Annotated in this window: 48 protein-coding genes, 1 tRNA gene, 1 pseudogene and 1 riboswitch (1 of these 51 cut by a window edge); of the genes and pseudogenes, 25 read left to right on the plus strand and 25 right to left on the minus strand. The window is 69.2% G+C overall.

The genetic code is table 11. From position 1 onward, the window contains the following. The 3 genes in view from ASF25_RS21375 to ASF25_RS21385 are tightly spaced (at most 40 nt apart) and all read left to right on the plus strand, a layout consistent with a single transcriptional unit that may run on beyond the window. Positions 1–621 carry the final stretch of a 4Fe-4S binding protein gene (locus tag ASF25_RS21375; RefSeq protein WP_056306772.1) on the plus strand. The gene continues 780 nt to the left of window position 1, outside the view, so 621 of the gene's 1,401 nt are visible here — the last part of the coding sequence; its start codon lies off the left edge, out of view; the stop codon is at positions 619–621. Between the two features lie 40 nt (positions 622–661). Continuing rightward, positions 662–1,486, plus strand: a complete 825-nt coding sequence (locus tag ASF25_RS21380) for an FTR1 family protein (protein WP_056268467.1) — start codon at positions 662–664, stop codon at positions 1,484–1,486. Positions 1,487–1,502: 16 nt separating this feature from the next. Beyond that, positions 1,503–1,874: a tRNA-binding protein gene (locus ASF25_RS21385; protein WP_056306712.1), complete on the plus strand. Its 372-nt coding sequence runs from the start codon at positions 1,503–1,505 to the stop codon at positions 1,872–1,874. A 1-nt stretch (position 1,875) separates the two neighbouring features. On the opposite strand, the gene ASF25_RS21390 is transcribed toward ASF25_RS21385, so the two are convergent. Together ASF25_RS21390 and ASF25_RS21395 are read right to left on the minus strand one after the other, a co-directional pair. After that, positions 1,876–2,211: a DUF167 domain-containing protein gene (locus ASF25_RS21390; protein WP_056306714.1), complete on the minus strand. Its 336-nt coding sequence runs from the start codon at positions 2,209–2,211 to the stop codon at positions 1,876–1,878. Next, a complete protein-coding gene (locus tag ASF25_RS21395) occupies positions 2,208–2,597 on the minus strand; it encodes a tautomerase family protein (RefSeq protein WP_056268459.1) in 390 nt (129 codons plus the stop codon). The genes ASF25_RS21390 and ASF25_RS21395 overlap by 4 nt, the downstream gene beginning before the upstream one ends. Before the next feature lie 202 nt (positions 2,598–2,799). Here ASF25_RS21395 and ASF25_RS21400 point away from each other — a divergent pair, with 202 nt between their 5' ends. Continuing rightward, positions 2,800–3,684 (plus strand): CoA ester lyase, encoded by an 885-nt coding sequence (locus ASF25_RS21400; protein ID WP_056174490.1) that lies wholly within the window; start codon positions 2,800–2,802, stop codon positions 3,682–3,684. A gap of 25 nt (positions 3,685–3,709) precedes the next feature. Here ASF25_RS21400 and ASF25_RS21405 read toward each other — a convergent pair whose 3' ends face one another. Together ASF25_RS21405 and ASF25_RS21410 are read right to left on the minus strand one after the other, a co-directional pair. Beyond that, positions 3,710–4,015, minus strand: coding sequence for a hypothetical protein (locus ASF25_RS21405; protein ID WP_056268458.1), 306 nt, complete (start codon positions 4,013–4,015; stop codon positions 3,710–3,712). After that, the gene (locus ASF25_RS21410) at positions 4,012–6,309 is read right to left on the minus strand and encodes an FdhF/YdeP family oxidoreductase (protein ID WP_056306716.1); all 2,298 of its coding nucleotides are present in this window, start codon (positions 6,307–6,309) and stop codon (positions 4,012–4,014) included. Before ASF25_RS21410 ends, ASF25_RS21405 begins: the two co-directional genes overlap by 4 nt. Positions 6,310–6,546: 237 nt before the next feature. Between ASF25_RS21410 and ASF25_RS21415 the strand changes: the two genes are divergently transcribed. Then, positions 6,547–6,837 (plus strand): hypothetical protein, encoded by a 291-nt coding sequence (locus tag ASF25_RS21415; RefSeq protein WP_056268452.1) that lies wholly within the window; start codon positions 6,547–6,549, stop codon positions 6,835–6,837. On the opposite strand, the gene ASF25_RS21420 is transcribed toward ASF25_RS21415, so the two are convergent. Together ASF25_RS21420 and ASF25_RS21425 are read right to left on the minus strand one after the other, a co-directional pair. After that, positions 6,834–7,913 carry a quinone-dependent dihydroorotate dehydrogenase gene (locus tag ASF25_RS21420; RefSeq protein ID WP_056174497.1) on the minus strand — a complete coding sequence of 360 codons (1,080 nt, stop codon included), beginning with the start codon at positions 7,911–7,913 and terminating at the stop codon, positions 6,834–6,836. The two genes, ASF25_RS21415 and ASF25_RS21420, sit on opposite strands and share 4 nt — an antisense overlap. Then, positions 7,910–8,263 carry a DUF952 domain-containing protein gene (locus ASF25_RS21425; RefSeq protein ID WP_056268446.1) on the minus strand — a complete coding sequence of 118 codons (354 nt, stop codon included), beginning with the start codon at positions 8,261–8,263 and terminating at the stop codon, positions 7,910–7,912. The genes ASF25_RS21420 and ASF25_RS21425 overlap by 4 nt, the downstream gene beginning before the upstream one ends. A gap of 212 nt (positions 8,264–8,475) precedes the next feature. Between ASF25_RS21425 and ASF25_RS21430 the strand changes: the two genes are divergently transcribed. From ASF25_RS21430 to ASF25_RS21445, 4 genes are all read left to right on the plus strand, one after another. Next, positions 8,476–9,108, plus strand: a complete 633-nt coding sequence (locus ASF25_RS21430) for a helix-turn-helix transcriptional regulator (protein ID WP_056174501.1) — start codon at positions 8,476–8,478, stop codon at positions 9,106–9,108. A gap of 170 nt (positions 9,109–9,278) precedes the next feature. Further along, positions 9,279–10,394 carry an ATP-binding protein gene (locus ASF25_RS21435; RefSeq protein ID WP_056174503.1) on the plus strand — a complete coding sequence of 372 codons (1,116 nt, stop codon included), beginning with the start codon at positions 9,279–9,281 and terminating at the stop codon, positions 10,392–10,394. Positions 10,395–10,506: 112 nt separating this feature from the next. Then, positions 10,507–11,571 carry a TIM44-like domain-containing protein gene (locus ASF25_RS21440; protein WP_056306717.1) on the plus strand — a complete coding sequence of 355 codons (1,065 nt, stop codon included), beginning with the start codon at positions 10,507–10,509 and terminating at the stop codon, positions 11,569–11,571. Between the two features lie 527 nt (positions 11,572–12,098). Continuing rightward, the gene (locus ASF25_RS21445) at positions 12,099–14,417 is read left to right on the plus strand and encodes an EAL domain-containing protein (protein ID WP_244473131.1); all 2,319 of its coding nucleotides are present in this window, start codon (positions 12,099–12,101) and stop codon (positions 14,415–14,417) included. 19 nt (positions 14,418–14,436) lie between these two features. On the opposite strand, the gene rsmA is transcribed toward ASF25_RS21445, so the two are convergent. From rsmA to lptF, 5 genes are all read right to left on the minus strand, one after another. Next, the gene (gene rsmA / locus ASF25_RS21450) at positions 14,437–15,312 is read right to left on the minus strand and encodes a 16S rRNA (adenine(1518)-N(6)/adenine(1519)-N(6))-dimethyltransferase RsmA (RefSeq protein WP_056306721.1); all 876 of its coding nucleotides are present in this window, start codon (positions 15,310–15,312) and stop codon (positions 14,437–14,439) included. Then, the gene (gene pdxA, locus ASF25_RS21455) at positions 15,309–16,331 is read right to left on the minus strand and encodes a 4-hydroxythreonine-4-phosphate dehydrogenase PdxA (RefSeq protein WP_056306723.1); all 1,023 of its coding nucleotides are present in this window, start codon (positions 16,329–16,331) and stop codon (positions 15,309–15,311) included. The genes rsmA and pdxA overlap by 4 nt, the downstream gene beginning before the upstream one ends. A 72-nt stretch (positions 16,332–16,403) precedes the next feature. Next, positions 16,404–19,076: an LPS-assembly protein LptD gene (locus tag ASF25_RS21460; RefSeq protein WP_056306724.1), complete on the minus strand. Its 2,673-nt coding sequence runs from the start codon at positions 19,074–19,076 to the stop codon at positions 16,404–16,406. Continuing rightward, entirely contained in the window at positions 19,076–20,170 is a 1,095-nt protein-coding gene (lptG, locus tag ASF25_RS21465) for an LPS export ABC transporter permease LptG (RefSeq protein ID WP_056306726.1), read from the minus strand. The genes ASF25_RS21460 and lptG overlap by 1 nt, the downstream gene beginning before the upstream one ends. Positions 20,171–20,173: 3 nt before the next feature. Next, on the minus strand, positions 20,174–21,319 hold the full coding sequence (lptF, locus tag ASF25_RS21470) for an LPS export ABC transporter permease LptF (protein ID WP_056306728.1): 1,146 nt from the start codon (positions 21,317–21,319) through the stop codon (positions 20,174–20,176). A 273-nt stretch (positions 21,320–21,592) separates the two neighbouring features. Between lptF and ASF25_RS21475 the strand changes: the two genes are divergently transcribed. The 4 genes from ASF25_RS21475 to msrP all read left to right on the plus strand — a co-directional run bounded on the left by ASF25_RS21475 (position 21,593) and on the right by msrP (position 26,667). Beyond that, positions 21,593–23,086 carry a leucyl aminopeptidase gene (locus ASF25_RS21475; RefSeq protein WP_056306729.1) on the plus strand — a complete coding sequence of 498 codons (1,494 nt, stop codon included), beginning with the start codon at positions 21,593–21,595 and terminating at the stop codon, positions 23,084–23,086. Beyond that, entirely contained in the window at positions 23,083–23,799 is a 717-nt protein-coding gene (locus ASF25_RS21480) for a hypothetical protein (protein ID WP_056306731.1), read from the plus strand. Before ASF25_RS21475 ends, ASF25_RS21480 begins: the two co-directional genes overlap by 4 nt. An 85-nt stretch (positions 23,800–23,884) precedes the next feature. Further along, entirely contained in the window at positions 23,885–25,594 is a 1,710-nt protein-coding gene (locus tag ASF25_RS21485) for an AMP-binding protein (RefSeq protein ID WP_244473132.1), read from the plus strand. 122 nt (positions 25,595–25,716) lie between these two features. Next, positions 25,717–26,667, plus strand: a complete 951-nt coding sequence (msrP, locus tag ASF25_RS21490; protein ID WP_056174521.1) for a protein-methionine-sulfoxide reductase catalytic subunit MsrP — start codon at positions 25,717–25,719, stop codon at positions 26,665–26,667. Positions 26,668–26,686: 19 nt separating this feature from the next. On the opposite strand, the gene ASF25_RS21495 is transcribed toward msrP, so the two are convergent. The 6 genes from ASF25_RS21495 to carB form a co-directional block, all read right to left on the minus strand. Next, complete coding sequence (locus tag ASF25_RS21495; RefSeq protein WP_056175021.1) at positions 26,687–27,577, minus strand: LysR family transcriptional regulator; 891 nt, start codon at positions 27,575–27,577, stop codon at positions 26,687–26,689. A 206-nt stretch (positions 27,578–27,783) separates the two neighbouring features. Then, positions 27,784–28,758, minus strand: coding sequence for a thioredoxin-disulfide reductase (trxB, locus tag ASF25_RS21500; RefSeq protein WP_056174523.1), 975 nt, complete (start codon positions 28,756–28,758; stop codon positions 27,784–27,786). A 14-nt stretch (positions 28,759–28,772) separates the two neighbouring features. Next, positions 28,773–29,807: a mitochondrial fission ELM1 family protein gene (locus tag ASF25_RS21505; RefSeq protein WP_056174525.1), complete on the minus strand. Its 1,035-nt coding sequence runs from the start codon at positions 29,805–29,807 to the stop codon at positions 28,773–28,775. A 60-nt stretch (positions 29,808–29,867) separates the two neighbouring features. Then, positions 29,868–30,380 carry a hypothetical protein gene (locus ASF25_RS21510; protein WP_244473133.1) on the minus strand — a complete coding sequence of 171 codons (513 nt, stop codon included), beginning with the start codon at positions 30,378–30,380 and terminating at the stop codon, positions 29,868–29,870. An 8-nt stretch (positions 30,381–30,388) separates the two neighbouring features. Then, on the minus strand, positions 30,389–30,865 hold the full coding sequence (gene greA, locus ASF25_RS21515) for a transcription elongation factor GreA (protein WP_187272944.1): 477 nt from the start codon (positions 30,863–30,865) through the stop codon (positions 30,389–30,391). A gap of 126 nt (positions 30,866–30,991) precedes the next feature. Then, entirely contained in the window at positions 30,992–34,477 is a 3,486-nt protein-coding gene (gene carB / locus ASF25_RS21520) for a carbamoyl-phosphate synthase large subunit (RefSeq protein ID WP_056306733.1), read from the minus strand. A gap of 381 nt (positions 34,478–34,858) precedes the next feature. Here carB and ASF25_RS21525 point away from each other — a divergent pair. Further along, positions 34,859–35,239: pseudogene (locus tag ASF25_RS21525) on the plus strand (pseudoazurin). 51 nt (positions 35,240–35,290) lie between these two features. Here ASF25_RS21525 and ASF25_RS21530 read toward each other — a convergent pair. Together ASF25_RS21530 and carA are read right to left on the minus strand one after the other, a co-directional pair. Further along, positions 35,291–35,668 (minus strand): hypothetical protein, encoded by a 378-nt coding sequence (locus tag ASF25_RS21530; protein WP_056174531.1) that lies wholly within the window; start codon positions 35,666–35,668, stop codon positions 35,291–35,293. 191 nt (positions 35,669–35,859) lie between these two features. Continuing rightward, complete coding sequence (gene carA, locus ASF25_RS21535) at positions 35,860–37,107, minus strand: glutamine-hydrolyzing carbamoyl-phosphate synthase small subunit (protein WP_056306735.1); 1,248 nt, start codon at positions 37,105–37,107, stop codon at positions 35,860–35,862. Between the two features lie 203 nt (positions 37,108–37,310). On the opposite strand from carA, the gene ASF25_RS21540 reads away from it, so the two are divergent. The 8 genes from ASF25_RS21540 to ASF25_RS21575 all read left to right on the plus strand — a co-directional run bounded on the left by ASF25_RS21540 (position 37,311) and on the right by ASF25_RS21575 (position 46,445). Further along, positions 37,311–37,772 carry a GatB/YqeY domain-containing protein gene (locus ASF25_RS21540; protein ID WP_056306736.1) on the plus strand — a complete coding sequence of 154 codons (462 nt, stop codon included), beginning with the start codon at positions 37,311–37,313 and terminating at the stop codon, positions 37,770–37,772. 80 nt (positions 37,773–37,852) lie between these two features. Then, the gene (dnaG, locus tag ASF25_RS21545) at positions 37,853–39,778 is read left to right on the plus strand and encodes a DNA primase (protein ID WP_056306739.1); all 1,926 of its coding nucleotides are present in this window, start codon (positions 37,853–37,855) and stop codon (positions 39,776–39,778) included. A 198-nt stretch (positions 39,779–39,976) separates the two neighbouring features. After that, positions 39,977–41,977, plus strand: coding sequence for an RNA polymerase sigma factor RpoD (gene rpoD, locus ASF25_RS21550; RefSeq protein ID WP_056174540.1), 2,001 nt, complete (start codon positions 39,977–39,979; stop codon positions 41,975–41,977). A 133-nt stretch (positions 41,978–42,110) separates the two neighbouring features. After that, positions 42,111–43,361: an adenylate/guanylate cyclase domain-containing protein gene (locus ASF25_RS21555; protein WP_056306741.1), complete on the plus strand. Its 1,251-nt coding sequence runs from the start codon at positions 42,111–42,113 to the stop codon at positions 43,359–43,361. A 47-nt stretch (positions 43,362–43,408) separates the two neighbouring features. Next, positions 43,409–43,538: riboswitch (TPP riboswitch) on the plus strand. A gap of 76 nt (positions 43,539–43,614) precedes the next feature. Beyond that, positions 43,615–44,823, plus strand: coding sequence for a glycine oxidase ThiO (thiO, locus tag ASF25_RS21560; protein ID WP_056306743.1), 1,209 nt, complete (start codon positions 43,615–43,617; stop codon positions 44,821–44,823). Continuing rightward, entirely contained in the window at positions 44,820–45,032 is a 213-nt protein-coding gene (gene thiS, locus ASF25_RS21565) for a sulfur carrier protein ThiS (protein ID WP_056174546.1), read from the plus strand. The genes thiO and thiS overlap by 4 nt, the downstream gene beginning before the upstream one ends. A gap of 4 nt (positions 45,033–45,036) precedes the next feature. Then, the gene (locus tag ASF25_RS21570) at positions 45,037–45,816 is read left to right on the plus strand and encodes a thiazole synthase (RefSeq protein WP_056306745.1); all 780 of its coding nucleotides are present in this window, start codon (positions 45,037–45,039) and stop codon (positions 45,814–45,816) included. Then, positions 45,813–46,445 carry a thiamine phosphate synthase gene (locus ASF25_RS21575; RefSeq protein WP_056306747.1) on the plus strand — a complete coding sequence of 211 codons (633 nt, stop codon included), beginning with the start codon at positions 45,813–45,815 and terminating at the stop codon, positions 46,443–46,445. Before ASF25_RS21570 ends, ASF25_RS21575 begins: the two co-directional genes overlap by 4 nt. Positions 46,446–46,512: 67 nt before the next feature. Here the strand turns inward: ASF25_RS21575 and ASF25_RS21580 are convergent, their stop codons facing one another. The 6 genes from ASF25_RS21580 to map all read right to left on the minus strand — a co-directional run bounded on the left by ASF25_RS21580 (position 46,513) and on the right by map (position 52,562). Beyond that, on the minus strand, positions 46,513–47,268 hold the full coding sequence (locus ASF25_RS21580; RefSeq protein ID WP_056174552.1) for a hypothetical protein: 756 nt from the start codon (positions 47,266–47,268) through the stop codon (positions 46,513–46,515). A gap of 37 nt (positions 47,269–47,305) precedes the next feature. Further along, positions 47,306–48,133: a transglutaminase family protein gene (locus ASF25_RS21585; RefSeq protein ID WP_056268596.1), complete on the minus strand. Its 828-nt coding sequence runs from the start codon at positions 48,131–48,133 to the stop codon at positions 47,306–47,308. A gap of 143 nt (positions 48,134–48,276) precedes the next feature. Beyond that, complete coding sequence (locus ASF25_RS21590; protein ID WP_056174553.1) at positions 48,277–49,221, minus strand: alpha-E domain-containing protein; 945 nt, start codon at positions 49,219–49,221, stop codon at positions 48,277–48,279. A gap of 127 nt (positions 49,222–49,348) precedes the next feature. Then, positions 49,349–50,803 (minus strand): circularly permuted type 2 ATP-grasp protein, encoded by a 1,455-nt coding sequence (locus ASF25_RS21595; protein WP_056174555.1) that lies wholly within the window; start codon positions 50,801–50,803, stop codon positions 49,349–49,351. Positions 50,804–50,984: 181 nt separating this feature from the next. Then, positions 50,985–51,692 carry a DNA repair protein RadC gene (gene radC, locus ASF25_RS21600; RefSeq protein WP_056175030.1) on the minus strand — a complete coding sequence of 236 codons (708 nt, stop codon included), beginning with the start codon at positions 51,690–51,692 and terminating at the stop codon, positions 50,985–50,987. A 39-nt stretch (positions 51,693–51,731) separates the two neighbouring features. Then, positions 51,732–52,562, minus strand: a complete 831-nt coding sequence (gene map, locus ASF25_RS21605; RefSeq protein WP_056268391.1) for a type I methionyl aminopeptidase — start codon at positions 52,560–52,562, stop codon at positions 51,732–51,734. Between the two features lie 240 nt (positions 52,563–52,802). On the opposite strand from map, the gene ASF25_RS21610 reads away from it, so the two are divergent. From ASF25_RS21610 to ASF25_RS21620, 3 genes are all read left to right on the plus strand, one after another. Then, positions 52,803–53,057 (plus strand): zinc-finger domain-containing protein, encoded by a 255-nt coding sequence (locus ASF25_RS21610; protein WP_056174559.1) that lies wholly within the window; start codon positions 52,803–52,805, stop codon positions 53,055–53,057. A 5-nt stretch (positions 53,058–53,062) separates the two neighbouring features. Continuing rightward, positions 53,063–54,250: an FAD-dependent oxidoreductase gene (locus tag ASF25_RS21615; protein ID WP_056306778.1), complete on the plus strand. Its 1,188-nt coding sequence runs from the start codon at positions 53,063–53,065 to the stop codon at positions 54,248–54,250. A 52-nt stretch (positions 54,251–54,302) separates the two neighbouring features. After that, a tRNA-Leu gene (locus tag ASF25_RS21620) sits at positions 54,303–54,389 on the plus strand. Positions 54,390–54,808: the final 419 nt, after the last annotated feature.

Here is a 54,808-nt window from a genome sequence, read left to right on the forward strand (position 1 = left end):
AACGAGCCGAGCCTCGACCAGACCGCCCTCATCCTGTTCGGCATGATGGGCATCGCGGTGGGCGCGTTCCAGTGGTCGTCGAGCCCGTGGTTCATCGACGCCAAGCAATGGCTCGCCACGATCCTGATCGAGCGCGGCATCTCCTGGCCCCTGGAGACGACACTGCCGTGGTTCGTCCTCACCAACTACCCCGAGCACAACGACGTGCTCAGCCTCCTCGACGGCGTGCTGCTGCTCGCCTACATCGTCGCCTCGGCCCTCATCCTCGGATCGTCCCTGTCGGGCTTCGTGGCCCTCGGCACCCGCGCCCTCGGGGCGTGGTCGACCCAGCGGTTCCACCACCTCACCCAGACGCTGATACCGGTCGCCGGCTGCGGCGTCTTCCTCGGCCTCTCGGCCCTCACCGTGACGTTCCTGCGCGGCGACGGTCTCGTCATCCCCTATGTCTCCGAATTGCGCGGCGGTCTCCTCCTCGGCAGCAGCCTGTGGAGCACCTGGCTCGCCTGGCGGGTGTCGGGGCACTACGCGGCCGGCGCGCGCCGGATCGCCGCCACCCTCGCCATCGCGGCGGCCTGCGGCCTCTCGGTGTTCGGCTGGGTGCTGCTGTTCTGGATCTGGTAACCCGCGCGGCCCTTCGGCGCGCACACAAGGATATCCGCGCATGATCGGCGCTTTCGTCATCGCCTTCCGCGAGGTCATCGAGGCCGGCCTCATCGTCGGCATCGTGCTCGCCGCGACACGCGGGATCAGTGGGCGCGGCCGCTGGATCGCCCTGGGTATCGTCGGGGGACTGGCGGGCGCCGCCCTCATCGCGCTGTTCGCGGAAAAAATCTCCGACGCCTTCGAGGGCGCCGGCCAGGACATCCTCAACGCCGCCGTGCTCATCGTCGCCGTGCTGATGCTGATCTGGCACAACACCTGGATGAGCAAGCACGGTCGCGAACTCGCCGGGGAGCTCCGCGCGGCCGGCGACAAGGTCCGCACCGGACAGACCACGGCGGCCGCCCTGGCCCTCGTGGTCGGCGCCGCGATCCTGCGCGAGGGCGCCGAGCTCGTGCTGTTCCTTTACGGCCTCGTCGCATCCGGCACCTCCGGGATCGACATCCAGCTAGGGGCGCTCGCGGGCGTCGCGGCCGGTGCCGCCCTGTCGGGGGTGAGCTATTTCGGTCTCGCCGCCATCCCGACCCGCTACGTCTTCTCGGTGACGAGCGCGCTGATCATCTTCCTCGCCGCCGGCCTCGCCTCGCAGGCCGCTCAGTTCCTGGTGAACGCGGGCGTCGTCACCGTGCTCGATCGCCCCCTGTGGAACACCACCGCGATCCTGCGGGAGGACAGCCTCGCGGGCCGCGTGCTCCACGCCCTCGTGGGCTACACCGACCGGCCGAGCGTCCTCCAGGGCCTCGTCTACCTCGGCACCATCCTGGTCATGGTCGCCCTGATGCAATGGTCGTCGGCGGACAAGCGCCGGCAGGTCCGCACGGCCTGAGGCGCGCGAGGTCGTCATGCACGTCAGCCCCACGCCCGACGCCCCGGCGGCCGAGACCATCGGATTCGGCGCGTTCCTCGCCGTGGATATCCGGGTCGGCACCATCGTGTCGGCCGAGCCGTTCCCGGAGGCTCACAAAGCCGCCCTGAAGCTCGTCATCGATTTCGGCGGCAGCATCGGCCGGAAGCGGTCGAGCGCCCAGATTACCGAGCATTACCGGGCCGAGGACCTGCCCGGCCGTCAGGTTGCCGCCGTGGTGAATTTTCCGCCCCGGCAGATCGGGCCGTTCCGGTCCGAGGTGCTGACCCTGGGCTTTCCCGACGCCGACGGGGCGGTGGTGTTGTTCGCGCCGGACAAACCCGTGCCGAACGGCGGGCGCCTGTTCTGACTTATCGGCGCAGGGGCGCGGCCGCGATCCAATCGCCGATGCGGCCGCTTAGAACGACGGGATCGCCCGCGAGCGCCACCACCTTCCGACGAGCCGTCTCGCCCGAGACGATGCGGATCTCGCTGCGCCGCAGCTCCAGGACCTCGGCAAGGTAGCCGATCAAGGCCGCGTTGGCGGCGCCCTCCACCGGCGGGGCAGCGACGCGCAGCTGCACGGCAATCCGTCTGTCAGCCCCGGCGACGAGACCGTCGAGGCCGGACCGCGCGGCGCGGGGGGTGAGCCGGACGGCGAGGCGCACGCCGTCCGCATGGGCGGTATAGGGGAGGGCCGGCGTCACAGCTCGCCCGTGAGGAACTGCGCCCGGCCGTGGCCGAACGACCAATCGGCGTCGCTGTTGACCATGCAGGACACCATCACGTCGGCCGGAGCGATGCCGCAGGCGGCCTCCAACTTCTCCGTGAGCAGGCGATAGAAATCCTGCTTCATCTCCTGCGAACGCGGGCGGGTGAACACCTGCACCACCACCACGTCCTTCGTGCGCGGGATGCCGAGGCCGGTATCCTCGACGATCATCCGCGACGGCTTGTGCTCGGTGACGATCTGGTAGCGGTCGCCGGCCGGCACCCGGAAGGCTTCCAGCATGGCCTCGTGGGCCGCATCGAGCAGGGTCTTCAGCTCGGCCTCGGTACGGCCTTCGATGAGATCGAAGCGGATCAACGGCATGGCACTCTCACTCTTCGGGATCGACGAGCCGCGGCAGAACGGCGGCCTTGCTTGGTTTCGTCGGCGACGTCGGGCGAGATCATAGCAGTCCCTGTCCGCCCGCGTCCCGATTCGGGGAAGGAACTGCCATTCGCGGGGCCGTGCGGGGTGCCCAGGCGCCGATGTTGCATTAAGGTGCGCGGCGATTTCACAGGAACCCGCGATGTCCGACCTCCGCCTCCGCCGCAGCGTGCTGTATATGCCCGGTTCGAACCAGCGTGCTTTGGAAAAGGCCCGGACCCTCGCCGCCGATTCGCTCATCCTCGACCTCGAGGACGCGGTGGCGCCCGACGCCAAGGAACTCGCGCGCGAGCAGGTCTGCGCGGCGGTCAAGGAAGGCGGCTACGGCAAACGCGAGATCGTCATCCGGGTCAACGCGCCCCAGACGCCCTGGGGTGAATCCGACCTCAAGGCGGCGATCCAGGCCCGACCCGACGCGATCCTGATGCCGAAGGTCTCCTCGCCCGCCGTGCTGGAGAGCATCGCCAACCACCTCGAAGCCCTGGAGGCGCCCGACAGCATCGCCGTCTGGGCCATGATCGAGACTCCGGCGGCCATCCTCAACATTCAGGACATCGCGAAAGCCCGGCGCGACCGGCGCACCCGGCTCACCGGTTTCGTGCTCGGCACCAACGATCTCGCCAAGGACACCTGGGCCCAACTCGTGCCCGGCCGCGTGCCGATGCTGCCGTGGATGATGTTCACCCTCGCGGCCGCCCGCGCCGAGGGTCTGATCATCCTCGACGGCGTCTGGAACGACATCGGCGATGTGGACGGCTGCCGCGCCGAGTGCCAGCAGGCGCGCGACCTCGGCTTCGACGGCAAGACCCTGATCCACCCCAACCAGATCGAGCCGGCCAACACCTGCTTCGCCCCCACGGAGGAGGAGGTGCGCCGCGCCCGCATCGTCATCGAGGCGTTCGACAAGCCCGAGAACCTCAAGCGCGGCGCCATCAAGATCGAGGGCCGCATGTACGAGCGGCAGCATATCGGCATGGCCCGCCGGGCGGTGAACTGGTCGGAGGCCATCGCGGCCAAGGGGCAGTAGGGGCGCCTCGCGACGGCCGGGCCACTCAACCGTGAAGGTGGTCGAGGAGCGCCCGGCCCGCTTCGGTGACCGCGTAGTGCGTGCGCTGGGTGCGGGGGGCGCGCTCGATCACCGTCAGCAGCGCCGCCTCGCCGACCAGGACTTCGACGGCCCGCAGCACGAGGGCATGCTCGACGCCGAACACGCGCGAAAAGCTGCGGCTGTCGGCGGCGAGGGCGAGGTGCAGGGCCGCGAGCACGCCCGCTTCCAGGGTCGAGAGCCCGGGCTGCAGGGCGGCGACGGAATCCGTCACCGCCAGGAAGGTTTCGGCGTCGGCCGGGGGTTCGCTCACGCGGCGGCCGGCGCGCGGAGGTGGACGAGCACCGACTTCGAGGTCGGCGTGTCGCTGCCCTCGCCGAAGGTCGAGAGCGGCACGAGGACGTTGAGCTCAGGGTAATAGCCCGCGAGCGAGCCGCGCGGCATGTCGAAGGGCACGAGGCGGAAGCTCTCCGCCACCCGGGTCACGCCGTCGTCGTGGTTGCCGACGATATCGACCCGGTCGCCCATGCGCGCGCGGATCTCCGCGAGGTCGTCGGGATGGGCGAAGACCACCCGGCGTTCGCCGTACACGCCGCGATAGCGGTCGTCGAGGCCGTAGATGGTGGTGTTGTACTGGTCGTGGCTGCGGAAGGTCTGCAGCACGAAGGTGCCGGGCGTCGTGCTGGCGCGCTGGTGCTCCGTCGTCTCCGGCAGCACATCGGCCGAGAAGTTGGCGAGCCCCGTCTCGGTCTCGAAGTTGCGCTCGGCGGCGAGGTTTCGGAGCATGAAGCCGCGCGGACGCCGCACCCGGACGTTGTAGCCCGCGAACCCCGGGATCGTGCGTTCGATGAGATCGCGGATCCGGTCGTAATCCTCCGTGAGCGACGCCCAGTCGACCCGCTCCGAACCGACGGTCGCCGCCGCCATGCCGGCGATGATGGCGATCTCGGACAGGAGCTCCTTCGAGGCCGGCTTGTTGATGCCGCCCGAGCCGTGGACCATGCTCATGGAATCCTCGACCGTCACGATCTGGGTCTTGCCCCGGGCGTTGCGGTCGATCTCCGTGCGGCCGAGGCACGGCAACAGATAGGCGACGCGGCCCGGCACGAGGTGCGAGTGGTTGAGCTTCGTCGCGATGTGGACGGTGAGCTCGCAGGATGCGAGGGCCTTGGCGACGAGGGCCGTGTCCGGCGTGGCGCGGGCGAAGTTGCCGCCGAGCCCGATGAACGCCTTCGACGAGCCGTCCAGCATGGCGCCGATGGCGCCGATGACGTTGTGGCCGTGACGGCGCGGCGCGGTGAAGCCGAACGTGGTCTCCAGGGCGTCGAGGAGGGCGGCGGAGGGCTTTTCATTGATGCCCACCGTGCGGTCGCCCTGCACGTTGGAATGGCCGCGCACGGGGCACAGGCCGGTGCCGGGCCGCCCGACATGGCCGCGCAGGAACAGCACGTTGGCGAGTTCGCGAACCGTTGCGACGGAATGGCGGTGCTGGGTCACGCCCATGGCCCAGGTGCAGATCACCTTGTCGGCCCCGAGATAGACCTGCGCCGCGACCTCGATATCGGCACGGGACAGGCCGGACTGATCCTCGATGGCCTCCCAGGTGGTGGCGTCGACGACGGCCCGGTATGCGTCGAGCCCGGCGGTGTGATGGGTGAGGAATGCGCGGTCGAGGACGGACGGCTTGCCGGCGTCGAGCGCCGCGTCGTCGGCGGCGAACACCGCCTTGGCGATGCCCCGGAAGGCCGCCATGTCGCCGCCGAGGCGCGGCTGGTAATAGTGGCTCGCCACGGGCGCGCTCGCGCCGCGCAGCATCTCGACGGTGTTCTGCGGATCGGCGAAGCGCTCGAGGCCGCGCTCGCGCACGGGGTTGAACACCACCACGCGGGTGCCGCGCTGGGCGGCCTTGCGCAGGTCCCCGAGCATGCGCGGATGGTTGGTGCCGGGGTTCTGGCCAACGACGAAGATCGCGTCGGCCTTCTCGAAATCTTCCAGCAGCACGGTGCCCTTGCCGATGCCGATGGCCGCCTGGAGGGCGATGCCGCTGGCCTCGTGGCACATGTTCGAGCAGTCGGGGAAGTTGTTGGTGCCGTAATGCCGGGCGAACAGCTGGTAGAGATACGCGGCCTCGTTGGAGGCGCGGCCGGAGGTGTAGAACTCGGCCTGATCGGGTTGGTCGAGGGCGTTGAGAGCAGCGCCGATGGCCGCGAAGGCCTCGGGCCAGGTGGTCGGCACGTAGCGGTCGCTGATGGCGTCGTAGCGCATGGGATGGGTGAGCCGGCCCTCGCCCTCGAGGGCGTAGTCGGTCCAGCCGCGCAGCTCGCTCACGGTGTGCTTGGCGAAGAACTTCGGCGGGGTGCGCTTGTCGGTGGCTTCCCACGACACCGCCTTGACGCCGTTCTCGCAGAACTCGAACGAGGAGCCGTGCGCCGGGTCACCCCAGGCGCAGCCCGGACAATCGAACCCATCGGGCTGGTTGGCCTTCAGCATGGCGCGGGCGCCCGAGAGCGGTGCGCGGCTGCCGAGGAGATGCTTGCCACAGCTTTTCAGCGCACCCCAGCCGCCGGCGGCGGACGAACGCTTGGGAGACGCGACCGGGTGATCCATGGACGATCCTGATGGGAAAGCTTCTGAGGTCGTAGCGACCTGCTTGCGTGAGGGATTACCGCACCGCACAGCGGCGCCTCAATCGGTCAAAAACGCAGGCCTGTCATGCGCTTGCGCGGGGAAAGGTTTTACCCGGCTGGGTTTCGCCCGGGTTAAGGCACTGCGCTGCCGCACGCAGGTGGGGTATGCGTCGGCGAGGGGGCCTGCGGGCCTGGAACGGGCGAGGAGACCACCAGGATGCGAACCCCCGTACGGGTCAGCGCGGCCGTCGTCGTGGGCATCGCCGTCGCCGTCGCGATGATGGCGCACGATCGCCAGATGGACGCCGAATGGGCGATCTCGCCGGCGCAGATCGCGGACGCGCGAGGGGCGGGCAAGCCCGGAGTCGAGACCGCCCCGGGCCGGTTCGCGCGCCAGCCCGTGGCGAGCGAGGGCGCCGACCTCCTGCCGGTGAAATGGGGGCTGATCGGCCTGTTCGCCGCCTGCGTGGTCCTGGCCGGAACCGGCCGGCGGCGGTCGCGTCCCTAACCCGGCAGCGCCGCGAGAGCTTCGGCGTCCCGTCCGACGAACCCGGCCAAGCTGCCCGCGCCCTCGGCCGCCATCCGGGCGACGAGGCCGGCCTTGATCGACCCGATCAGGGCCGGCCCCTGATAGACCAGGGCGGAGTAGAGTTGGAGCAGGCTCGCACCCGCCAGGATCTTGGTCCAGGCCGCCTCGGCCGAATCGATGCCGCCGACACCCACGAGGGGGATCCGGCCGCCGACGCGCAGGTAGGTCTGCGCGAGCAGCCGCGTCGCGGGCTTGAACAGGGGTCGGCCGGAAAGGCCGCCGGTCTCGCGGGCAAGCGCCGTCTCGGCGAGGGTCGCGGGTCGCGCGATGGTGGTGTTGGAGACGACGAGGGCCTGCACGCCACGCTTCAGGGCGGTGGCCGTCATGGCGTCGAGGGCCGCGAGGGTGATGTCGGGTGCGATCTTGAGCAGGATCGCCGTACCGGGATGGACCGCGTCGCGGGCTTCCACAACCCGCGCCAACAGGTCGTCGAGGAAGGCCTCGCCCTGAAGGTCGCGCAGGCCCGGGGTGTTGGGGGACGACACGTTGACGGTGACGAAATCGACGAGGGGCGCGAGGGCGCGGGTGCAGGCGACATAATCGGCGAGGCGGTCCGTCGCCTCCTTGTTGGCCCCGATGTTGACGCCGATCCGGCCAGGCTTGTCCCGCCGGGCCGCGAGCCGGCGACGCACCGTGTCGAGGCCTTCGCTGTTGAGGCCGAACCGGTTGATCACGGCACCATCGGCCTTCAGGCGAAACACGCGCGGGGTGGGATTACCCGCCTGCGCCTTCGGCACCACGCCGCCGACCTCGACGAAACCGAAGCCGAGGCCGAGGAGCGCGTCGGGCACCTGGGCGCCCTTGTCGTAGCCGGCGGCGAGGCCGACGGGGTTGGGGAAACTGCGGCCGAGGATCTCCACGGCGAGGCGTGGATCGTCGGGCGGCGGGCGGCGCGGCGGCAGCAGGGACAGGCCCCGGATCGTGAGGTTGTGGGCCGCCTCGGCATCGAGGCTGTGCAGCAGGGGTTTGGCGAGGGGAAACAGCGCGCCGATCATGCGGCGTCTCCGAAACGTTCCGGGAAGACGTGGTTGCCGTCGGGCCCGACCGGCAGGTCGTGAACCGCCCGCACGGCCCCGAGTGGGAGGTCGCCGTAGAGGTGCGGGAACAGGTCGCCGCCGCGCGAGGGCTCGAAGCGGAGCGCCGCCCCCAGGGCCTCGGTGTCGACGGCGACGAGTAGGAGGTCGTGCACGCCGGAGAAATGCCGCGTCGCCGTCTCGGCCGCCTGGGGCGCGGTGGAGAAGTGGATGAAGCCGTCGGCGACGTCCACGGGCGCGCCGGTGAAACGTCCTTGCGCCTCCGCCGTCGCCCAGAGATCGCGCGGGCAGATCTTGTAGACGAGGGGCATCGGGTCTCCTTCGCGCGAGGGTCGCTCGCGTCCGGCGATAGAGCGCAGGCCGGTCCGCCGCAACCGAATCCGCTCGGCCGCCCCCGATCCTTCGGCGGCTCGTGGGCGGGGCGAAACCCGCCGGGGACCATGCCGTTGCTTTCTGGGTATTTTAGTTCTACTTTCCTACACGTAGGCTGAGCGTCTTACACACTTTCCGTCGCGAGCCTCTCATGCTGTCGCACGAGCAGATCTGGACCGCCATCGATCGATTGGCCGAGCGCCACGGCTTCTCGGCCTCCGGCCTCGCGCGCCGTGCCGGCCTCGACGCGACGAGCTTCAACCGCTCGAAGCGCATCGGCCCGGATGGGCGCAAGCGCTGGCCCTCCACCGAATCCATCGCCAAGGTCCTGACCGCCACGGGCGCCAGCCTCGACGAGTTCCTGCGCCTCATCGAAGTCCGGACCGGACCGACCCGATCGATGATCCCCCTCGTGGGCATGACCCAGGCGGGGTCCGGACGGCTCTTCACCGACGAGGGCATGCCCACCGGCGGTCCCGGCTGGGAGGAGATCGAGTTTCCCGATCTCGCCGACGACCGGGCCTTCGCCCTGGAAGTGCAGGGCGATTCTATGGCGCCGCTTTACCGCGACGGCGACGTGCTCATCGTCTCGCCCTCCGCCAGCGTACGCAAGGGCGACCGCGTCGTGGTGCGCCTGAGCGCAGGAGAAGTCCTGGCCAAGGAACTCAAGCGCCGCACCGCCCGCACCATCGAACTCGTATCGCTCAATCCCGACCATGCCGACCGGGTCGTCAACGTGGCCGAGATCGCCTGGATCGGCCGGGTGATGTGGGTGCGGCAGTAGCGGCCCGTACGAAGCTTTGCCGCTTCTCCGGATCGGTTTATGCCTGAGATCCCGAAGGCGGAACGTGCCTCGCGGAACGCCCGGTCACCCGCGGTTCTCGTGTCGAACCCCGATGGGCCGAGGGCGTTTCGTGAAGAGGCGCCGAGAAGCCTCGCACGCGCGGACAGGCCATGGCATCGCCCCCACCGGACGATCAGGCGCCGGACGACCGGCCGGATGCGGCCCCGCAGGCCTACCTCGCGGCGTCGCGGGTGCCGGCACTGCTCGTCGAGGCCGGCCCGGACGGCGAACGGATCGTCTTCGCCAACCCGGCGTTCCTGACGCTCACCGGCTACGGCGCCGAGGCGGTGACCGGCCGCAGCACCCATTTCCTCCTCGGACCGGATACGGACCGGGCGGCGCGGATCGCCCTCGCGACGGCGCTCACCGATACGCCGCCCGAGGGCGTCGAGTTCCTGGCCTATACCCGCGCCGGAGCCGCGTTCTGGGCGCAGATCCTGGTGGCGCCGGTGCCCGGCACCGATCGGCGGCTCGTCCAGATCGTCGACGTCTCCCGCCGTCGCGATGCCGAAGGGGCCCTCAGCCTGTCGCGCCAGCGCGAGGCGCTCGGCCTCCTCACCAACAGCGTGGCGCACGAGTTCAACAATTTCCTCCAGATCCTCATCGGCTACATCGACGGCCTGAAACGGCGTCTGAGCGACCGCGACGAGCCCTTCATCCAGCGCGCCATCCTGCGCTCCACGGATGCGGCGGAGCGGGCGACGATCCTGACACGCCAGCTCCTCGCGTTCTCGCGTCGGATCGCCCCGGACGTCCGGCCCGTGGACCTCAACGCCCTGATCACCGAGTTCGGCGCACGCATGGGTCCGAGTCTGCCGGTGCGGATCAGCCTCGACATCCGCACCACGCCGGGCCTCGCCTGCGGCCTGAGCAACCCGCGCCAGGTGGAACTCGCCCTCAACCACATCGTGGCCAACGCGTGCGAGGCGATGCCGGGAGCGGGCCGCATCACCATCGCGACCTTCGCGGTACCGGTGGGGGATCGCGCCCTGCAGCGCCCCGGGGACGGCGCCGTCGGCATCACGGTCACGGATACCGGCCACGGCATGTCGCCCGAGATGGCGGCGCGCGCGCTCGCTCCGTTCATCACCAGCCGTGAGGCCGGGCGCGGCACCGGCCTCGCCATCGTCCATGGTCTGGTCAAGCGCCAGAACGGCACGGTGAACCTCGAGAGCAAGCCCGGCGAAGGCACCGTGGTCCGCCTCGTCTTCCCGGCCGTGGCCTGAGGGCGGAAAAAAAGCGCGGGGCGAGATGGACTAAAACCGCGCCTCGCCCGTCACCATATAGTGACTGGCGCTTCCGCCAGACTCTCAAACGAACCGCATCAGGGGCGAATCCATGCTCACCACCCCCACGCGCCGCAAGCGCGCGGCCACCATCCTCACGCTCGCCGCCACGCTGGCACTGGCGGCGCCCTTGGCGGAGGCACGTCCGGGCGGCAGCAGCGGCGGCATGGGTTCGCGCGGCTCGCGCACTCACGATGCCCCCTCGGCTACCACCACGGCCCCCTCGACCGCAGCGCCGATCCAGCGCACGCAGACCCAGCCCGGTCCGGCCATGGGCAATCCCGGCATGAACCCGGCTGCGGCCCAGCGCCCGCGCTTCGGTGGCGGCTTCATGGCGGGCCTTCTCGGCGCCGGCCTCCTCGGCGCGCTCCTCGGCAGCGGCTTCTCGGGCGGGCTCGGCGGCATCGCGTCGTTCATCGGCCTCCTGCTCCAGGTCGGCCTCCTCGTCCTCATCGTCTCCTTCGCCGTGCGTTGGTTCCGCCTTCGCCAGGCGAGTCCGGCCGCGGCCGGTCACGCTCGCTCGGACCTGAGCGGCAACGGTGCGAACGGGACCGGCGCGAATGGGACCGGCATGGGTGGGACCGGCATGGGTGGGACCGGCATGGGTGGGACCGGCATGGGCGGTGGCCTCGGCGGCAATGCCGGCCGCGGCCCCGTGGGTGGCGCCCTCGGCGGAATGGGTCGCGGTCCTGCGCCCGTGCAGCCGGTGCAGGCGCGTCCGGTCCAGATCGGACCGGGTGACTTCGAGAGCTTCGAGATCGCCCTGAACGGGGTTCAGGACGCCTACGGCCGTGAGGACGTGCCCGCCCTGCGCAACCTCGCCACCCCCGAGATGGCCGGCTACTTCGTCGAGGAGCTCCATGCCAACGAAGCCAAGGGTGTCGTCAACCGCATCTCGGACGTGAAGCTCCTTCAGGGCGACCTGTCGGAATCGTGGGGCGAGGGCAACGCCGAGTACGCCACCGTGGCCATGCGCTACGCCATCAAGGACGTCACCCTCGACCGTCGCACCAACCGCGTCGTCGAGACTGGCGCACCCGAGGCCGTGGAGCTCTGGACCTTCGTGCGCGAGCGCGGCGGTCGCTGGGTGCTTTCGGCGATCCAGCAGGGCCACTGATCGCTTCACCATCCGAATGAAAAACGAGGGCTGCCCGGGAAACCGGGCGGCCCATTTCGTTTCGATCGATGGGTCCCGGACGCCGAATGGGTACGTCGGTCCATCGTCATCGCATCACGCTTTGCCGGACGCACAAGACTTTCAGGATCTCATTGTGGATTTAATATCCAGGTCAATACTCGCGAATTGCTGATTCCTTTATGCCCGAATTTTGGCGGGCCTCGATATTTGCGTCGCGACGCTAAAAACTACAAATAAAAACAAGGCATTTGTAATTTGTACCAAGCCCTATAGGCTAAAATCAAACATATAAATTCGTTAACCATCCTATTAAGCCACGGGTTTGTGAGGGAACGCCGTTTCGACTTGGAAAGAATTATCGCAGATCAAGAAAGGACGCATCTGGAACTCGCTTGGTCATCGCAATGCCGACAACTCAAGGTTGCATATTCTACGAGCATGACTATCGCCTCGTCGGATTGTCCGCCGTCATTTGTATCCTCGGTTGTTTTGCTGCGACGACGACGATGGCTCAGGTGGAACTGTCGGGTCAGCGCGCCTTCTCGCGCTGGATGCTCGCCTCGGCGGCCGTCTTCGGCTGTAGCGTGTGGTCGCTGCACTTCGTCGCCATGCTGGCGTTCACACCCGCGACCGAGATCGCCTACGAGCTCGGCCTTACGGGCGCGTCGATCCTGGTGTCCGTCCTCGGAACCTTGCTCGCGCTCCTCGTGCGGCACCGCCTGCTCGGCACCCCCATGGCCGCAGTGCTCCCCGGAACGATCCTGGGTCTGAGCGTCGCCGGCATGCATTACCTCGGCGTCAGTGCGATGCGGGCCTCCAGCCTCGTCGTGCTCGATCCTTCCTACGTCATCGCCTCGGTGGCGCTCAGCGTGGGGTTCGGGATAGTTGCCCTGACCCGAGCCCGGGCGCTTCTCAGCCTCGCGCGGCGCGTCGAGGTGGCGATCTGGCTCACCCTCGCGATCTGTGGCCTACACTTCACCGGTATGGCCGCCGTGTCGATCACCTCCCTGGAGCCCCTGGAGGGGGCCGACCTTCTTCTCGGGTCGACGCAGCTCGGCTTCGCGGTCGGGTCCATCAGCCTGCTCGTCCTCGTCGCCGGCCTGACGGCCCTGCTGCTGCAGCAGCACCTGTCGCGTCGCAACCTCGACGAGATCAGCCGGATGCGGTTGCTCAGCAACCTGGCCTACGAGGTCCTGCTCATTCATCGTGACGGAAAGGTACTTGAGGTCAACAGCGCCGGAACGCGCCTGTTCGGCATGCCGGTCGAGGACATCATCGGCAAGCCGGTCCTCGATCTCTTCTCCCGGTCCGACGCCCCAGCCCTGATCCGGCGCGCGACCCGGCGGTTGGAGGACCTGCATCCCGAGGAGTTCGAGGCGCGTACGGGGGCGGGCGTCCTCGTTCCCGTGGAACTGTCGTGCCGCCTCATCGAGTTCGGCGGTCGACCGGCGACCGCGGTCGCCCTGCGCGATCTCACGGCGCTCAGGCGTGACGAAGCCCGCATCCGTCACCACGCCCTGCACGATGCCCTGACGGATCTGCCCAACCGCTACCTGATGGAGCAGCGCGTCGATCACGCGATCGCGACCGCGGCACAGGTCGGGAGCGGTCTGGCGGTGCTCTATCTCGACCTCGATCGTTTCAAGCCGATCAACGACCTGTACGGACATGCGGCGGGCGACGAGCTGCTGGTTCAGGTGTCCCGGCGTCTCCTCGGCGAGCTGCGCCCGACCGACACCCTCGCGCGGATCGGCGGTGACGAGTTCATCGTCGTCCTACCCCAGGCGGCGACGCCGGCGCATGTCGCGGAGGTGGCGACCCAGCTCCTCGCCGAACTCGCCCGGCCGTTCCGGATCGATAGCCACACCGTCGAGATCGGTGTCTCGGTAGGCATCGCGCTCTACCCGGACGACGGCACCACGGTGGAGAGCCTGCTGCGCGCCGCCGACACGGCGCTGTACCGGGTCAAGGACGAAGGACGCGGTGGCCTGCGCTTCTTCGAAGCGTCCATGGATGCGCAGCTCCACGCCCGGCGCATCCTCGAGCACGAACTGAGCGGCGCCCTCGCCCGCGACGAGTTGCAGCTGTTCTACCAGCCCATCGTGAACGCCCGCACCGGCGAGATCGAGACCTTCGAAGCCCTGATCCGCTGGCAGCACCCGGAGCGCGGCCTCGTCTCACCGGCCGAATTCATTCCCCTGGCCGAGCAGGCCGACCTCATCGCGTCGATCGGGCGGTGGGTGATCGACACGGCCTGCGCCACGGCGGCGACCTGGCCGAAAGCGTGGCGCGTCGCCGTCAACGTCTCTCCGAGCCAGTTCCGGCAATCGGACGTGCCGGCCATCGTCGCCGCGGCCCTCGACCGGAATGCCCTCGACGCGAGCCGCCTCGTCGTCGAGATCACCGAGAGCGTCTTCATTCAGGACGCGACGAACGCGGTGGACGTACTCTCGCGCCTGCGCCAGCAGGGCGTTCGCCTGGCCCTCGACGATTTCGGATCGGGCTATTCGAGCCTGAGCTACCTGCAACAGTTCAAGTTCGACAAGATCAAGATCGACCAATCCTTCGTGCGCCGGCTCGGGCAGGACGCCGACACCCTGACGATCATCGGCGCCATCGTGAATCTCGGGCACAACCTCGGCCTCCACGTCACCGTCGAAGGGGTGGAGACGGCCGATCAGCTCGAAATTCTGCGGGGCCTCGGCTGCGACCAGATGCAGGGCTACCTGTTCGCGCGGCCATCCCCCACGATCACCGGCCGGGAGCTGGAACAGGCCCGTTTGCGCGCGATGTTCGCGGAGACGTTCGTTAGGGCGCGCGCCTGAACGGCGTGCGCCGGCGGGACTAGGTGCCCGACGCCAGGGCCTGCGCCATGGCGACGAACCCGGCCACCGGCACCTCCTCGGCCCGCGCGGTCTCGGGAATGCCCGCGGCCGCCAGCAGGAGTGCGGGATCGGGGGTCGCGGCCTTGAGGCTCTGGCGCAGCATCTTCCGGCGCTGGCCGAAGGCCGCGCGGGTGACGCGCTCCAGGGTCTCGACGGCGCAGGGCAGGGGGGAGGACCTGGGCGTCAGCCGCACCACGCTCGACGTCACCTTGGGCGGTGGCACGAAGGCGGACGGGGCGACGTCGAACAGGATGTGGGCTTCCGTGCGCCAGCCGCACAGGACGCCCAGGCGACCGTAATTCGCGCGGTCGGATTCGTCCGCCACGATGCGCTCGGCGACCTCGCGCTGGAACATCAGGGTGAGGCTGTCCCACCACGGCGGCCACACCGGCGCGGTGAGCCAGCCCGTCAGCAGGGGCGTTCCGATATTGTAGGGAAGGTTGGCGACGATCCGCACGGGCCCGGTGCCCAGACCCGCTTCAATGAGGGGCACGGGATCGAAGGTGAGGGCGTCGGCATCCACCACGTCGAGGCGGCCCGGGTAATGCGCGGCGATCTCGGCCAGCGCCGGCAGGGCGCGCGGATCGCGCTCGACGGCGATCACCCGGGCGGCGCCGGCACTCAGGAGCGCGCGGGTGAGGCCGCCGGGGCCGGGGCCGATCTCCACCACGGTGACGCCCTCAAGGGGGCCGGCCGACCGGGCGATGCGACCCGTGAGATTGAGATCGAACAGGAAGTTCTGGCCGAGCGCCTTCTTCGGCTCCAGGCCGTGCGCGCGCACGACGTCGCGCAGGGGCGGCAAGCCGTCGTCGGCGCGGTAGTCGATATCGCTCATGACTTGGGGCTTTTCGCGAGGCGGGCGGCGAGGCGCAGGGCCGCCATCAGGCTGTCCGGACGGGCGATGCCCCTTCCGGCGATGTCGAAGGCGGTGCCGTGGTCCGGCGAGGTCCGGATGAACGGCAATCCCAGGGTCACGTTGACCCCGTCGTCAAACGCGATGGTCTTGATCGGGATCAGGGCCTGGTCGTGGGTCGGGGTCAGGGCCACGTCGTAGGTCGCTCGCGCCCGCGGGTGGAACAGGGTGTCGGCCGGAAGCGGACCGCGGATGTCGATGCCCTCGCCCTGGAGTTGCGCCACCGCCGGCTCCAGCACGTCGCGATCTTCCAGGCCCATGGTACCGTTCTCGCCCGCGTGCGGGTTGAGGCCCGACAGGACGAGGCGGGGGTTGGCGAGGCCGAAGCGATGGCGCAGGTCGTGGGCGACGATGCGGGCGGTGGCGACGACGAGCTCCCGCGTGAGCAGCTCGGGAACCCGGCGCAGGGCCACGTGGATGGTCACCGGCACCACCGCGAGGGTCTCGCTCCACAGCATCATCACCGGAAGCGGTACCGCCTCGCCGGGCTCGACGCTCAGCGCCGCGAGGAACTCGGTATGCCCCGGATGGGCGAAGCCGACCTGGGTCAGGACGTACTTGGCGATGGGGTTGGTGACGAGCGCCGTGGCGATCCCGGCGCGCACCAGGGCGACGCCCGCGGTGATGGATTCGAGGGTCGCGCTGGCGTTGGCCGAGTCCGGACGCCCCGCCACGGCGCCGATTCGGGCGCCGCTCGGCAGGGGCATCACCGGGAGCGCGCGGGGAAACACCTCGGTGGCGTAATCCGGGCCGACCTCCGCGATGGGGATCGAGAACCCGAGTTCGCTCGCGCGCCGCTCGACGAAATCCGGGTCGCCGATGAGGAAGAACGGCGGCAGACCGGGGCCTTCGTCGCGGTCCCGCCACGCCATCAGGGCGAGTTCCGGCCCGATCCCGGCCGGATCGCCGAGGGTGAGGGCGATCGGTTGGTGATCGGTCACGCTGGGCCCCGTCCTTGCGCTGTCATGCCGACCGCGTCGCAGGTCGAGGCCGACAAGGCAAGGCGGCCGGGCTCACCGGATGGTGGCGATCCCGTCGGATGTGGTGGCGGTGCCGAGGTTCTGGCGCAGGTCCGCCTCGCCGAGGGTCTTGAGCTCGACGCGCAGCAGCACCGTGCGGTTGCGCTCCGCCGTGCCCAGCGCCGTGGCGATGGGCGAAACGATGTAGTTCAGGGACACCGTGGTGCACTCGTCCTGATAGCCGGCCCCGAGGCTGATGCCCGAGAGGTAGGACTTGCCGGGATTCACATAGATCGGCGACGGGCCGACGGGGTTCTGCAGATAGGCGGTGTAGGCGTCGGCGAAGTTGTCGCGCACGTCGAGGTAGTGGCTGAGGTCCACCAGGGCCGAGCCGGTGACGAACCAGTTCGGCGTCACATGGTAGGTGGCGGACGCGGTCACGCCCTCGCGCCGGTGTACGAAGCCGAGGGCCGGCTGGGCCTCGTAGTAGGAATAGAACACCGACAGGTCGAGGGGCAGGAACGGGGCGAAGCGGGCCGTGACGCCCGTCTCGAACCGGTTGACGGCAAAATCCCGCTGGTCGAACCGCGCCCGCGAAATGAAGCTGATGTTCTGGTTCGGCGAGAGCTGGAACCGGCCGACAAAGTCGGACCGGCGGTTCTCCAGGCCCGAATCGAGGCCCACATTGGCGATGTCGCCGCGGCGGAACGAGTTGACGCCGGCGATCTGGATCGACTCGCCGAACATCACGTTCGCGTACCAGCCGGCGGGCGTGACAACGGAATATTGCCCGCCGATGTTGGTCCGCAGGCCGCCCTCGACTCGGTCGTACCCTGAGAACTTGTCCCACTGGAACAGGGAGGTGTCGTCGAAGACGAGGCTCTGCGCGTCCTCGTTGGGCAGGCGGCCGATGCGGGTCTCGCTCGGACGGGCGATGACCTGGACGATGGGCTCCAGGGTGTGGACGCCCAGCGGCCCGAAATTCGAGACGAACGGGTAGCGGTAATCGAGGCCGATGGCCGGCATCACCCGGCCGGAAATGTCGGAATCCTGGGTCGTCAGGTTCTGAGCCAAGGCGTTCTGGTAGCCAGAGTTGCGCGGGTCGACGAAGAACGCGTCGGTGCGCAGGTAGGCGAACGGCGTGAACACCTGACCGGCGTCGTCGATGAAAGTCCGGCGCCAGGACACCTGCGCCGAGGCGCGGGTCGTCGTGCCGGCCAAGCCCCGGATCAGGCAGGTGCTGCGGGTGAAGGTCAGGCAGGTCTCGTAGAGCGGGAAGCTCTGGCCGTTGGCGCTCGGGCTCAGCAGGTACGCGCCCGTGCGGGGAATGCCCTGGAAGTCCGTGGCCTCGCGGGTCAGGCTGGTGATGTTGGATTCGAATCGGACCTCGCCGCCGAGCGGGGCCGGCCCGTTGATGCGCTTGTCGTAGTCGATGACCGGCGCAACGATGGGCTGTTCCTTCTGCCAGTCGAAGCTCGACAGGCCCTTGAAGTAGTAGCCCCGCGCCTCGAACCACGAGCGGTCGCCCTGTCCGATGAGGTAGGCCGTCGAGACCGCCTCGCGGAAATAGTCCGTCGTGATGCTCTGGTTGCGGATGCGGTAGTTGTCCAGGAACCACTTGTCGGTGACGCCGACGAGGTCCCATCCCGTGCGCCAGCGGTCGTTGATGTAGAACTGGCCCTTCGACTCGACGGCGCCGCGGAAATCGCGGTCCCCGGCGCCCAGCGGCCCGGGCAGGAACGCGCTCGGCGTCGTCTGGAAGATGCCCGAGAGACGCAGGTTGTATGAACCCGTCTCGAGGCGCTGGCGGAACTCGGCCTGGCCCAGCACACCCTGGTTGCTGAGGAAAGCCGGCGACAGGGTCAGGTCGTAATCCGGCGCGAGATTGAAGAAGTACGGCACGGCGAGGCCGCTGCCGAGCGCCGTGGACGAAATGAAACGCGGCGTGAGGAAGCCGGATTTGCGCTTCACGCTCGGATCGGCCGTCTCGAAATACGGCAGGTAGGCGAGCGGGATGCCGGCGATCTCGAGGGTCGATTCCTCGAACGCGATGGTATGGGTCTCGTTGTTGTGGATGATCTTGGTGGCGCGGATCTGCCACAGCGGCGGCGTCTCCGGGTTGTTCTTGCACGGCTCGCAGGCCGTGTAGGTGCCGTACTCGAAGCTCGTGCGGTCGCCCTCGATGCGCTCGGCGCGGGGCGCCGAGAACCGGGTGCGGACGGGCTGGCCCTTCACCTCGATGGTCTGCTGGATGCGCAGGGCGTCGATGAAGCCGTTCTTGAAGTCGTCCGTCAGCTCCATCTTCGCGCCGGTCAGCACCGCCCCGGTCTCGTCGGTGAGGCGGACGTTGCCCTCGGCGAAGACCCGGCTGGTGTTGCGGTCGTAGAGGACGCGGTCGGCCTGCAGGGTGCGCGGACCGTAATGCAGCTCGGCGTTGCCGCGCGCCGCGACGGTGTTCTTGTCGTTGTCGTAGACGAGCTCGGCCGCCTCCACGAGAAGGCGCTCGGCCTGCTTGTTCGAGGCGGGCTTGCCCGAAGCCGGCTTCGCCTTGGCGTCCGTCGTCTTGGCGTCCGTTTGCGCAGCCGGACGGGCATCGGCCGCGGTGGAGACCACGGCCGGGAGCAGCGCCAGCAGACCGGCGGCGAGTGCGATGTCGGCGACCTTACGCAACGCGAGTCCCAACTCCTGCCACGACCCCACCCCGTTTCCCGATCCGGAGATCAGCATCAGCCGTCCTCCTGGTAGAGAAGCGTGAGCGTACCGAGAAGACTTCCTACCACAGCCGGGAACCACGCCGCCACCGTCGGCGTCACGATCCCGGACGCACCCAGTCCCTCGAGGAGCTGCCGGGCGACGTAGAGTGCGAACCCGGCCGCCACGCCGCCGAGCACGAGCTTTCCCACGCCACCAAAGCGGAAGAACCTTAAGGAAACGCTGGCCGCCACGAGCACCATGGCGACGAAGAGAACCGGGCGCGCCATGAGCACGTCATACTGGAGACGGTAGCGCGTGGCATCCAACCCCGCCCGCTCGTTGCGTGCGATGGTCTCGGGAAGTTGCCAGAAAGGCACAGATTCCGGGGGTGTGAAGCGCTGGCGCACCTGTCCGGGGTCGAGGGTGGAGGCGATGAGATATGTGGAAAAGCCCTCCGGCGGCGCGTCCGGGGTGAGGAGGCGGGCCTCCTGCAGCTCCCAGTACCCGTCGTGGAGGATCGCCCGCGCGGCATCGATCTCCGACACGAACGCCCCGGAATCGTCGAAGGTGTAGGCCGAGACGCCCGCCAGCGTCGTGGTGCCCTCGATGGCCGTCTCGGCCCGCAGGATCGCCTGCCCGTCGACGCTGCGCTGGCGGATCCAGATGTCCTTGCCCGAGCCCGCCTTGGTGGAGCGCGCGAAGATCTTCGCCTCGATCTCGGTGGAGCGCTGCTTCAGCAGGGCCGAGACCGGATTGTAGACGCCCACCGTGAAGGCCCCGATGGCGAGCGCCACGAACAGTCCGGGCTGGAGGAACTGCCACGCCGAGATCCCGGCGGCCCGCGCCACCACGAGTTCCAACTTGCGCGAGAGCTGCAGCAGCGAGGCCATCGATCCGAACAGGATCGCGAAGGGCAGCACGCCCTCGGCCACCGCCGGGGTGCGGAACAGGGCGAGCTGGGCCATCAACCCCGTGGACGCGCCCTCGGCGTCGCCGGCGCGGCGCAGGAGCTCGACGAAATCGAGGGTGTAGACCAGGGTGAAGACCGTGAGGAACACGCCCAGGATGGTGCGCAGGAACCGCAGCGCGAAGTAGCGCCCGAGGGTGAGGCCGATGAGTGCGCTCACGGCTCAGGCCCGTCCGAGGCGTCGGCGGCGCAGCAGCCCGGCGAGGCGCGCGTTCCAGGCCCGGACCGCGGGCCCGTGGAAGATCACGACGCTGGACAGCGCGATGGCCAGCAGCGGCACGGCGTAGATCGCCACGACGGCGCCCTGGCTGCGGGTGGCGGCACTGGTGGCGGCGAACCCTGCGATGCGCAGCACCACCACCGCCAGCACCGCCCCGGCGACGGCGAGCCCCCGGCCCTGGCGGGTGGTGCGAGGATCGCCGAGCGCCGCGAAGGCGATGAAGGTGAGCGCCAGCGGATAGAGCCACGACGACAGACGGTCGTGCAGCTCGGAGCGGAAGCGGCCCTTCTGGAGCTGGTAGTAGCCCTCCGCCCGATCGGGAAAGAACAGCTGCGTCGTCGAGCGCTCGCGCGGCTTGTAGGTCACCTCCGAATCCGGAGGCGTGAAGGCGGCCAGATCCACGGTGTAGCGCTCGAAGGTGATGATCGAGGAGTCGCGCGAATCCTTCTGCTGCCGGTGCACGCTGCCCTTCTCCAGGGCGAGGTAGCTTTGGCCGCCGTAATCCACCGCCTGGCCGCGCTCGGCGAGGTAGACCACGCTTTTTCCCGCCTCGCGCTTGTCCTGGATGAAGATGCCGAGCAGCGATCCGCCCGGTCCACGCTCGCGGAAATGGAAGGTGATGCCGCTGTCGAGGCTGGTGAACTGGCCTTCCTTGACCACGTTGGCGATGAAGTCGCCCCGCACCCGGGTGAGCACGTCGCGCAGTTCCTGGAACGAGGACGGCATCACCTGGATCGTCAGGAACGCCACGGCGAAGCTGACGGCGAGGCCGAGGGTAAGGAACGGGCGCAGGATGCGGCGCGGCTTCATCCCCGCCGCCGACATGACGATGAGCTCGGAATCGCCGTTGAGCTTGTTCAGGGCGTAGACCACGGCGATGAACAGGGCCACCGGCGAGATCACGGTGACCAGGGTCGGCAGGGACAGGCCGGTGATGAGGAAGAAGATCACCAGGGTCTGGCCCTTGGCGGTGATGAGGTCGAGTTCCCGCAGGGCCTGCGTCACCCAGATCGTACCCGTGAGGCCGACGAGGCAGGCGAGGAAGGCTCCGAACGCGATTCGGAAGATGTAGCGCTCGATCTGCGTCATCGGTTCTCGCGGACGGATCTCCCGGGGGACGTTTGGCCGGGTCACCGAGGCGGCGACCGGCCGATGTAGCGCAGGCCCGCAGGTCGCGTCGAGCCACCCCACAAGCACACCGAACCGGGCGGTTTGACGGCGTTTTCCGCCGCCGCGCCATCGCGTTGCGTTCTGACGCTCGTCGAGTACACAGGAAACCGATCCGGCGCCGCCCGTCCTTCACGTGCCGCGCCGCACACAACTCGACGCGCGACCTCGGCGCGACCAGGGAAAGCTGCAGGCATGGCGGACGGAATCACGATCGCATTCGGGGCCCTCGGACCGGTGGGCCGGGGCGACCTCGTCGTCTTCGTCGGCGACGATCTCGCCCTCGCACCCGAGGTGGCCCAAGCCGTCGGACGCGGTGCCGCCGACCTCGTCGCCCGCGCCGCCGCGAGCGAGCGCTTCAAGGGCAAGTCCCTCTCGGCCCTCACCCTGCCGGCCCCCGCCGGCCTCGACGTGGACCGCCTCGTGGTGGTCGGCCTCGGCTCCGAGAAGGACCGGGCCAAGCTCGACTGGCCGGCGCTGGGCGGGTTCGCCGCCAGCAAGGTCACGGGCCGCACCGCCACCCTGGCGCTGGTGCTCCCGGGCGTGCCGGTGACGCCCGAGAACGCCGCCGACATCGCGCTGGGCGCCCGCCTGCGTCACTACAGCTTCGACCGCTACAAGACCAAGAAGAAGCCCGAGGGCGAGGAGACCCGCGGCACCGCGCTCACCCTCATGGTGTCCGATCCGGCCGCCGCCGAGGCCGCCGTCAAGACCACCGATGCGTTGGCCGAGGGCGTGATCCTGGCTCGTGAACTCGTCAACGAGCCGCCGAACGTCCTTTTCCCGGCGGAGTTCGCCCGCCGGGCCGAGGACCTGACGAAGCTCGGCGTCGAGGTCGAAGTGCTCGGCCCCGGCAAGCTCGAAGCCCTCGGCATGGGCGCGCTCCTCGCCGTGGCCCGCGGCTCGGTGCGCGAGCCCCGCGTGGTGATCATGCGCTGGAACGGCGGAGCGGCGGACGAGGCCCCCATCGCCCTCGTCGGCAAGGGCGTATGCTTCGATTCCGGCGGCATCTCCATCAAGGGCGCGGCCGGCATGGAGGACATGAAGGGCGACATGGGGGGTGCTGCCTGCGTCGTCGGCACCCTGCACGCGCTCGCCTCCCGCAAGGCCAAGGTGAACGTGGTCGGTGCCATCGGCATCGTGGAGAACATGCCCGACGGCGACGCCTTCCGCCCCGGCGACATCGTCACCTCCATGTCGGGCCAGACCATCGAGATCATCAACACCGACGCGGAGGGGCGCCTCGTGCTCGCCGACGTGGTCTGGCACGTCCAGGGGGCCTACAAGCCGAAGTTCATCATCGACCTCGCCACCCTCACGGGCGCGATCATCGTGGCGCTCGGCCAGGACATCGCCGGCCTGTTCTCCACCGACGACGACCTCGCCGCCAAGCTCACCGCCGCCGGCGAGGCGACCGGCGAGGCCGTGTGGCGGATGCCGCTGATCCCGGCCTACGACAAGGCCATCGACTCGAAGTTCGCCGACATGAAGAACACCGGCGGTCGCCACGGAGGTGCGGCCACTGCCGCGTCCTTCATCAAGCGCTACACCAACGACGTGCCGTGGGCGCATCTCGACATCGCGGGCGTCGCCATGTCGTCCTCGTCGTCGGAGATCAACCGGAGCTGGGGTGCGGGCTGGGGCGTGCGCCTCCTCGATCGCCTCGTGCGCGACAACTACGAGGCGTGAGCCGCGTATCCGCCGCCGCCTGGGCGCTGGCCCCGGCGGCGGCCGCGATCCTCGGCGTGGGCCTGGCCTGGGCGACGGGGTTCAGCCAGCGCATGGTCCTGCCGGGGGTGGTCGAGGCGCGATTCTACGGCTTCTTCCTCGACCGGTACCCGCTGTTCGCCGCCGCCATCCTGTACGGGCTCGCCGCCCTCCTCGTGACGATGATCCGGCCGGGGCCGGGCCGACCCGTCCGGCGCTTCGCCGGCGGCGCGGTCGCGGTCGCGATGCTGCTCGCCGCCGGCCTGTACCCCACCTTCGGCGGCCCGACCCTACGGTCGGGCTTCGCCACGGGCGGCGTCGCCTTCCTCAACGGGCAGACCATGACGGTGGCCTACGGCCTCGGCGCGGCCTCGGCCGCGTTCGTGTTCGGCCTCGCCCTCGGTTTCGGCGGCCTGCTCATGGCCGGCACCGTCCGAAGGGGTGGAGGCTGGGGCCGATGGCTCCTAGCGGCGGGCGGGCGCGTGCTGGTGCGATACCTGTCGCTCTGGTTCGCCCTCGCGGTGCTCGGCCTCGCCCACGCCACCGGGCTCGGGGCCTGGCCGCGCCGCCCGCTCACGGGCGGGGAGGCGGCCCTCGCCGCCGCCCTCGTCCTCCTCGCCTTCCTGCCCCATTCGGCGCTCGCCTGGCTCGACAACCGGGCGCGCCATCGGCCACCATCCGGCGCGGTGGCTTGATCCGGGCCGGCAAATCCGGAAAGATGGTTCAGATGTGAACGAAAGCGGCACCAAGCCGCTGCGCCACATCACAGGGAGGTTCGCAATGCCCCAGGATCGGGTGGCCCCTCGTCGTGGCGCCGAGCGTCCGTGGCTGTCCGCCTACCCGCAGGGAGTGCCGGCGGAGATCGACGTGGCGGCCCTCGGCACCCTCGTCGACCTGTTCGAGGACACCCTGCGGCGCCATCCCGACCGGCCGGCGGTGCAGTGCTTCGGCTCCCGCATCACCTACGGCGCTCTCGGCGAATCCGCGCGCGCAGTTGCGGCGTGGCTCGCGGCGCAGGGCTACGGCAAGGGCGACCGCATCGCGATCATGATGCCCAACGTGCCGGCCTACCCGGTGGCGATCCTTGGGGTGTTGCTCGCCGGCTGCACCGTCGTCAACGTCAACCCGCTGTACACGCCGCGCGAACTTACCGCGCAGCTCGCCGATTCCGGCGCGCGCGCCCTCTTCGTCCTCGAGAATTTCGCCCACACGGTGGAGACGTCCCTTGCCGAGGTGAGCCTGGAGCGCATCGTCGTCGCCGGGCCGGGCGACGGCCTCGGCCTCAAGGGGCGGGCCATCGGCTGGGCCAGCCGCACCCTGAAGAAAGCGGTGCCGGCCTATGCCCTGCCGCCCGAGCGGACGGTCCGGTTCGAGCAGGTCCAGCGCCTCGGCCGGACCCTGCCGCGCCCGGTCGTCGCCCTCGCCCCCGACGACCTCGCCTTCCTGCAATACACCGGCGGCACCACGGGGGTCGCCAAGGCGGCGATGCTGACTCACCGCAACATCGTCGCCAACGTCGCCCAGTGCCAGACCTGGTTCTGCATCGACGACGACGACGGCCACGAGCGGGTGATGATCACGGCCCTGCCGCTCTACCACATCTTCGCCCTGACCTGCTGTTTCTTCCTGTTCGTGAAGCTCGGCGGGTGCTGTCTGCTGATCCCGAACCCGCGCGACGCGGACGGCTTCGTGAAGACCCTCAAGGGCAACCGCTTCACCCACCTCTCCGGGGTCAACACCCTGTTCAACCTGCTGGTGAATCATCCGGGCATCGGGGCGGTGAATTTCGGCCACATCGATTTCGTCATCGCCGGCGGCATGGCGGTGCAGGCCCCCGTGGCGGCCAAGTGGAAGACCATCACCGGCACCACCATCGTCGAGGGCTACGGCCTGTCCGAGACTTCGCCCGTGGTCTGCGTGAACCCGCCGAGCCTCGTCGAATGGTCCGGCACCATCGGCTTCCCGCTTCCGTCGACGGACGTCGCCATCCGCACCGTGGACGGGCGGAGCGCCGGCCCCGGCGAGCCCGGCGAATTGTGCGTGCGCGGGCCCCAGGTCATGGCCGGCTACTGGAAGCGCCCCGACGAGACCGCGCGGGCCACCACGCCGGACGGATACTTCCGCACGGGCGACGTCGCGGTGTTCGAGCCCGACGGGCAGGTCCGCATCGTCGACCGGATGAAGGACATGATCCTGGTCTCGGGGTTCAACGTCTATCCCAACGAGATCGAGGAGGTGCTGGCCGGCCATCCCGGCGTCCTCGAATGCGCCGTGGTGGGCGCGCGCCACGACGAGACCGGCGAGATGGTGGTGGCCCACGTCGTCCGGCGAACCGACGAGACCACGCCCGATCTCCTGCGGGCCTTCGCCCGGACCCAGCTCACGGGCTACAAGGTGCCGCGCCGGGTGGTGTTCCACGAGGCCCTGCCGAAGACCAATGTCGGCAAGGTCCTGCGCCGGGCCCTGCGCGACGATCCGCCCGCTTCGTGAGATCGCGCCGCGTGTAACCAAACGGGCCGCCGGTCCGTATGGTGGGCATCGGGCGGATGCCGAGAATCGACGCCGGGCGTCGAAGTGAAGCGTTCCGGCCGGCATCTGCGAAGGAGCCTCACATGCACATCAAGCGTCCGCGCGGCTGGGAAATCCCGGAGCACCTCGCGACCCCCGAGAGCGTCTTCCTCGACCGCCGCGCCCTGCTCGGTGCCGGGGCCGGTCTGGCCGCATCGGCGCTCCTGGGCGCCCGCGGCGCACACGCCGCCGCCGAACCCGGCCTATACCCGGCGCCCCGCAACGAGGCCTACGCCCTCGACCGCGCCGTCACGGCGGAGAAGTACAGCGGCGACTACAACAACTTCTACGAATTCGGCATGTCGAAGAGCGTGCTGCCGGCGGCCAACGCCCTCAAGACCAAGCCCTGGACCATTAAGATCGACGGCCTCGTCGAGAAGCCGTTCGAGATCGGCTTCGAGGACCTCCTGCGCAAGGTGACCCTGGAGGAGCGGCTCTACCGCCACCGCTGCGTCGAGGCGTGGTCCATGGCCGTGCCGTGGACGGGGTTTCCCCTCTCGAAGCTGGTGGCGCTCGCCAAACCCGCCTCGGGTGCGAAGTACATCCAGATGCAGACCTTCCTCGACCCCGCCATGGCGCCGGGCCAGCGCTCGTTCCTGTACCCCTGGCCGTACATCGAGGGGCTGACCATGGCGGAGGCGGCCAACGACCTCGCCTTCGTGGTCACGGGCATCTACGGCAAGGCCCTGCCGAACCAGTTCGGCGCGCCGATCCGCCTCGCGGTGCCGTGGAAGTACGGCTTCAAGTCGGTGAAATCGATCACCAAGATCTCGTTCGTCGCCGAGCGGCCCAAGACCTTCTGGGAAGGCCTGCAATCGGCCGAGTACGGCTTCTGGGCCAACGTCAATCCGGCCGTCTCGCACCCACGCTGGAGCCAGGCGACGGAGCGGGTGCTGGGCACCGACCAGCGCGTGCCGACCCTGATCTACAACGGCTACGGCGAGCAGGTCGCGGGTCTCTACAAGGGCCTGGAGAAGGAACGCCTGTTCGTGTGACGGAGCCCAGGCGCGGCGCTCAGTAGATCCAGCGCTGCGCCTTGGCGACGAGGAAGTCCCGGAACGCCTGCACGCGGGCCACGGTGCGCATCTCCTCGGCGTAGACGAGGTAGCTCTCCATGTGCGGCATCTCGCTGTCGCGCATGACCTGGACGAGGCCGGTGCCGCTCTCGACGGCGTAGTCGGGCAGGATGCCGATGCCGGCGCCCGTCTCCATGGCCTGCTGCAGGGCCGTGATGTTGTTCACCGTGAAGTGGATCGGCCGGCGCTCCTGGCCCTCGCGCCCGACGGTGGCGAGCCAGTGAGTGGCGAGCAGGTAGGACGGCTCGTTGCCGCCGAACGAGATCAGCCGGTGGTTGTCGAGGTCGGCGATACTCTTGGGCTCGCCGAAGCGCTTGACGTAGTCGGCCGCCGCGTAGGCGTGGTAATGCACCGTGAACAGCCGCCGCTGGATCAGGTCGGGCTGGGCCGGCCGCCGCATGCGGATCGCGACGTCGGCCTCCCGCATGGCGAGGTCGAGTTCCTCATTGGTGAGGATCATCTCGACGCGGACGTCGGGGTAGAGGTCGAGGAACTCGGCCACGCGCTGAGCGAGCCACGAGGTGCCGAGCCCCACGGTGGTGGTCACCTTGAGGTCGCCGGACGGGCGCTCGCTGGTTTCGACGAGGCGCGCGCGGGTGTTCTCCAGGCGCAGCTTCATGTCCCGCGCGGCGCGGAACAGCAGGTCGCCCTGCTCGGTGAGGATCAGCCCCCTGGCGTGGCGGTGGAACAAAGGTGCCTTCAACTCGCGCTCGAGGGCGCTGATCTGGCGGCTGACGGCCGATTGGCTCAGGCCGATGTCGTCGCCGGCGCGCGTGAAGCTGCCGGCCTCGGCGACGTTGAGGAAGATGCGGATCTTGTCCCAGTCCACGGCGTCCACTCCCGTACGCACCCCGGTGCCGTCCCGTTCGCCGTTGCCGGCCCGGACCCTGACACGCGCCGCACGGATGCCCACGGATCACAGTGTGGGTCGTCCATGCGAGAAGCGCCGACGGCCCATGCCGTCAGCGCTCAGGTTAGGACTTCGATCTTGCGATTGTGTTGCGGCCTGGCGCAAGCCGCGGCGGACAAAAATCGCTATTCCGCCGCAGCTTGCTGTGGGGTCTCGCCGACTTCGAGGGCGGCGATGAACTTTTCGGCGTCGAGGGCCGCCATGCAGCCCATGCCGGCCGCCGTGATCGCCTGGCGGTAGATGTCGTCGGTGACGTCGCCGGCGGCATAGACGCCGGGAATCGCCGTGTGGGTCGTCCCCGGCTTGGTCTCGATGTAGCCGCCGTCGCGCATGGCGAGCTGACCCTCGAAGATCGCCGTTGCGGGCTGGTGCCCGATGGCGATGAACACGCCGTCGGTCTTGCGTTCGACGATCTCGCCCGAGCGCACGTCCTTGAGGCGCAGGTGCGTCACCGACGGGGGCTTCTGCGTGCCGCAGACTTCCTCGACGGCGTGGTGCCACAGCACCTCGACGTTGGGATGCTTGAACAGGCGCTCCTGCAGGATGCGCTCGGCCCGGAACTCGCCCCTGCGGTGGACCACCGTCACCTTGGAGGCGAGGTTGGCGAGATAGAGCGCCTCCTCCACGGCGGTGTTGCCGCCGCCGACCACCACGACCTCCTTGCCCCGGAAGAAGAAGCCGTCGCAGGTGGCGCAGGCCGAGACGCCGAAGCCCTGGAACGCCGCTTCGGAGGGCAGGCCGAGCCACTTCGCCTGGGCGCCCGTGGCGATGACGAGGGCGTCGCACGAGTAGGTCTCGCCGGAATCGGCTTCCAGCCGGAACGGCCGGACCTTGAGATCGACCTTGGTGATGTACTCGGACACGATTCTGGTGCCGACATGCTCGGCCTGGGCGCGCATCTGCTCCATGAGCCACGGCCCCTGGATCGCTTGCGCGAAGCCCGGATAGTTCTCCACATCCGTGGTGATCATGAGCTGGCCGCCGGGCTGGAAGCCGGAGATCATCAGGGGCTCGACCATGGCGCGGGCGGCGTAGATGGCGGCGGTGTAGCCGGCCGGCCCCGAGCCGATGATGACGAGCTTGGAATGGGTGTGCGCCATCGGATTCGTCTCCTTCAGGATGGGTCGGCGGAGGCCAGGCGCGCGACATGCGCATCGTAGGCCCGCGCCATCGCCTGCGCGATGGCCGGCGTCGCGTCGAGGGGTTCGTAGCGCAAGGTCTCCAAACGACCGATGAAGGGCTTCAACGCGCCCGCCATGGCGAGGCCCGCGAACAGCCGCCTGTGACGGATATAGGTCTTCGGCAGGTCGAACAGGAGGACCGGGGCGCCCGTGCTCACGGCCTCGCCGACCATGTTCGCCGAATCCGACGTGACCACGATGGACTCGGCGAGCGCCAGCATGGCGACGTAGGGGTTCTCGCCCGTCCCGTCCCAGAAGAACCCGCCCTTGGCCGCGACCAGGGCCTCGAGGGCGTCGCGCAGGTCCGGCGGGGTGCGGCGCGAGACCGTCAACATCAGCGAGCAGCCGCCCTCCGAGAGCTTGGTCAGATCGCGCACGAGGCGGCGCATGTCGGCGTTGCGGTAGGTGAGATGCCGGCTGTCGCCGCCGATGAGCACGGCGATGCGCGGCCAGGGCAGGCCGGCGAGGCGCGGATCGGGCCGGGCGCGCGCGGCGGCGAGGCGCTTGGCGGACACCTGATGCGGCGCGGTGAGGGTGGTGAAGACGTTCTCCCCCCGCAGGTCGTCGTAATCCGGCACCCAAACGAAGTTGGCGGTCTGCGGTCCCGTGCGCGGGTCCTTGAGGAACGCCGTGAAGGTTCGTCCCCCCGAGGCTTCGCGGACGGCCCGCAGGTACGGTACCGACCGCCGACCCGAGGCGACGAGGATGTCGGGCAGCGGCCCCGACAGGGCGCCGCGCGCCCGGCCCGGCCGATCGCCCGGGTCCACCGGCCCCCACGGCGCCATCCAGCCGAAGGGCGGGCGCGGCGTGATGCGCCGGGTCTCGAAGGCGAGGCCGAGGGTCTCGGCGAGGCCGAGGCACTGGTTCTCGTCGCCGGCCTTGCCGTCGGTGACGATCCAGGTCCTAGCCTGGGCGATCTCGCGCGGAGGGGAGGGGGTCGTTGCCGGACGGCCGGACGGTGCATGCATCCGGGACGCTTTCGCCATCGGCGCCGCCACGTCAATCCCGCCGGTCGGTTCGCCCGACGATCACTGCGACGGCAGGGCCCGCCGAAGCCAGCCGGCGTAATGCGCCGCGATGGCGGTCACCCGCCGACGCTCCGATTCGGGATCGTACCAGGCCCCGCCGGAACTCGCCGAGACGACGGACAGCTGGGGATGCCGGGCCAGCACCTCGCCACGGCGACCGACGAGGAGGGCCTCCCCGTCGAGATAGTCGGAATCCATGCTGCCGCCGAAGCCGCTCCGGCCCTGGTTGCCGACATAGGGATTCATCGACAGGCTGCGCAGGCGCACCACCAGGGTCGGGCCGCGCCCACCGGAAACATCGGCGAACTCGGCACGCAGGGCCTGGGTGAGATCGTCCTGAAGCGCCCGGGCGCGGGGTCCGTCCCCCTGGGCAAGGAGGGGTCCGACATCGACGCGGATGCCGGACAGCCGCTCGCCCCCGAGGCTCGGCAGACCCTGGGCCGAAGCCGGGGCGGCGAGGGAGAGGAGGCCGAGAAGGCCTCCCGTCCCGGCCCAGCGCAACAGGCGGCGCACGACGACGCTCAGGCGCCGTACTGGACGGCGACGACCTCGTAGGACTTGCCGCCGCCGGGCGTCGTCACTTCGACGGTGTCGCCCACACCTTTGCCGATGAGGGCGCGGGCAATGGGTGAGGTGATGGACACGAGGCCCGAGCGCACGTCGGCCTCTGGCTCGCCGACGAGCTGGTAGGTCTTTTCTTCCTCGGTGTCCTCGTCGACGAGCTTCACCGTGGCGCCGAACTTGATCTTGGTCCCGGAGAGCTTGGTGACGTCGATCACCTCGGCGCGCGCGATCATGCTCTCGAGTTCCATGACGCGGCCCTCGTTGTGGGACTGCGCTTCCTTGGCGGCATGGTACTCGGCGTTCTCCGACAGGTCGCCGAGGGCTCGTGCCTCGGAGATCGCCTGGATGATGCGCTGGCGCTCCACCTGCTGGCGGTGCTTCAACTCCTGCTCCAGCGCCGCGTAGCCGCGCACCGTCATCGGAACCTTGTCTATGGTCATCGTCTCGCGCCACAATGAAGAGGCCCGAAGGGAGCGCGATCGCTCCCCCCGGGCCAGAATAAGATCGTCCAGAACCTAATGCGTCGCGGCCGTGACGCAAGTCACCCGCAACGCGATGATTCAGGCCGCGAAGTATTCCTGCAAAGCGCGGACTTGGAGATCGCCTTCCAGATAGGCCTTGATCCCCTCGGCCGCCGCCATCGCACCCGCGAGAGTGGTGTAGTACGGCACTTTATGCAAGAGGGCCGCGCGGCGGAGCGAGCGGGAGTCGGAGAGCGCACCCGCCCCCTCGGTGGTGTTGAACACGAGCTGGATGTCGCCGTTCTTGATGGAATCGACCACGTGCGGCCGGCCTTCCAAAACCTTGTTCACCCGCTCCGTCTGCACGCCCTGTTCCGTGAGATAGCGCTGGGTGCCGCTGGTGGCGATGATGGTGAAGCCGAGTTCCGCGAGCAGGCGAATCGCCGGCAGGATCCGGGCCTTGTCGGCATCGCGCACGGAGACGAACACCGCCCCGCCCTTCGGCACCTGGGTGCCTGAGCCGAGCTGGCTTTTCGCGAAGGCGACGCCGAAGCTCGAATCGAGGCCGATGACCTCGCCGGTGGAGCGCATCTCGGGGCCGAGCAGCACGTCGACGCCGGGGAAGCGCGCGAACGGGAACACCGCTTCCTTGACGGCGATGTGATCGAGCACCTTCGCCTTGAGGCCGAAGCTCGCGAGCGGCTCGCCGGCCATGACGCGGGCGGCGATCTTGGCGATGGGCTCGCCGATCACCTTCGCCACGAACGGCACCGTGCGCGAGGCGCGGGGGTTCACCTCCAGCACGTAGATGGCGCCGTCCTTGATGGCGTACTGCACGTTCATCAGGCCGCCGACCCGCAGAGCCAGAGCCATGGCCTTCGTCTGGCGCTCCAGCTCGGCGATGGTCTCGGGCGAGAGCGAGCGCGACGGCAGCGAGCAGGCCGAATCGCCCGAATGGATGCCCGCCTCCTCGATGTGCTCCATGATGCCGGCAATGAACACGTCCGTGCCGTCGCAGATGGCATCGACGTCGATCTCGGTGGCGTCCGACAGGTAGCGGTCGAACAGGAGCGGGTTCTTGCCCAGCACCGTGTTGATCTGCCCCGTCTTGTCGTTGGGGTAGCGCGCCTTGACGTCGGAGGGGATCAGGCTCGGCAGGGTGTCGAGGAGATAATCCGCGAACTGGGTCTCGTCGCGGATGATCGCCATGGCACGCCCGCCGAGCACGTAGCTCGGCCGCACCACGAAGGGCAGGCCGAGATCGGCGGCGATCAGGCGGCTTTGCTCGACCGAATAGGCGATGCCGTTCTTAGGCTGCTTCATCCCGAGCTTGTCGAGGAGGCGCTTGAACTGGTCGCGGTCCTCGGCGAGGTCGATGGCGTCGGGCGAAGTGCCGAGGATCGGCACCCCGGCGGCCTCCAGGGCGCGGGCGAGCTTGAGCGGGGTCTGGCCGCCGAACTGCACGATGACGCCGTGGAGCGTCCCGGCCTGACGCTCGGTCTCGATGATCTCGAGCACGTCCTCCTCGGTCAGGGGCTCGAAGTAGAGCCGGTCGGAGGTGTCGTAATCCGTCGAGACCGTCTCGGGGTTGCAGTTGACCATGATGGTCTCGTAGCCGGCCTGGGTCAGCGCGAAGCAGGCGTGACAGCAGCAATAGTCGAACTCGATGCCCTGGCCGATGCGGTTCGGGCCACCGCCGAGGATGATGACCTTCTTGGCCTCCGTCGGCTGGGCCTCGTCGACGACCGTCCCGGCGAAGGGCGCGACATAGGTCGAGTACATGTAGGCAGTGGGCGCCTTAAACTCGGCCGCGCAAGTGTCGATGCGCTTGAACACCGGGCGGACGCCCAGCGCCCGGCGGTTCCTGCGCACCGACTCCTCGTCGGTCTTCGCCAGCACGGCGAGGCGCGCGTCGGAGAAGCCGGCGGCCTTGAGCTGGCGCAGCGCTCTGGGCGTCGTCGGGATGCCGTGCGCCTTGACCCGGTTCTCGAGGTCGATGATCGCCTGGAGTTGCTCCAGGAACCACGGATCGATCTTGCACGAGGCGTGGACCTCCGCGTGGCTGACGCCGAGGCGAAGGGCCTGGCCGACCTTGAGGAGCCGGTCCGGGGTCGGGGTGCCCAACGCCGCCTTGATGGCGTTGTGGTCGTCGCCCTTGCCGAGGCCTTCGATCTCGATCTCGTCGAGGCCGGTGAGGCCGGTCTCGAGGGAGCGCAGAGCCTTCTGCAGGGATTCGGCGAAGCACCGGCCGATGGCCATGGCCTCGCCCACCGACTTCATGGCGGTGGTGAGCGTCGGCTCGGCGCCGGGGAACTTCTCGAAGGCGAAGCGCGGAATCTTGGTGACGACGTAGTCGATGGTCGGCTCGAACGAAGCCGGGGTCGCCCCGCCCGTGATGTCGTTTGCGATCTCGTCGAGGGTGTAGCCGACGGCGAGCTTGGCCGCGACCTTGGCGATGGGAAAGCCCGTGGCCTTCGACGCGAGCGCCGATGAGCGCGAGACGCGCGGGTTCATCTCGATGACGATCATCCGGCCGGTGGCCGGGTCGATGGCGAACTGGACGTTGGAGCCGCCGGTCTCGACGCCGATCTCGCGAAGCACCGCGAGCGACGCGTCGCGCATCACCTGATATTCCTTGTCGGTCAGCGTGAGCGCCGGCGCGACGGTGATGGAATCGCCCGTGTGGACGCCCATCGGGTCGATGTTCTCGATGGAGCAGACGATGATGCAGTTGTCGTTCCTGTCGCGGACGACCTCCATCTCGTACTCCTTCCAGCCGAGCACGCTCTCCTCGATCAGGACCTCGTTTGTGGGCGAGGCATCGATGCCGCGCTCGACGATGTCGAGGAACTCCTCCCGGTTGTAGGCGATGCCGCCACCCGTGCCGCCCATGGTGAAGGACGGCCGGATGATCGCCGGCAGGCCGACATCGGCGAGCGCGATGAGCGCTTGCCCAATGGCGTGCTCGCCGTAGCGCTTGCGCCGGTCGGATTCGCCCCGGTGCCAGGTCTTTTCGAACGCGGCCAGCGCGGGCGCGCGGGCGTCGCCCTCGGTGGCGGTCTCGATCCGGGCGATCTCGGCGAGGTACTTCTCGCGGTCGACCTTCTTGGCCGCCGACGCGTTGGCCACCGCCGATTTCGGCGTCTCCAGGCCGATCTTGGTCATGGCGTCGCGAAACAGCTGGCGGTCCTCGGCCTTGTCGATGGCCTCGGCGGTGGCGCCGATCATCTGGACGTCGAACTTTTCGAGGATGCCCATCTTCTTGAGGGACAGGGCGCAGTTCAGCGCGGTCTGGCCGCCCATGGTCGGCAGCAGGGCAAAGCCCCCCGGCACCACGTGACGCTCCTTCTCGATGATCTTGGCGACGATCTCCGGGGTGATCGGCTCGACATAGGTGGCGTCGGCCATGTCCGGGTCGGTCATGATCGTGGCCGGGTTCGAATTGACCAGCACGATCCGGTAGCCCTCCTCGCGGAGCGCCTTGCAGGCCTGGGTGCCGGAATAGTCGAACTCGCACGCCTGTCCGATGACGATCGGGCCCGCACCGATGATGAGGATCGTGGAGAGATCGGTGCGTTTCGGCATCGGGGGCCCTGGCTTGCGGGCACGCGCCCAGGCACACGCGGCGCCACCATCGGGGGCTGCCGTGTGCGGGCGCGAGCGGCGTGGATTGTCGTTAGGCTTCGCGTCTACACGCCGCCGCCCGGTTTTGGAAGGGCGGAGCGGTGGGCGCCGTCAGCCATACGCAGGAACCATGCCCACCGCCGACCCCCAAGATCTTCTTACGAATAGAGCTGTTCGAATTCGGAAGTATAGGACGATTTACCCGACATTGTGCGTTGCTATATTTGCGCAAGATCAATGAAACGCGTCGATACCCTTCAGAATCATTCGAGGAAACGCATGACGAAGCTCACCCTGCTCGCCGGAACGGTCACCCTGTGCGCGACCCTCGGCACGGCCGCGATGGCGGCCGAGTTCACGGTCAAGACCCTCGACAGCGGCGCGGACGGCATGATGGTGTTCGAGCCCACCCTGGTGAAGCTGGCGGCGGGCGACAGCATCCGCTTCACCCCAACGGACAAGGGGCACAACGCCGAGCTGATCAAGGGCATGGCGCCCGAGGGCGCGGCGACGTTCAAGACCGTGGTCGGCAAGGACGAGGAGGTGGTGACCTTCGACAAGCCGGGCGTCTACGGCATCAAGTGCGCGCCGCACTAGATCATGGGGATGATCGGCCTGGTGGAGGTGGGGGACCAGCCGGCGAACCTCGACGCCGCCAAGGCCGTTCCGCATGGCAAAATCGCCACGAAGCGGTTCGAGCCGCTGTTCGCGAAGGTGCAATAGGCACGCTCGCGGGCCGGAGGTGATCGTCCGCCTCCGGTCGGTTCGCTGAACTCAAAGGCCGGCGTAGAGGGCGGCCACAGCCCGGTCGATGGACAGGGTGAACACCCCGAAGGCCACGACGGCGGCGGCGGCGAATTCCAGGGCGGCGCTGGATAGCGTCTGGCTGCGGCGCAGGAGTTCGCGGCCGAAGAACAGGCTCACCCAGGCGATGGTGAGAACCGCCGGCAGGACGAATAGGAAGGACAGGGTGCTCTCGACGCGGTCGAGCCCGGCGGCGGGGTCGATGAGGGCCCGGATGTTGCGCACCCACGGCGCGTAGCAGGCCGCGTACAGGGTGGTCATCCAGGACAGGCCGACACCGACGCCGAGATGGAAAGTGAAGAGGCGATGCAGGCGCGAGAAGTCGTCGCGCGCGTCGTCGAAGGTCATGTGGAGATCCCCGCCATCGGTCCGGTTCGGGCCCGCGCGACGAAGCTTCGAGCGTCGTCCTTAGCGGGCCGTTAATGGGGCGGGGATGCCCGGCAATGCCGGACATTTTGTGACGCGCTCCGGTCCATATCGGGGCAGGTGGCTCGCACAGACCGGACTGGAGCGACCCCCGACGCGGCCGGCCGCCGACCTCACTCCGCCACGGCGTGGAGCGTCTCGGGCTTGCCCGCCCGCATCAGGGCGACGAAGCGCTCGAACAGGTAGTGGCTGTCGCGCGGCCCCGGCGAGGCCTCGGGGTGATGCTGCACCGAGAAGGCCGGGCGGTCGGTGAGCGAAAGGCCGCAATTCGAGCCGTCGAACAGCGACACGTGGGTCTCCACCGCGGTTGCCGGCAGGCTCCCCGGATCGACGGCGAAGCCGTGGTTCATCGACACGATCTCGACCTTGCCGGTGGTCTTGTCCTTCACCGGATGGTTGGCGCCGTGGTGGCCTTGCGCCATCTTCACCGTGCGGCCGCCGAGCGCCAGGCCCATGAGCTGGTGCCCGAGGCAGATGCCGAAGGTCGGCACCTTCTCGGACAGGAGTTCGCGGATCACCGGCACGGCGTATTCGCCCGTCGCCGCCGGGTCGCCGGGGCCGTTCGACAGGAACACGCCGTCGGGCTTCATCGCCATGATCTCGGCCGCACTCGTGGTGGCGGGCACCACGGTGACGTCGCAGCCGGCTTGCGCCAGCAGGCGCAGGATGTTGCGCTTCACGCCGTAATCGATGGCCACGACCTTCAGGCCCTGGCCGGCCGGGCGGTCGCCGTAGCCGGTCTTCACGCCCCAGGTGGTCTGCGACCAGGCGGAGGTCTCGCGGCTGGTGACCGGCGGCACGAGGTCGAGGCCCTCCATGGGGGCCAAGGCGGCGGCGCGCGCCTTCAGCGCCTCGCGGTCGAAGCTGCCGTCCGGAGCGTTGGCGATGACGGCGTTGGGCATGCCATGGTCGCGGATCAGGGCGGTGAGCGCGCGGGTGTCCACCCCGGTGATGCCCACGATGCCGCGCGCCTTCAGCCAGGCGTCGAGGTGGCTCGACGAGCGCCAGCTCGACGGGTTGGTCACCGCCGAGGCGATGACGGCGCCGCGCACGCCCGAGGCCGGGGCGGCGTCGAGGCTCTCCAGATCCTCGTCGTTGGTGCCGGTGTTGCCGATATGGGGAAACGTGAAGGTGACGATCTGTCCGGCATAGGACGGGTCTGTCAGGATCTCCTGATAGCCGGTCATCGCCGTGTTGAAGCAGACCTCGCCGTCGGCGGTCCCGGTCTGGCCGATGCCGAACCCTTCGAGGATCGTGCCGTCGGCGAGAACCAGGAGGGCGGTGGCGACGGGCTCGGCCCAGGGGGCCGGGGAGGGTGCGGCGGTGGCGGGGTGCGCGCGGGCGCCTTCATCTTGCAGCATCGGCGTGATCTCGCTTATGTCCGACCGATCCCGGCGCCGTGCGACACGGCGCATGCCGTGCGACACGGCACACGCGGGTGGCTTGTCGTGCGGCGCTCATACCGAGCGGGCGGCGATGGGGTCAATGTGGCCCCACGCACCCACCGGCTCAAGACGCGCGATCCACTCAGCAATTCACAGACCAGCCCGATCAGGAGACTTCCATGCTGCGCGCCCGCCTCACCACCGAGATGAAAGAGGCCATGAAGGCCGGCGACAAGGCGAAACTCGCCACGGTGCGGATGATCCAGGCCGCCCTGAAGGACAAGGACATCGAGGCGCGAGGGCTGGGCAAGGAACAGCCCACCGACGAGGAGATCCTCGCGCTCCTCCAGAAGATGATCAAGCAGCGCAACGAATCGGCCGGCGTCTACGATCAGGGTGGCCGCCAGGAACTCGCCGAGAACGAGCGCGCCGAGGCCGCGATCATTGCCGGGTACCTGCCCCAGCAGATGGACGAGGCCGAGACCCGTGCCGCCATCGAGGCCGCCGTCGCCGAGACGGGCGCCGCCGGCCCCAAGGACATGGGCAAGGTCATCGCGTCCCTGAAGGCGGCCTATGCCGGCCGGATGGATTTCGGCAAGGCGAGCGGGCTGGTGAAAGAGGTGCTGAACGCCAAGGCGTGAGGCGAGGCGGCAGGCCACGACGCTCGGCGTTCGGGACTCCTTAAGGCCCGTCGGCTAGACTGGGCGGCCGCAGAGGTCCCATGCGCTATCCGCCCCACATCCTCGAAGAGATCCGCGCGCGCCTGCCCGCCTCCGACGTGGTCGGGCGCCGCGTCCGGCTGAAGAAGGCGGGGCGCGAGTGGCGCGGCCTGTCGCCGTTCAACGCCGAGAAATCGCCGTCGTTCTACGTCAACGACCAGAAGCAGTTCTACCACTGCTTCTCGAGCGGAAAACACGGCGACGTGTTCACCTTCCTGATGGAGACGGAAGGGCTGAGCTTTCCCGAGGCCGTCGAGCGCCTAGCCTCGGAGGCCGGCGTCAGCCTGCCGACCCCGAGTGCCGACACCCGGGAAATGGAGACGAAGCGCGCCGGCGCCCTCGAAATCATGGAGATGGCGGCCGCGTTCTACGAGGCGCAGCTCGCGGGGAGCGCCGGGATCGAGGCCCGGGCCTATCTCGACCGGCGCCAGCTCGGACTCGACACCCGCGCGCGGTTCCGCCTCGGCTACGCGCCGAACGACCGCTACGCCCTTCGCGATCATCTGGCCGCCAAGGAGGTGTCCAAGGAAATGATGGCCGAGCTCGGCCTGCTCGTGACCGGCGACGACATCAAGGTGCCGTACGACAAGTTTCGCGACCGGGTGATGTTTCCCATCACCGATTCGCGCGGACGCGTCATCGCCTTCGGCGGCCGGGCGATGCAGAAGGACGCCAAGGCGAAGTACATGAACTCGCCGGAGACGCCGCTCTTCCACAAGGGCCAGCTCCTCTACAACCTGCACGGCGCGCGGAAGGCCGCCCACGATCGCGGCACCATCATCGCCGTCGAGGGCTACGTCGACGTCATCGCCATGACGCTGGCGGGCCACCCGAACGCCGTGGCTCCCCTGGGCACCGCGCTGACGGAGGAGCAGGTCGCGCTGCTGTGGCGCCACGGCGACGAGCCGATCCTGTGCTTCGACGGCGACGGCGCCGGTCAGCGCGCCGCCTTTCGGGCGCTGGACGTCGCCCTGCCGGGCCTGACGCCGGGCAAATCCCTGCGCTTCGCCATGCTGCCCGAGGGGCAGGACCCCGACGACCTCCTGCGCTCCGAGGGAAAGGCCGCCATCGACCGGGTGCTGGAGGGCGCGCGCCCCCTGGTGGAAGTGCTGTGGTCGCGGGCGACCGAGGGCGCGCCCCTCGACACGCCCGAGCGCCGGGCAGGCCTCGCCAAGATCCTGCGCGAGATGGTGGCGGGCATCCGCGACGAGACCGTGCGGGGGTTCTACCGCGACGAGATCGAGGGCCGCCTGCGCGCGCTCTCACCCCAGTCGAACCAGGGCCGACGCGGCCCGTGGGAGCCCCGACAGGGCGGCGGCGGGGGCCGGCCGGCCTACCAGCGGACCCCGCGCCCGGGCGATCCGCCGCCGTCGCCGCGCATCACCACCAAGTTCAACCCGCTCTATGCGGGCGAGACCAACGCCGCCGGCCCCGTGGCGTTTCGCGACCGAGAGGCGATGATCGTGTCGAGCCTCCTCGTCCACCCGGAACTCCTCGGCATCGAGGCGGAGGATCTCGCCGAACTCGAACTCGGCGATTCCGACGCGCAGGCCCTGCGCTCGCTGCTCCTCGACAGCCACGCCGATGCCGGACAGCCCGGCGTCGAGGTCCTGGAGGCCCGCCTGCGGCGCACCGGACTGGTCGAGGCGTCGGAACGACTGGCCACTCATGTGCGCCCCGGGGACCGATGGACCCTTGACGCGCATGCCGATCCCGTGCGTCTCGAAGACGCATTGCGTCAGGCCGTGATCTTGCACCGCAAGTCCGGCGCGCTAAATAGCGAACTTCGCTTGGCGGAACACGCCCTGGCCGAGGACTTCACCGAGGCGAACTTCGCTTGGCTGTGTGACGTGAAGCAACGTATGGCCGTGGTCGCCGGAGCGGAGGCGGGGGAGGACGGGTCCGACGCCGATGCGGCAGCGGGCTAGGCCTTCGAAGGAACGGAATTCTCGCGCCGAAGGCGGCGCATGGTTAACAATCGGTCAAGCGTCTCGCTTGCATACCGGGATCTGAGATCGACGCGGGCGCTTTTCGGCGTTCCGCACACCATATGCATTGCAACGTCGTAGACGCGGAGTGAGCCACACACTCCCGCGCGACATTGCCACGACAACCATAGGCGGACCATGGCGACGAAGGCAACGGAACGGGACGAGACGGATGCTGCCCCCGAGGCACAGACGGACGGGCCGCTTCTCGATCTGACGGATGCCTCCGTCAAGCGGATGGTGAAGCTCGCCAAGAAGCGCGGCTACATCACCTACGAGGAGATCAACGAGGTCCTGCCCGACGGCCAGTCCGATCCCGACCAGATCGAGGACGTACTGTCCCAGCTCTCCGAGATGGGCATCAACGTCGTCGAGGCGGAGGAGACCGAGGAGACCGCCGGCGAGACCAAGGCCAACGGCGAGGCCGGCGAGGACGAGGACGGCGCGGAGGGGACCGAGGTCGCCGAGATCGCGCCGACCAAGGCGCCGGCCGTGCGCGAGACCACGACCAAGGAGCCCACCGACCGTACGGACGATCCCGTGCGGATGTACCTGCGCGAGATGGGCTCCGTGGAGCTGCTGTCGCGCGAGGGCGAAATCGCCATCGCCAAGCGCATCGAGGCGGGCCGCGAGGCGATGATCGCCGGACTGTGCGAGAGCCCACTGACCTTCCAGGCCATCATCATCTGGCGCGACGAACTCGTCGACGGACGGGTGCTCCTGCGCGAGATCATCGACCTCGAAGCCACCTACGCGGGTCCCGACGCCAAGAACGCGATGCAGATCGCGGAAGGCGGCGAGGAAGCCGAGGAGACCGAGGCCGAAACTCCGGCGGCGCCCGAGGGCGACGACGAGGACGACATGGAGAACAACGTCTCCCTGGCGGCCATGGAGACCGAGATCAAGCCGCGCGTCCTCGAGACGTTCGACAACATCGCGAACAACTACAAGAAGCTGCGCAAGCTGCAGAGCGAGCACGCCGAGGTGAAGGCCTCGGGCGGGACCCTGACGGAGGCGCAGGCCGCCAAGCGCGACGAGTTGAAGGACATCGTCGTCACCGACGTGAAGTCCCTCTCGCTCAACGCCAACCGCATCGAGGCCCTGGTCGAGCAGCTCTACGACATCAACAAGCGCCTCATCTCGCATGAGGGCCGCCTGATGCGCTACGCCGAGACCCACGGCGTCGCCCGCGACGAGTTCCTGCGCCACTACCAGGGCTGGGAGCTCGACCCGAACTGGATGGAACGCGTCGGCAGCCTCGGCGGCCGCGGCTGGAAGAACCTCGTCGAGAAGGGCCAGAAGGAGGTCGTGCGCCTGCGCGAGCAGATCCTGACGCTCGCCTCCGAGACGGGCCTGGAGATCGGCGAGTACCGCAAGATCGTCAACATGGTCCAGAAGGGCGAGCGCGAAGCCCGTCAGGCCAAGAAGGAGATGATCGAAGCGAACCTCCGCCTCGTGATCTCCATCGCCAAGAAGTACACCAACCGCGGCCTGCAGTTCCTGGACCTGATCCAGGAGGGCAACATCGGTTTGATGAAGGCGGTGGACAAGTTCGAGTACCGTCGCGGCTACAAGTTTTCGACCTACGCCACCTGGTGGATTCGCCAGGCGATCACCCGCTCCATCGCCGATCAGGCCCGCACCATCCGCATCCCGGTGCACATGATCGAGACGATCAACAAGATCGTCCGCACCTCGCGCCAGATGCTCCACGAGATCGGCCGCGAGCCGACCCCCGAGGAACTGGCCGAGAAATTGGCCATGCCCCTGGAGAAGGTGCGTAAGGTCCTGAAGATCGCCAAGGAGCCGATCTCCCTCGAAACCCCCATCGGCGACGAGGAGGATTCGCATCTCGGCGACTTCATCGAGGACAAGAACGTCGTCCTGCCCATCGACGCGGCGATCCAGAGCAATCTGCGCGAGACCACGACGCGCGTCCTCGCCTCGCTGACCCCGCGCGAGGAGCGCGTGCTGCGCATGCGCTTCGGCATCGGCATGAACACCGATCACACCCTCGAGGAGGTCGGCCAGCAATTCTCGGTGACCCGCGAGCGCATCCGCCAGATCGAGGCCAAGGCCCTGCGCAAGCTCAAGCACCCGAGCCGGTCGCGCAAACTGCGCAGCTTCCTCGACAACTGAGAGATCGGCCGTCCCGCGACGTTGCCGACTCCCGAAACGACAGGACGGACCGGCGGCGCTCCGATGCCGCCGGCCGAGTGTGATGCCGACGGCCCGGTTGCCGAGATCGACCCCGCGATCCAGTTAGGCCCCCATGCTCGATCGAGGTCCGCCCCAGTCGCCGCCCACCGCCGAAGCCGACGGATCGGAAGCGAACGACGTTCCGTTCGGCGCCCTGCAGCAATGCGTGGCCCTGCGCGACTGGCTGCTGAGCGAGGGGGCCCGGATGCCCAACGCCGAGGACCTCCTGGCGGGGCTGGCCGAGCGGCTCATCGACCTCGGGGTGCCGGTGGACCGGGCGACCACGGCCATTGACGCCCTGCATTCCGAATATTCCGGCGTCGGCCGTTTCTGGACCCGCGAATCGGGCTCGACGGTGCGGCTGTTCCCCCACGGCGACGCCTCCGACAAGGCCTACCGCGAGAGCCCGTTCCAGACGGTCCACGAGACCGGGGAGTGGCTGATCCTCGATCTTTCCGAGACGCCGTCCGACGCCTACGCGGTGATTCCCGACCTGAAGGCCGAGGGCTACCGCCACTACATCGTGGCGCCGCTGTTCTTCACCAACGGCACCCGCAACGGCATCACGTTCGCCACACGCAGCGAGGATGGATTTCGCGATGAGGACGTGGCGATCCTGCGCTTCGTCATCCCGACGCTCGCCGCCGTGATGGAGATGCGCAGCATCAACAAGCAGCTCGACCACGTGCTGCGGATCTATGTCGGCGACGAACCGCACAAGGCGATCCTGGCCGGCTCGATCCGGCGCGGCCACGTCCAGCGCATCCGCTCAGCGATCCTGTTCGCCGACATGCGCGACTACACCCGCATCTCCGCCGAGATGACCCCGGAAGAAGCGGTGGACCTCCTCAACATCTTCTTCGACTGCCTCGTGCCGGCCATCGAGCGCGAGGGCGGCGAGGTGCTGAAGTACCTCGGCGACGGCCTGCTGGCGATCTTTCGCGAGCGGGGCGACGACCTCGGCGGGGCGGCCAAGGGGGCATTGACGGCGGCCCAGAGCGCGCTCGCGGCCCTCGCCGAAGCCAACGGCCTCGGGCGCTTCGCCCAGCCCGTGGCGGCCGGCATCGCGCTCCATCACGGCGAGGCCGCCTACGGCAATGTCGGCTCGGGCGCGCGTCTCGACTTCACGGTCATCGGCCGCGACGTCAACCTCGCGAGCCGCCTCGCCCGCCTCAACAAGACGCTCGGCGAGCCCCTGCTGATGTCCAAGCCCTTCGTGGATTTCCTCTGGGGCGATCCGGTCTCCCTCGGCACCCACGCCCTCGACGGGTTCGCCGAGCCCATGGGGGTGTTCCGCCCCGGACGGCCGGCCGCGACGGTGTGACGAGGCGCGCGGGGTGTTGACCGGAGGGCCGTCCCGGCCCACATCGGTGGTGTTCCAGGGAGATCCCCGGCAAGGGGCTGAGAAACCGATGAGCGGCCTGCGTGCGGGCGGCGGCGCGGAAATCCTTCGAACCTGAACCGGTTCATACCGGCGTAGGGATTGGACCGCCGTGTTTGCCCGCCCGAGTTCGGCGGGCTCCGCTCAGAAGCGCACCGGCCCCACACCCCCTGCGTCCGTCGCGGAGGTTGTCCAGGTGCTCGTTCCCAGCCGACCCATCGATCTCAGGCGCTCACCCGCCGCCGCCCGGGCGCAATCCGCCCTGCCGGCCCGCTGCGATGTCGCCATTGTCGGGGGCGGCCTCATCGGCCTGTCCATCGCCTGGCGTCTCGCGGAACGCGGACGCGCCGTCACCGTCGTCGAGCGCGAGACCGTCGGCGCGGGGGCGAGCCTGGCTGCCACCGGCATGCTGGCGCCGGCCGCCGAGCACGAGCCCGGCTCCGACCCGCTGCTGCCCTTGGCCCTGGAGAGCCTGTCGCGCTGGCCGGGGTTTCGCGATGCCCTGCAGGCGGCGTCGGGCGTCGACATCGACTACCGGGAGGAGGGCACCCTGGTGCTCGCCATCGGCCGCGACGAGGTCGAGCGCCTGCGCTTTCGCCACGACCTGCAGGTCCGCTCGGGTCTCGAGGCCACGTGGCTGTCCGGGCCGCAGGTGAGGGCCCGCGAGCCGGCCCTGCGCCCGGCCGTCACCGCTGGCCTCTACTGTCCCCACGATCATCAGGTCGATCCGAGCCGGGTCATGGCCGCCCTGGTGCGGGCCTGCACGGCCGCGGGCGTCACCATCGTGGAGAACTGCTCCGTCGAAGCCCTGGACTGGGCGGGCGACCGGGTCACCGGGCTCCTGACCGGCCAGGGCCGGCTCGCGGCCGAGACCGTGATCCTCGCCGCCGGCGCCTGGAGCGGGCAGACCGGCCTGCTCCCCGATGCCCTGACCCTGCCGGTGCGTCCTCTGAAGGGCCAGTCGCTGGCGCTGCGCACCACCGCCCGCACCGGAACCCTCACCCACATGGTCTGGACCGAGCAGGTCCACATGGCCCCGAAGAGCGACGGCCACCTCATCGTCGGGGCGACGGTGGAGGATTGCGGCTTCACCCCCGGCGTCACGGCGGGCGGCCTCTACGCCCTGTTGGAAGGGGCGCGCCGTGTCCTGCCCGGTATCGAGGAGATGGCCGTCGAGGCCGTGTGGAGCGGCTACCGCCCGACCTCCGACGACGACGCGCCGATCATCGACACCCTGGCCCCCGGCCTCGTCGCGGCGACGGGCCACCACCGCAACGGCTACCTCCTGGCGCCCGCCACCGCCGACGCCGTCGCGGCCCTGCTGACGGACGGCGCCGTGCCGGACTACGCCAGCGCCTTCGGCCGCGCCCGCTTCGCCCCGGCCGAGACGAGGGCGCGCGCATGAAACTCATCCTCAACGGCCGGCCCCACGAGAGCGCGGCGCGCGACCTCGACGCCCTGTTCCGGATCGAGGCCGAGGAGACCGGGATCGAGAGCCCACAGGGCATCGCCATCGCCCTCAACGGCGCGGTTATCCGCCGCCGGGACTGGGAAACGACGCAACTCGAAGAGGGCGACCGCGTCGAGATCGTCCGCGCCATGCAGGGAGGCTGAAACCATGACCGAACCCCACGACGATCCCCTCGTCATCGCCGGCATCACCCTGGGCTCGCGCCTGTTCATCGGTACGGCGGGCTATCCCACCCAATCCATCATGGCCGAATCCGTGGCGGCGTCGGGCGCCGAGGTGGTGACCGCCTCGATCCGCCGGGTCTCGCTCCAGGGCCACGGCTCGGACACGGTCAGCAAGCTCAAGGGCTACCGCTTCCTGCCCAACACCGCCGGCTGCGAGACGGCGCGCGACGCGATCATGACCGCCGAACTCGCCCGCGAGGCCCTCGACACGACGTGGATCAAGGTCGAGGTCATCGGCGACCGCGAGACCCTGTACCCGGACGTCGCTGAATTGCTGGAGGCCTGCCGCCACCTCGTGGAGGACGGCTTCACCGTGTTGCCCTATTGCAACGACGATCCGGTGGTGTGCCAGCGCCTGGCCGACATCGGCTGCGTCGCCGTGATGCCCATGGGCTCGCTCATCGGCTCCGGCATGGGGGTGGCGAACCCGGCCAACCTCGAACTGATCTGTCGGCGCTCGCCCGTACCCGTCATCGTCGATGCCGGCATCGGCACGGCGTCGGACGCCGTCATCGCCATGGAGCTCGGGGCCGCCGGCTGCCTCCTCAACACGGCGGTGGCGAAGGCCGACGATCCCGTGCGCATGGCCCGCGCCATGGGCCACGCCGTCGCGGCCGGCCGCCTCGCGCACCGCGCCGGCCGCATTCCTCGGCGCGGCCGGGCCGAACCGTCGAGCCCGCAGCTCGGCCTCGTCGGCTCATGAGGCCGCTGCCGTCGCCGCTCCTCGTGGTGACGGACCGGACCCTGGTCCCCGGTGGGGAGCAGGACCTCGTCGCCCGGATCGACGCGCTTCTCGCGGGCGGCGCCCGCTGGGTCTGGTTTCGCGAGCGCGACCTGGCGCCGGCCCCGCGCGAAACCCTGGCGCGCGCGCTGCTGGAGCGGGTGCGCGCCCGGGGCGGTGTCCTGAGCATCGGCGCAAGCGCGGCCCTCGCGGCGGGTCTCGGGGCGGACGGCGTCCACCTGCCCGGCGGGGCGACACCGGCCGATTTCGCGGCGGCGCGGGGTCGGTTGCCCGACGGCTTGATCGGAGTCTCGGCCCATTCGATCGGGGAGGTCGAGGCGGCCGCGCGGCATGGCGCGGACTACGCCACCCTGAGCCCGATCTTCGCGACGTCGAGCAAGCCCGGCTACGGCCCGGCCCTGGGGCCGGAGGCCATGCGGGCGGCGAAAGCGTGCGGGCTGCCGGTCATCGCCCTCGGGGGTATCATGGGCGAGAGGGTCAGGCCCTGCCGGGCGGCAGGGGCCGCCGGGATCGCCGTCATGGGCGGCCTGATGCGCAGTCGCGACCCGGCGGGCGACGTGGGCGCTTTGCTCGGAGCCTGGAAGACCTGACGCGTCGGGGAGTGTCTCCCACCCCCTCGTGGGGGAGGGCCGAACGCGATGCGAAACTCGAAAAAATCTACTTCGGGTCGGCGGCCGGGCCGTAGGGCGGACGCGGGATTGCCCGGTGAGCGGCGCGCAGGGCCGCCGACCAGCGTTCGCGCAGATCGTGGAAGTAGCCTTCGCCCGCCTCGATGCGGTGGTTAACCTCGAGGGTGAGGGCGTCGCGGCGGACCAGGGCGATGTCGATGGGCAGGCCGACGCCGAGGTTGGACCGCATGGTCGAATCCATCGAGACGAGGCCGACCTTGAGGGCGTCGTAAAGATCGGTCTCGTATTTCACCGCCCGGTCGAGGATCGGCTTGCCGTACTTGTGCTCGCCGATCTGCAGAAACGGCGCGTCGCCGCTGCATTCGATGAAATTGCCGGCGGCGTAGATGAGGTACAGCTTCATCGGGTCGGTGCCGATCTGGCCGCCGAACAGCAGCGAAACGGAGAAGCGCAGGTTCGCCGCCTCGAACCCGGCCTTCTCGATCTCGCGCACCCGGCGGATGGCGCGGCCGACGAGCTGGGCGGCCTGGAACATGGTCGGTGCCTCGACGAGCTTCATCTTGGCCTCGCCGGCATCGCCCTCGACGCCCTCGGAGAGCAGGCTCAGGACCGACTGGGTGATGGAGAGGTTGCCGGCGGACGCCAGCATCATCACCCGCTCGCCCGGCACGTTGAAGTGGTGGAGCTTGCGGTAGGTGGAGATGTCGTCGAGGCCCGCGTTGGTGCGGGTATCGGCGATCATCACCAAGCCGTCCTCGACCAGGACACCGACGCAGTAGGTCATCGTTTCAGCTTTCTTCGTGCCCGAACGCCCCGTATCGTCAGGACTGGACCGTCGCCTGTGCTTGCTCGACGCGGAGCTTCACGTCGAGGGTTTCCGTACCGCCACCCATGCGGCTGCCGCGGATCGGAGCCGCGCCGAGGTAGTCGAGCCCCACGGCGACGCGGATATGCGCCTCCGTGGTGGCGATGCCGTGGGCGGGGTCGAAGCCGACCCAGCCGAGGTTCGGCACCAGGGATTCGACCCAGGAATGACCCGCCTCCTGGTCGACCATGCCGTCGTCCCGGTGGAAGTAGCCCGAGACGTAGCGGGTCGGGATCTCGAGGTGGCGTGCCGCGGCGATGAAGATGTGCGTCAGATCCTGGCAGACGCCCTTCGCCTGCTCGAACGACTGCGCCGCCGTGGTGCTGGCGCTGGTCGGGCCGGGCTCGAACACCACCTTGTCGTGCACGGCGGCGAGCAGGCGGTGGAGGCAGGGCAGGGGCGAGGCGTCGCCCGCCTCCCGGACCGCGCGGGCGAAGGCCTGGATCGGCTCGCTCGCCAAGGCGAGATCGGAATCGCGCAGGTAGAACTCGTCGGGCAGGCGCTCGACGGTGCCGCGCACCACGCCGTGCATCTCGTTGGTGTCGACCTCGCCGGTGACCCGGATGGTGAGGGATTCGGCCGGCTCGTCGGCGGTGAACCAGTGCACCACGTTGCCGAAGCCGTCCTCGCGCTCGCTGATCCGGCCGTCGATGGACGGCTCGATGCGCCAGCGCCGGACATATTGGCCGTCATGGTCGCGCGGCCGCAGGCGCAGGACCTGGATCAGGTTCCGGGCGGGATGCTCGTAGGTGTAGTTGGTCTCATGAAAGACGCGGATTCGCATGAGGGCGGCCTTTGCGCGGGTCCGGGCAGAGCCCGCCACCCCTAAGCATCATTCCCCGACGTGTCACACGGTTCGAGGCGAACCGGGATAAGTCGACGGATTTCGAGGCGGGTGTCACGTCGGCGGCGCCACGTGACACCCGCTCAGACGAGATATTGCTCGATTACCGCCGCGCCGAGGCGGTTGTTCTCGGCGATGAACGCCGTGACGAACTCGTGCAGGCCCGAGGTGAAGATCCGGTCGATGTTCTCGCCCTCCAGGCGCGCCAGGGTGTTGCTGGCGAAGCGCTGGCTGGCCCCACGCCGTCCGTAGGCGTCGGCGATGAGGTCGAGGTGTTCCACGAGCATGCCGTAGCAGTTGTGCAGCGAGCGCGGCATCTGGCGGTTGAGGATGAGGAGATCGGCCACCAACAGGGGCTTCACGCTCTCGCGGTAGACCCAGTGATAGGCGTTGAAGGCCGAGACCTCGCGCAGGATCGTGGTCCACTGGAAGTAGTCGAGGCTGCCGCCGACGCGCTCGGTGGCGGGCAGGAGGATCCGGTACTTCACGTCGAGGATGCGGGCGGTGTTGTCGGCCCGCTCGATGGCGGTGCCGAGGCGGGTGAACCAGTAGGCGTCGTTGCGCAGCATGGTGCGGTAGGCCGAACCGTCGAAGGCCAGGGACACGCCCTTCACCCATTCGAGGAAGCGGGAGAACTCGTCGCGGTTGAGGTCGCGCCCCTCGTAGTTGCGCAGCTCCAGCCAGGCGCCGTTGATGGCGTCCCACATCTCGGTGGTCAGGGCCGTGCGGACGCTGCGGGCGTTCTCGCGCGCCGTCTCGATGCAGGAGCGGATCGAGGACGGGTTGTGCGGACTGAAGGCGAGGAAGTCGCAGACCGTGGCCTCGGTGACGCCGTCGTAGAGCGGCTTGAACACTTCCGGATCGCCGGCCGACGCCAGGGCCGAGGCCCATTCGTTGGTCTCGCCGCCGCCGTAGCTCGACGGCAGGGCCGCGAGCCGATGCGCCGCGTCGAGGATGCGGGCGACGAACTCGGCCCGCTCGACGTAGCGCGAGAGCCAGTACAGGTTGTCTGCGGTCCGGGAGAGCATGGGCTTCCGTTGAGGCGCGGCCACCCGCGACGCGCGCGGGAACCGTTGGGCTGAGGGGACTATGCGGAGGCGATGACGGGTTGGGAAGCGCGCAGGACCCGCGCCGCATTCGGACGGGAGGGGATTGTCAGGCGTCGAGGACCCAGGTGTCCTTGGTGCCGCCGCCCTGGCTCGAATTGACCACGAGGGACCCTTCCTTCAGGGCGACGCGGGTGAGGCCGCCGGGCACGATGCGGATCTCGTCGGAGCCGCACAGCACGAACGGGCGCAGGTCGACGTGGCGCGGCGCGACACCGGAGGCGACGAAGGTCGGGCAGGTGGAGAGGGCGAGGGTCGGCTGGGCGATGAAGCCGTCGGGTGCGTGCTTCAGCTTGCGCCCGAACTCCTCGATCTCGCGCTTCGTCGCGTGCGGGCCGACGAGCATGCCGTAGCCGCCCGAGCCGTTGACCTCCTTCACCACGAGGTCCTTGAGGTTGTCCATGACGTAGGCGAACGCCTCCTTCTCGCGGCAGCGATAGGTCGGCACGTTATGCAGGATCGGCTCCTCACCGGTGAAGAACCGCACGATCTCGGGCATGTAGCTGTAGACCGCCTTGTCGTCGGCGATGCCGGTGCCGACGGCGTTGGCCAGCGTCACGGTCCCGCGCTCGTAGGCGTTCATGAGGCCGGGCACGCCGAGCACCGAGTCGGGGCGGAACACCAGGGGGTCGAGGAAGTCGTCGTCGAGGCGGCGGTAGAGCACGTCGACCCGGCGCGGCCCCTCGGTGGTGCGCATGTAGACCACGTCGTCCTTGGTGAAGAGGTCGGAGGCCTCCACCAGATCGACGCCGAGCTTGTCGGCGAGGAACGAGTGTTCGTAGAACGCCGAATTGTAGCGGCCGGGCGTCAGCAGGGCGACGGTGGGGTCCCGCGTCGCGGTGGACGGCGCCAGGGACCGCAGGGTCGCCAGCAGGGCGTCTGGATAGTTCTCCACGGGGGCCACGCGGTGGCGTGAGAACAGCTCCGGGAACAGCCGCAGCATCACCTCGCGGTTCTCCAGCATGTAGGAGACGCCGGACGGCGTGCGGGCGTTGTCCTCCAGCACGAAGAAGTCGTTCTCGCCGGTGCGGACGATGTCGATGCCGGCGATGTGGACGTAGAGGTCGTGCGGCACCTTGAAGGCGCGCATCTCCATCCGGTAGTGCGGGTTGCGGTAGACGAGATCGGCCGGGATGATGCCGGCCTTGATGCATTCCTGGGCGCCGTAGATGTCCTTCAGGAACGCGTTGATGGCGGTGACGCGCTGCTTGAGGCCGCGTTCGAGGAAGCTCCACTCCGGCTTGGTGATGACCCGGGGGATGATGTCGAACGGGATCAGCCGCTCGGTGGATTCGTTGGCGCCGTAGACCGCGAAGGTGATGCCGATGCGGCGGAACAGCATCTCAGCCTGGCTGCGACGGGTGTTGAAATGCTCCGGCGGCGTGGTGTCGAGCCACGATTTCAGGCTGTTGTACGCCTCGCGCACGGCCGCATCGTTGAGCGTCCCTTCCTTCAGGATCCCGTCCGGGAACCCGGTCATCTCGTCGAACGCAGCGAGCGCCATGTGCGCCTCCCCTTAAACGCCAAGTTCCAGGCAAGAGGCGCGCCAGGGGCGGACCGACCGGCCGTTCGAGGTCTCGACGGACCCCTTCGAGGGTACGCTAACACGCGGAACGCGAGGCGGCACGGTGTCTCTCACGAAACGTGAAGGCGTCGAGGGCCGGATGTTTCGCGGGGGGTAATAATCAGATCAGCTTCAGGCCCTTGAAGCTCGCGTGGCCCTCGCGCCCGAGGATCACGTGGTCGTGAACCACGATCCCGAGGGGATCGAGCACGCCGACGATCTCGCGGGTCATGCGGATGTCTGCCGCCGACGGGGTCGGGTCGCCGGAGGGATGGTTGTGAGCGAGGATGATGGCGGTGGCGGAGAGTTCCAGGGCGCGCCGCGCCACCTCGCGGGGATAGACCGGCGTGTGGTCGACGGTGCCGCGCCCCTGGACCTCGTCGGCGAGGAGGTGGTTGCGCCGGTCGAGGAACAGCACACGGAACTGCTCGCGCGCCGCGAACGCCATGGTGGCCCGGCAATATTCGAGCACGGCGCTCCACGACGACAGCAGCGGCCGGGCCGCGATGGCGCCCCGCGCCAGCCGATGGCCCGCCGCTTCGATGAGCTTCAGGTCGGCGATGACCCCGGCGCCGATGCCTTCGATTTCGGCAAGCCGGGCCGGTTCGGCGGAAATCACCTCGGCGAAGCTGCCGAACCGGCGGATCAGCGCCTTCGCCAGGGGCTTCACGTCGCGCCGGGGAATGGCGCGAAACAAGGCAAGTTCGAGGAGCTCGTAATCCGGCAGCGCGTCGGCGCCCCCTTGGGCGAAGCGGGCGCGCAGGCGGTCGCGGTGCCCGAGGTAATGCGGCTCGGCCGCCTCGGTCCCGGTCGCCTCGCCGGCCGGCAGGGGAGGGTCGGACGGTCGGCGGGCGCTCACGGGACCGGCTCAGGCCGCCGGATTGACCGGCTGGTGCAGGCCCTTCGGCGAGAAAGTGAAGATCTCGGCCCCCGTCTCCGTCACCGCCACCGTGTGCTCGAACTGGGCCGAGAGCGAGCGGTCCCGCGTCACCGCCGTCCACCCGTCGGACAGCACCTTCACGGCGGGGCGGCCGAGGTTGATCATCGGCTCCACGGTGAAGAACTGGCCGGGCTTGAACGTCACGTCGTAGCTCGGCTCGGCGTAGTGCAGGATGGTGGGCGCGTCGTGGTAGGTGCGCCCCAGCCCGTGGCCGCAGAAGTCGCGCACCACGGAGCAGCGCTCGGCCTCGGCATAGCTCTGGATCGCCCGGCCGATATCCGTGGTCGAACCGCCGGGCTTGATCGCCGCGATGCCGCGCATGAGGCATTCGTGGGTGATCTCGCACAGGCGCTGGGCCTTGCGCGACACCTCGCCGACATAGGCCATGCGGCTCGAATCGCCGTGCCAGCCGTCGACGATGAGGCAGATGTCGAGGTTGACGATGTCGCCCTCGCGCAGGGGCTTGTCGTTGGGGATGCCGTGGCAGACCACGTGGTTGATCGAGGTGCAGATCGATTTCGGGTAGCCGCGGTACAGCAGGGAGGCCGGGTAGGCGCCGTGGTCCATGGCGAAGGTGTAGGCGAGGTCGTCGAGGGCCTCCGTGGTCACGCCCGGCGCCACGGCCTCCATCAGCACGTCGAGGGCTTCCGCCGTCAGGCGCCCGGCCTTGCGCATGCCCGCGAACCCCTCCGGCCCGTGGATGGGCGGCTCTGGCGAACGTCGTCCGGTCTCGGAGACGGCCTGATCGTTCTGCGTCATGGGCGGGCGTTTCGTGGCTGGCCGGGAAAGATCCTCTGTACGACCCCGCGCTCGCGAGGCCAACCCTTGCGCGAGGCCAACCCTTGCGCGAAGCCAACCCTCGCGCGAGGCCAACCCCGCCCCGAAGGAAGACCGGCATTCGGGCCGGGCTAGGCGCCGGGCCGGGGAGGGGCTAGACACCGTGTCTCCACGAACGGGCGCCCGGACGGGTTTCGACGGGCCGGCAGGCAGGACGGGACGATGGCTGACAAGGCGGTGCCGCACTTCCACAACGACCTCGGGGTCGCGGTGATCCATGTCGGGTCGCGGGAGTTCATGTGCATCGGCGCGCGCCCGCCCTTCGACCATCCGCACGTGTTCCTCGACATGGGCACGGACGACGAGATCATCTGCCAGTACTGCTCGACGCTCTATCGCCACCGTCCGGGCCTGAAGGCCGGTACCGCCGACCCGGCGGCCTGCGTGTGGGACGACCGGACCCCGGCCGCCGCCTGAGCGCCGTGTCCTCCGTCGGTCCGAGTCGGATCGCCATCGTCGGCGCCGGGATCGGCGGCCTCACGGCGGCCCTCGCCCTGGACGCGGCCGGCCACGAGGTCACCCTCGTGGAGCGCCGCACCGGATTCAGCGAGGTCGGCGCCGGCCTCCAGCTCTCGCCCAACGCCAGCCGCGTGCTCATCGGCCTCGGCCTCGGAGCGGCCCTGCGCCGGGCCGCAAGCGAGCCGCCGGGCGTGGTGGTGCGGGCGCTCGCGGACGGGCGCCAGCTCGGCGCGATTCCCCTCGGCCCCGCGCATCGTGAAAATTTCGGCGCGCCCTACTACGTGATCCATCGGGCCGATCTGCAGACCCTGCTCCTCGATGCCGTGCGGGGTCGTGCCGGTATCCGCCTGCTCATGGGCCGCGACGTCACCGGCCTCGTGGAAACCCGGGACGGCGTCAGCCTCACCCTGGAAAGCCACCAGGGCGCCCGCTCCGAGACCTACGTGGCCGACCTCGCGGTGGGCGCAGACGGGGTGCGCTCGCGCCTGCGCGGCCACCTCGACGCGGTTCCCCTGCGCCCGTGGCGCGCCGCCGCCTGGCGGGCCCTGGTGCCGCGCGAGGCGGTGCCGCCCGAACTCGCCGCCGACGCCACCGGGCTGTGGCTCGGCCGCGACCGCCACGTGGTGCACTATCCGATCCGCGGCGGCAGCCACCTCAACGTCGTCGCCGTGGTGCCAGAGCGCGCCGGGACCGACGATTGGGGCCAGCTCGGCGAGCCGGCGGTCCTGCGCGCCCGCTTCCCCGATGCGGCGCCTGCGCTGGCCGCGCTCCTCAGCGTGCCGGATTCGTGGCTGGTGTGGTCCCTCGTCGACCGTCCGCCGGCCAAGCCTCTGGCGCGCGGACGCGTCGCGCTCCTGGGCGATGCCGGCCATCCGATCCTGCCGTTCCTGGCGCAGGGTGCGGCGCTTGCCATCGAGGATGCGGCGATCCTGGCGGCCTGCCTCGGCACGGCTCCGGTGCCGGAGGCGCTCGCCGCCTACGCCAAGGCGCGCCGGGCCCGGGTGCGCAAGGTCCGCGCGGCGGCCCGCGCCAACGGCCGCAGCTACCATGCCGGTTCCCTCGTCGGCCGCGTGCGCAACATGGTGATGCGCCGCCTCGGTCCCGCCGGCATGACCCGCCGCTACCGCTGGCTCTACGGCTGGACGCCCTGAGGGCGAATGTCTTGATCTCGGACGCCCGCCCCGCTACCGCAGGAACCGGTATGCGGACGTGGCGAAACCGGTAGACGCACGAGACTTAAAATCTTGCGGCCGCAAGGCTGTGCGGGTTCGAGTCCCGCCGTCCGCACCACCCAATGAATTCAGAGACTTAACATTCCTGTTAGCGACTTTAACGACATCGATTAGCGACAATGGATGGAACGGTTCGGCAGCGTAGCGATCAAATCCATCAACGTTCTCGATGCGTAATTTCGTCGCATATTAACGCATTTGATGCGAACTTTTCAAACTCTACATCCGGCGACCGACCTTTTTGAAAGCGAACGTTCCTCAAGCCGTCTAGCCCCGTATGGTCCCCCCCCCTTACTGAATCATGACCTACTTGAAGGGAACCGATCCGACTCTTTTGGTCACGGCAGATTAACGGTAAGCACAAAAGATCCGGGTGGCCTGCCCCCATTCAGTGGCCCAGGTTTGAAGTTAGTGCATCGTCGGTCGTGTGACGATGGCAGGGCGAGCGGACGGCACTGATCCGCTCGGTTCGGTCGG

This window comes from Methylobacterium sp. Leaf100 (genome assembly GCF_001422845.1).
Taxonomy (GTDB): domain Bacteria; phylum Pseudomonadota; class Alphaproteobacteria; order Rhizobiales; family Beijerinckiaceae; genus Methylobacterium.

Bases quoted from the DNA above. Each gene is read 5' to 3' on its own strand.
- ASF25_RS21380 (WP_056268467.1), top strand. From the start codon at position 662: ATGATCGGCGCTTTCGTCATCGCCTTCCGCGAGGTCATCGAGGCCGGC.
- ASF25_RS21385 (WP_056306712.1), top strand. From the start codon at position 1,503: ATGCACGTCAGCCCCACGCCCGACGCCCCGGCGGCCGAGACCATCGGA.
- ASF25_RS21395 (WP_056268459.1), bottom strand. From the start codon at position 2,597: ATGCCGTTGATCCGCTTCGATCTCATCGAAGGCCGTACCGAGGCCGAG.
- ASF25_RS21400 (WP_056174490.1), top strand. From the start codon at position 2,800: ATGTCCGACCTCCGCCTCCGCCGCAGCGTGCTGTATATGCCCGGTTCG.
- ASF25_RS21410 (WP_056306716.1), bottom strand. From the start codon at position 6,309: ATGGATCACCCGGTCGCGTCTCCCAAGCGTTCGTCCGCCGCCGGCGGC.
- ASF25_RS21415 (WP_056268452.1), top strand. From the start codon at position 6,547: ATGCGAACCCCCGTACGGGTCAGCGCGGCCGTCGTCGTGGGCATCGCC.
- ASF25_RS21420 (WP_056174497.1), bottom strand. From the start codon at position 7,913: ATGATCGGCGCGCTGTTTCCCCTCGCCAAACCCCTGCTGCACAGCCTC.
- ASF25_RS21425 (WP_056268446.1), bottom strand. From the start codon at position 8,263: ATGCCCCTCGTCTACAAGATCTGCCCGCGCGATCTCTGGGCGACGGCG.
- ASF25_RS21430 (WP_056174501.1), top strand. From the start codon at position 8,476: ATGCTGTCGCACGAGCAGATCTGGACCGCCATCGATCGATTGGCCGAG.
- ASF25_RS21435 (WP_056174503.1), top strand. From the start codon at position 9,279: ATGGCATCGCCCCCACCGGACGATCAGGCGCCGGACGACCGGCCGGAT.
- ASF25_RS21440 (WP_056306717.1), top strand. From the start codon at position 10,507: ATGCTCACCACCCCCACGCGCCGCAAGCGCGCGGCCACCATCCTCACG.
- ASF25_RS21445 (WP_244473131.1), top strand. From the start codon at position 12,099: ATGGCTCAGGTGGAACTGTCGGGTCAGCGCGCCTTCTCGCGCTGGATG.
- rsmA (WP_056306721.1), bottom strand. From the start codon at position 15,312: ATGAGCGATATCGACTACCGCGCCGACGACGGCTTGCCGCCCCTGCGC.
- ASF25_RS21460 (WP_056306724.1), bottom strand. From the start codon at position 19,076: ATGCTGATCTCCGGATCGGGAAACGGGGTGGGGTCGTGGCAGGAGTTG.
- lptF (WP_056306728.1), bottom strand. From the start codon at position 21,319: ATGACGCAGATCGAGCGCTACATCTTCCGAATCGCGTTCGGAGCCTTC.
- ASF25_RS21475 (WP_056306729.1), top strand. From the start codon at position 21,593: ATGGCGGACGGAATCACGATCGCATTCGGGGCCCTCGGACCGGTGGGC.
- ASF25_RS21485 (WP_244473132.1), top strand. From the start codon at position 23,885: ATGCCCCAGGATCGGGTGGCCCCTCGTCGTGGCGCCGAGCGTCCGTGG.
- msrP (WP_056174521.1), top strand. From the start codon at position 25,717: ATGCACATCAAGCGTCCGCGCGGCTGGGAAATCCCGGAGCACCTCGCG.
- trxB (WP_056174523.1), bottom strand. From the start codon at position 28,758: ATGGCGCACACCCATTCCAAGCTCGTCATCATCGGCTCGGGGCCGGCC.
- ASF25_RS21505 (WP_056174525.1), bottom strand. From the start codon at position 29,807: ATGCATGCACCGTCCGGCCGTCCGGCAACGACCCCCTCCCCTCCGCGC.
- carB (WP_056306733.1), bottom strand. From the start codon at position 34,477: ATGCCGAAACGCACCGATCTCTCCACGATCCTCATCATCGGTGCGGGC.
- ASF25_RS21530 (WP_056174531.1), bottom strand. From the start codon at position 35,668: ATGACCTTCGACGACGCGCGCGACGACTTCTCGCGCCTGCATCGCCTC.
- carA (WP_056306735.1), bottom strand. From the start codon at position 37,107: ATGCTGCAAGATGAAGGCGCCCGCGCGCACCCCGCCACCGCCGCACCC.
- ASF25_RS21540 (WP_056306736.1), top strand. From the start codon at position 37,311: ATGCTGCGCGCCCGCCTCACCACCGAGATGAAAGAGGCCATGAAGGCC.
- dnaG (WP_056306739.1), top strand. From the start codon at position 37,853: ATGCGCTATCCGCCCCACATCCTCGAAGAGATCCGCGCGCGCCTGCCC.
- rpoD (WP_056174540.1), top strand. From the start codon at position 39,977: ATGGCGACGAAGGCAACGGAACGGGACGAGACGGATGCTGCCCCCGAG.
- ASF25_RS21555 (WP_056306741.1), top strand. From the start codon at position 42,111: ATGCTCGATCGAGGTCCGCCCCAGTCGCCGCCCACCGCCGAAGCCGAC.
- thiS (WP_056174546.1), top strand. From the start codon at position 44,820: ATGAAACTCATCCTCAACGGCCGGCCCCACGAGAGCGCGGCGCGCGAC.
- ASF25_RS21570 (WP_056306745.1), top strand. From the start codon at position 45,037: ATGACCGAACCCCACGACGATCCCCTCGTCATCGCCGGCATCACCCTG.
- ASF25_RS21575 (WP_056306747.1), top strand. From the start codon at position 45,813: ATGAGGCCGCTGCCGTCGCCGCTCCTCGTGGTGACGGACCGGACCCTG.
- ASF25_RS21580 (WP_056174552.1), bottom strand. From the start codon at position 47,268: ATGACCTACTGCGTCGGTGTCCTGGTCGAGGACGGCTTGGTGATGATC.
- ASF25_RS21585 (WP_056268596.1), bottom strand. From the start codon at position 48,133: ATGCGAATCCGCGTCTTTCATGAGACCAACTACACCTACGAGCATCCC.
- ASF25_RS21590 (WP_056174553.1), bottom strand. From the start codon at position 49,221: ATGCTCTCCCGGACCGCAGACAACCTGTACTGGCTCTCGCGCTACGTC.
- ASF25_RS21595 (WP_056174555.1), bottom strand. From the start codon at position 50,803: ATGGCGCTCGCTGCGTTCGACGAGATGACCGGGTTCCCGGACGGGATC.
- map (WP_056268391.1), bottom strand. From the start codon at position 52,562: ATGACGCAGAACGATCAGGCCGTCTCCGAGACCGGACGACGTTCGCCA.
- ASF25_RS21610 (WP_056174559.1), top strand. From the start codon at position 52,803: ATGGCTGACAAGGCGGTGCCGCACTTCCACAACGACCTCGGGGTCGCG.